This window comes from Yoonia sp. 67-2 (assembly GCF_035117555.1).
Lineage (GTDB): Bacteria > Pseudomonadota > Alphaproteobacteria > Rhodobacterales > Rhodobacteraceae > Yoonia.
The window spans coordinates 168196-225002 of the sequence record NZ_JAYKPK010000004.1 but is presented as its reverse complement, the minus strand read 5'-3'; the positions used below and the strand labels follow the sequence as shown (position 1 = coordinate 225002).

At 61.0% G+C, this 56807-nt stretch carries 55 protein-coding genes and 1 tRNA gene (2 of these 56 only partly in view); 35 read left to right on the top strand and 21 right to left on the bottom strand.

The window, feature by feature from the left end; all coding sequences use genetic code 11:
* The 5 genes from VOY09_RS08660 to VOY09_RS08640 all read left to right on the top strand — a co-directional run.
* Positions 1-398, top strand: the 3' portion of a protein-coding gene (locus VOY09_RS08660; RefSeq protein ID WP_322893907.1) for an alpha/beta fold hydrolase. Its footprint begins 331 nt before the window's first position; only the last 398 of its 729 coding nucleotides appear in the window; the start codon falls outside the window, past its left edge; the stop codon is at positions 396-398.
* A 321-nt stretch (positions 399-719) separates the two neighbouring features.
* Entirely contained in the window at positions 720-1637 is a 918-nt protein-coding gene (locus tag VOY09_RS08655; protein WP_322893908.1) for a phage minor head protein, read from the top strand.
* Position 1638: 1 nt separating this feature from the next.
* Positions 1639-1941 (top strand): hypothetical protein, encoded by a 303-nt coding sequence (locus VOY09_RS08650; protein WP_322893909.1) that lies wholly within the window; start codon positions 1639-1641, stop codon positions 1939-1941.
* A 276-nt stretch (positions 1942-2217) separates the two neighbouring features.
* Entirely contained in the window at positions 2218-3435 is a 1218-nt protein-coding gene (locus VOY09_RS08645) for a TCR/Tet family MFS transporter (RefSeq protein WP_322893910.1), read from the top strand.
* 66 nt (positions 3436-3501) lie between these two features.
* Positions 3502-4581, top strand: a complete 1080-nt coding sequence (locus tag VOY09_RS08640) for a Zn-dependent alcohol dehydrogenase (protein ID WP_322893911.1) — start codon at positions 3502-3504, stop codon at positions 4579-4581.
* A 99-nt stretch (positions 4582-4680) separates the two neighbouring features.
* Here the strand turns inward: VOY09_RS08640 and VOY09_RS08635 are convergent, their stop codons facing one another.
* From VOY09_RS08635 to VOY09_RS08625, 3 genes are all read right to left on the bottom strand, one after another.
* Positions 4681-5598 (bottom strand): hypothetical protein, encoded by a 918-nt coding sequence (locus VOY09_RS08635; RefSeq protein ID WP_322894150.1) that lies wholly within the window; start codon positions 5596-5598, stop codon positions 4681-4683.
* Positions 5559-5711 (bottom strand): DUF6471 domain-containing protein, encoded by a 153-nt coding sequence (locus VOY09_RS08630; protein WP_322893912.1) that lies wholly within the window; start codon positions 5709-5711, stop codon positions 5559-5561. The genes VOY09_RS08635 and VOY09_RS08630 overlap by 40 nt, the downstream gene beginning before the upstream one ends.
* 325 nt (positions 5712-6036) lie before the next feature.
* On the bottom strand, positions 6037-6486 hold the full coding sequence (locus VOY09_RS08625; RefSeq protein WP_322893913.1) for a GNAT family N-acetyltransferase: 450 nt from the start codon (positions 6484-6486) through the stop codon (positions 6037-6039).
* 27 nt (positions 6487-6513) lie between these two features.
* On the opposite strand from VOY09_RS08625, the gene VOY09_RS08620 reads away from it, so the two are divergent.
* Complete coding sequence (locus VOY09_RS08620; protein WP_322893914.1) at positions 6514-7743, top strand: mandelate racemase/muconate lactonizing enzyme family protein; 1230 nt, start codon at positions 6514-6516, stop codon at positions 7741-7743.
* A 7-nt stretch (positions 7744-7750) separates the two neighbouring features.
* Here the strand turns inward: VOY09_RS08620 and VOY09_RS08615 are convergent, their stop codons facing one another.
* The 6 genes from VOY09_RS08615 to VOY09_RS08590 are packed head-to-tail and all read right to left on the bottom strand — an operon-like array spanning position 7751 to position 13639.
* Positions 7751-8500, bottom strand: coding sequence for a glycosyltransferase family 2 protein (locus VOY09_RS08615; protein WP_322893915.1), 750 nt, complete (start codon positions 8498-8500; stop codon positions 7751-7753).
* Positions 8497-9411 (bottom strand): glycosyltransferase family 2 protein, encoded by a 915-nt coding sequence (locus VOY09_RS08610; protein WP_322893916.1) that lies wholly within the window; start codon positions 9409-9411, stop codon positions 8497-8499. Before VOY09_RS08610 ends, VOY09_RS08615 begins: the two co-directional genes overlap by 4 nt.
* Complete coding sequence (locus tag VOY09_RS08605; RefSeq protein ID WP_322893917.1) at positions 9408-10550, bottom strand: glycosyltransferase; 1143 nt, start codon at positions 10548-10550, stop codon at positions 9408-9410. The genes VOY09_RS08610 and VOY09_RS08605 overlap by 4 nt, the downstream gene beginning before the upstream one ends.
* On the bottom strand, positions 10547-11098 hold the full coding sequence (locus VOY09_RS08600; protein WP_322893918.1) for an acyltransferase: 552 nt from the start codon (positions 11096-11098) through the stop codon (positions 10547-10549). The genes VOY09_RS08605 and VOY09_RS08600 overlap by 4 nt, the downstream gene beginning before the upstream one ends.
* Positions 11091-12431, bottom strand: coding sequence for an O-antigen polymerase (locus VOY09_RS08595; protein WP_322893919.1), 1341 nt, complete (start codon positions 12429-12431; stop codon positions 11091-11093). The genes VOY09_RS08600 and VOY09_RS08595 overlap by 8 nt, the downstream gene beginning before the upstream one ends.
* Positions 12416-13639 (bottom strand): hypothetical protein, encoded by a 1224-nt coding sequence (locus VOY09_RS08590; RefSeq protein ID WP_322893920.1) that lies wholly within the window; start codon positions 13637-13639, stop codon positions 12416-12418. Before VOY09_RS08590 ends, VOY09_RS08595 begins: the two co-directional genes overlap by 16 nt.
* 134 nt (positions 13640-13773) lie before the next feature.
* Here VOY09_RS08590 and VOY09_RS08585 point away from each other — a divergent pair, with 134 nt between their 5' ends.
* Positions 13774-15660, top strand: coding sequence for a polysaccharide biosynthesis tyrosine autokinase (locus tag VOY09_RS08585; protein ID WP_322893921.1), 1887 nt, complete (start codon positions 13774-13776; stop codon positions 15658-15660).
* On the opposite strand, the gene VOY09_RS08580 is transcribed toward VOY09_RS08585, so the two are convergent.
* The gene (locus VOY09_RS08580; protein ID WP_322893922.1) at positions 15651-17252 is read right to left on the bottom strand and encodes a hypothetical protein; all 1602 of its coding nucleotides are present in this window, start codon (positions 17250-17252) and stop codon (positions 15651-15653) included. The genes VOY09_RS08585 and VOY09_RS08580 overlap by 10 nt on opposite strands.
* Before the next feature lie 3 nt (positions 17253-17255).
* Complete coding sequence (locus tag VOY09_RS08575) at positions 17256-17513, bottom strand: spike base protein, RCAP_Rcc01079 family (RefSeq protein ID WP_322893923.1); 258 nt, start codon at positions 17511-17513, stop codon at positions 17256-17258.
* 123 nt (positions 17514-17636) lie between these two features.
* On the opposite strand from VOY09_RS08575, the gene VOY09_RS08570 reads away from it, so the two are divergent.
* A complete protein-coding gene (locus tag VOY09_RS08570; protein ID WP_322893924.1) occupies positions 17637-18365 on the top strand; it encodes a metallophosphoesterase in 729 nt (242 codons plus the stop codon).
* 25 nt (positions 18366-18390) lie between these two features.
* Here VOY09_RS08570 and VOY09_RS08565 read toward each other — a convergent pair whose 3' ends face one another.
* Complete coding sequence (locus tag VOY09_RS08565; protein WP_322893925.1) at positions 18391-18909, bottom strand: NYN domain-containing protein; 519 nt, start codon at positions 18907-18909, stop codon at positions 18391-18393.
* Positions 18910-19078: 169 nt separating this feature from the next.
* Between VOY09_RS08565 and VOY09_RS08560 the strand changes: the two genes are divergently transcribed.
* From VOY09_RS08560 to VOY09_RS08535, 6 genes are all read left to right on the top strand, one after another.
* A complete protein-coding gene (locus VOY09_RS08560) occupies positions 19079-20461 on the top strand; it encodes an aspartate aminotransferase family protein (protein ID WP_322893926.1) in 1383 nt (460 codons plus the stop codon).
* A 4-nt stretch (positions 20462-20465) separates the two neighbouring features.
* Complete coding sequence (locus VOY09_RS08555) at positions 20466-21215, top strand: TSUP family transporter (protein WP_322894143.1); 750 nt, start codon at positions 20466-20468, stop codon at positions 21213-21215.
* Positions 21216-21247: 32 nt separating this feature from the next.
* A complete protein-coding gene (locus VOY09_RS08550) occupies positions 21248-21406 on the top strand; it encodes a hypothetical protein (RefSeq protein ID WP_322893927.1) in 159 nt (52 codons plus the stop codon).
* A 20-nt stretch (positions 21407-21426) separates the two neighbouring features.
* Complete coding sequence (locus VOY09_RS08545; protein ID WP_322893928.1) at positions 21427-24252, top strand: molybdopterin oxidoreductase family protein; 2826 nt, start codon at positions 21427-21429, stop codon at positions 24250-24252.
* 206 nt (positions 24253-24458) lie between these two features.
* Positions 24459-25220, top strand: coding sequence for a 4Fe-4S dicluster domain-containing protein (locus tag VOY09_RS08540; protein ID WP_322893929.1), 762 nt, complete (start codon positions 24459-24461; stop codon positions 25218-25220).
* A complete protein-coding gene (locus VOY09_RS08535) occupies positions 25220-26092 on the top strand; it encodes a dimethyl sulfoxide reductase anchor subunit family protein (protein WP_322893930.1) in 873 nt (290 codons plus the stop codon). Before VOY09_RS08540 ends, VOY09_RS08535 begins: the two co-directional genes overlap by 1 nt.
* A 67-nt stretch (positions 26093-26159) precedes the next feature.
* Here the strand turns inward: VOY09_RS08535 and VOY09_RS08530 are convergent, their stop codons facing one another.
* Genes VOY09_RS08530 through VOY09_RS08520 form a run of 3 tightly spaced genes read right to left on the bottom strand, consistent with a single transcriptional unit; the run spans position 26160 to position 29254 of the window.
* Positions 26160-27371 carry a threonine ammonia-lyase gene (locus VOY09_RS08530; protein WP_322893931.1) on the bottom strand — a complete coding sequence of 404 codons (1212 nt, stop codon included), beginning with the start codon at positions 27369-27371 and terminating at the stop codon, positions 26160-26162.
* A gap of 26 nt (positions 27372-27397) precedes the next feature.
* Positions 27398-28456 carry a sn-glycerol-3-phosphate ABC transporter ATP-binding protein UgpC gene (locus VOY09_RS08525; protein WP_322893932.1) on the bottom strand — a complete coding sequence of 353 codons (1059 nt, stop codon included), beginning with the start codon at positions 28454-28456 and terminating at the stop codon, positions 27398-27400.
* A 3-nt stretch (positions 28457-28459) separates the two neighbouring features.
* Positions 28460-29254: an IclR family transcriptional regulator gene (locus tag VOY09_RS08520; protein ID WP_322893933.1), complete on the bottom strand. Its 795-nt coding sequence runs from the start codon at positions 29252-29254 to the stop codon at positions 28460-28462.
* Between the two features lie 119 nt (positions 29255-29373).
* Between VOY09_RS08520 and VOY09_RS08515 the strand changes: the two genes are divergently transcribed.
* The 10 genes from VOY09_RS08515 (at position 29374) to VOY09_RS08470 (ending at position 40586) form a co-directional block, all read left to right on the top strand.
* Positions 29374-30633: an ABC transporter substrate-binding protein gene (locus VOY09_RS08515; RefSeq protein ID WP_322893934.1), complete on the top strand. Its 1260-nt coding sequence runs from the start codon at positions 29374-29376 to the stop codon at positions 30631-30633.
* Positions 30634-30727: 94 nt separating this feature from the next.
* Complete coding sequence (locus tag VOY09_RS08510) at positions 30728-31684, top strand: sugar ABC transporter permease (protein ID WP_322893935.1); 957 nt, start codon at positions 30728-30730, stop codon at positions 31682-31684.
* Entirely contained in the window at positions 31684-32532 is an 849-nt protein-coding gene (locus VOY09_RS08505) for a carbohydrate ABC transporter permease (RefSeq protein WP_322893936.1), read from the top strand. Before VOY09_RS08510 ends, VOY09_RS08505 begins: the two co-directional genes overlap by 1 nt.
* A 5-nt stretch (positions 32533-32537) precedes the next feature.
* On the top strand, positions 32538-34622 hold the full coding sequence (locus VOY09_RS08500) for an alpha-galactosidase (protein WP_322893937.1): 2085 nt from the start codon (positions 32538-32540) through the stop codon (positions 34620-34622).
* Positions 34619-35377: an SDR family oxidoreductase gene (locus tag VOY09_RS08495; protein ID WP_322893938.1), complete on the top strand. Its 759-nt coding sequence runs from the start codon at positions 34619-34621 to the stop codon at positions 35375-35377. Before VOY09_RS08500 ends, VOY09_RS08495 begins: the two co-directional genes overlap by 4 nt.
* Entirely contained in the window at positions 35374-36273 is a 900-nt protein-coding gene (locus VOY09_RS08490; RefSeq protein WP_322893939.1) for a 2-dehydro-3-deoxygalactonokinase, read from the top strand. The genes VOY09_RS08495 and VOY09_RS08490 overlap by 4 nt, the downstream gene beginning before the upstream one ends.
* A gap of 3 nt (positions 36274-36276) precedes the next feature.
* Positions 36277-36882, top strand: a complete 606-nt coding sequence (locus VOY09_RS08485; protein ID WP_322893940.1) for a 2-dehydro-3-deoxy-6-phosphogalactonate aldolase — start codon at positions 36277-36279, stop codon at positions 36880-36882.
* Positions 36879-37700 (top strand): SMP-30/gluconolactonase/LRE family protein, encoded by an 822-nt coding sequence (locus VOY09_RS08480; RefSeq protein ID WP_322893941.1) that lies wholly within the window; start codon positions 36879-36881, stop codon positions 37698-37700. The genes VOY09_RS08485 and VOY09_RS08480 overlap by 4 nt, the downstream gene beginning before the upstream one ends.
* Positions 37701-37740: 40 nt before the next feature.
* Positions 37741-39642, top strand: coding sequence for a beta-galactosidase (locus tag VOY09_RS08475; RefSeq protein ID WP_322893942.1), 1902 nt, complete (start codon positions 37741-37743; stop codon positions 39640-39642).
* Positions 39642-40586 (top strand): aldose epimerase family protein, encoded by a 945-nt coding sequence (locus VOY09_RS08470; protein WP_322893943.1) that lies wholly within the window; start codon positions 39642-39644, stop codon positions 40584-40586. The genes VOY09_RS08475 and VOY09_RS08470 overlap by 1 nt, the downstream gene beginning before the upstream one ends.
* Positions 40587-40613: 27 nt before the next feature.
* Here the strand turns inward: VOY09_RS08470 and uraH are convergent, their stop codons facing one another.
* A complete protein-coding gene (gene uraH / locus VOY09_RS08465; RefSeq protein WP_322893944.1) occupies positions 40614-40958 on the bottom strand; it encodes a hydroxyisourate hydrolase in 345 nt (114 codons plus the stop codon).
* Positions 40959-41123: 165 nt separating this feature from the next.
* On the opposite strand from uraH, the gene VOY09_RS08460 reads away from it, so the two are divergent.
* The 4 genes from VOY09_RS08460 (at position 41124) to VOY09_RS08445 (ending at position 45174) form a co-directional block, all read left to right on the top strand.
* Positions 41124-42515 (top strand): cytochrome ubiquinol oxidase subunit I, encoded by a 1392-nt coding sequence (locus VOY09_RS08460; RefSeq protein ID WP_322893945.1) that lies wholly within the window; start codon positions 41124-41126, stop codon positions 42513-42515.
* Positions 42516-42520: 5 nt separating this feature from the next.
* On the top strand, positions 42521-43531 hold the full coding sequence (locus VOY09_RS08455; protein WP_322893946.1) for a cytochrome d ubiquinol oxidase subunit II: 1011 nt from the start codon (positions 42521-42523) through the stop codon (positions 43529-43531).
* A 96-nt stretch (positions 43532-43627) separates the two neighbouring features.
* Positions 43628-43704 (top strand) — tRNA-Met (locus VOY09_RS08450).
* Positions 43705-43761: 57 nt separating this feature from the next.
* On the top strand, positions 43762-45174 hold the full coding sequence (locus VOY09_RS08445; protein WP_322893947.1) for an FAD-binding oxidoreductase: 1413 nt from the start codon (positions 43762-43764) through the stop codon (positions 45172-45174).
* 41 nt (positions 45175-45215) lie between these two features.
* On the opposite strand, the gene VOY09_RS08440 is transcribed toward VOY09_RS08445, so the two are convergent.
* Positions 45216-45470 (bottom strand): hypothetical protein, encoded by a 255-nt coding sequence (locus VOY09_RS08440; protein ID WP_322893948.1) that lies wholly within the window; start codon positions 45468-45470, stop codon positions 45216-45218.
* Between the two features lie 178 nt (positions 45471-45648).
* On the opposite strand from VOY09_RS08440, the gene VOY09_RS08435 reads away from it, so the two are divergent.
* A complete protein-coding gene (locus tag VOY09_RS08435) occupies positions 45649-46695 on the top strand; it encodes a PRC-barrel domain-containing protein (RefSeq protein ID WP_322893949.1) in 1047 nt (348 codons plus the stop codon).
* 106 nt (positions 46696-46801) lie between these two features.
* Here VOY09_RS08435 and VOY09_RS08430 read toward each other — a convergent pair whose 3' ends face one another.
* From VOY09_RS08430 to VOY09_RS08420, 3 genes are all read right to left on the bottom strand, one after another.
* A complete protein-coding gene (locus VOY09_RS08430) occupies positions 46802-47161 on the bottom strand; it encodes a PRC-barrel domain-containing protein (protein ID WP_322893950.1) in 360 nt (119 codons plus the stop codon).
* 138 nt (positions 47162-47299) lie between these two features.
* Entirely contained in the window at positions 47300-48415 is a 1116-nt protein-coding gene (locus tag VOY09_RS08425; RefSeq protein WP_322893951.1) for a PHB depolymerase family esterase, read from the bottom strand.
* 78 nt (positions 48416-48493) lie between these two features.
* The gene (locus VOY09_RS08420) at positions 48494-52756 is read right to left on the bottom strand and encodes a CheR family methyltransferase (RefSeq protein WP_322893952.1); all 4263 of its coding nucleotides are present in this window, start codon (positions 52754-52756) and stop codon (positions 48494-48496) included.
* A 235-nt stretch (positions 52757-52991) separates the two neighbouring features.
* Between VOY09_RS08420 and VOY09_RS08415 the strand changes: the two genes are divergently transcribed.
* The 5 genes from VOY09_RS08415 to VOY09_RS08395 all read left to right on the top strand — a co-directional run bounded on the left by VOY09_RS08415 (position 52992) and on the right by VOY09_RS08395 (position 55718).
* Entirely contained in the window at positions 52992-53255 is a 264-nt protein-coding gene (locus VOY09_RS08415) for a hypothetical protein (RefSeq protein ID WP_322893953.1), read from the top strand.
* Between the two features lie 28 nt (positions 53256-53283).
* Positions 53284-54138, top strand: a complete 855-nt coding sequence (locus VOY09_RS08410; protein ID WP_322893954.1) for a hypothetical protein — start codon at positions 53284-53286, stop codon at positions 54136-54138.
* Between the two features lie 157 nt (positions 54139-54295).
* Positions 54296-54520 carry a hypothetical protein gene (locus tag VOY09_RS08405; RefSeq protein ID WP_322893955.1) on the top strand — a complete coding sequence of 75 codons (225 nt, stop codon included), beginning with the start codon at positions 54296-54298 and terminating at the stop codon, positions 54518-54520.
* Between the two features lie 35 nt (positions 54521-54555).
* Positions 54556-55047 carry a ferritin-like domain-containing protein gene (locus VOY09_RS08400; RefSeq protein ID WP_322893956.1) on the top strand — a complete coding sequence of 164 codons (492 nt, stop codon included), beginning with the start codon at positions 54556-54558 and terminating at the stop codon, positions 55045-55047.
* Positions 55048-55145: 98 nt separating this feature from the next.
* Entirely contained in the window at positions 55146-55718 is a 573-nt protein-coding gene (locus VOY09_RS08395) for a sigma-70 family RNA polymerase sigma factor (protein ID WP_322893957.1), read from the top strand.
* Positions 55719-55782: 64 nt separating this feature from the next.
* Here VOY09_RS08395 and VOY09_RS08390 read toward each other — a convergent pair whose 3' ends face one another.
* Positions 55783-56715, bottom strand: a complete 933-nt coding sequence (locus VOY09_RS08390; protein WP_322893958.1) for a transglutaminase family protein — start codon at positions 56713-56715, stop codon at positions 55783-55785.
* Positions 56716-56771: 56 nt separating this feature from the next.
* On the opposite strand from VOY09_RS08390, the gene VOY09_RS08385 reads away from it, so the two are divergent.
* A protein-coding gene (locus VOY09_RS08385) for a transglutaminase family protein (protein WP_322893959.1) crosses the window boundary here: on the top strand, positions 56772-56807 show its 5' portion. It continues 843 nt past the right edge of the window; only the first 36 of its 879 coding nucleotides appear in the window; its start codon is at positions 56772-56774; its stop codon lies off the right edge, out of view.

Sequence of the window (56807 nt, the reverse complement as noted above, 5' to 3'; positions counted from 1 at the left end):
GGATGGCCCCGACGCAGCCACTGCTGGACGCGATCATGGTGGATGACCAGCGTGTTACCTTTGCGGTCGACCCCACCAAGGCCACCGAAAAGTTCTACCATGACGTCCCACCCGAAAAGGCAGCATGGGCCATCACCCAGCTTGGCCCCCAACCGATCCTGCCACAGGAAACGCCCTTGACGCCAACCCACGGCCTGCCCTGCCATTACATCCGCTGCACCGATGACCGGACCATCCCGCCCGAGTTTCAGGTCACGATGACCGCAGACTGGCCCGCCGATCACGTCAGCGAAATCCCCACATCTCATTCACCCTTCCTGTCCGCCCCCGCACAGCTCGCGCAACATCTGCACCGGATCGCGGGCCATACAAAACCGACGTCTGTGTCAGATGACTGACCCAACGCGCCAGTTCAGAGCGGACGTTCGTGCTTGGCGCAGCGAAGGACGGGAAAGAGCCCAAAATGACGGATCCTGCACAACGCTTGAATGCTGGTTCTGACGCAAGCAGAGTATATTGCGAACGGTGGTCTTATACTTTCTTTACCAATTGTGAATAGAACCTATCTCGCGCGCACTCGGAGGTTCCATGCAACACGGTTTCAGCGATTTTCTACGGCATGGCGGTGACAGCCAGTACAAAATAGCGCAGCGGAACGACCGTCTGGTTGGCAACCACTTGGGATTGTCGCTCAAATCCACGTTTCAAATTATTCCGCTTTGCGGGCCGATTTCAGTGAACGCCTCGACGAGGTAGCTGCCGAAAACACTCAGATGCTCCTGAACGCGCTGACGCCGCCAGATACAGTGCCAAACGTTTCTGCATCCGATTTGCGAGATGTGACCGACGCAAAGAAGGAAGCGCTCAATGCATGGGACGCTCGGCTTGAGAGCGTATACAGCGAATATCAAAATCATCCGCAACGGCTTAGGCCGCTTCGAACGGCCCTGGAAGAACGCCTTTTGCGCGCCTTTGCAGGACTGATCAATCAGCTTCGGCAGGAAGACCTTGGCATTGAGATGTATATTTGGCGCTCGCAGGACGATGCCAAGGTGCGCGATAGCCATGCAGAACATGACGACCAGGTGTTTCGTTGGGATGATCCCCCGGCGGGCGGGCATCCTGGCGAAGCGCATAACTGTAGGTGTTATGCGGAACCGATTGCGCCAGCACCTCAAATCAACATAATTCTAGCGGGCTCCGATGGCAGCATTCCTCCACAGGACCTTTCAGTCCACGAGGCAGGCGGGGGCCACACCATTGCCCTGCATGTCGGAAAGAGCGAAGCCTTCCTCATTGGATCGGTTAGCATGCCACGTGGGAGAACGCTTTTTGCAAGCCTATATCGGTGGCGACATGGAACATTCCCATCCCTCGAAGCGGCACAGAGGCTAACGAACTCTAATCTGGCTAGAAACGCGGGTGTTGTGAATGAAGTTGCCAGCGGGCGCCTGCGTAGAGCCTTCATAACAAGTGATTTTTCGTCGGTAACCGGCTTTGAGGCCTATAGAACCACTCAGCGGGCCTCTTCTCCGATAGGGGTCCGGCAGACATTTGGCGTAGGCACCGTCATTGAGTATGCCCCTGACATGCCGGATGGATTTATCATTATCACATCCTATCCAAGGATTGACTGACATGACGCCGCCCAAATCCTTTTACGACTTCACCTTACAGTTTCATCAAGACCTAGATGCTGTTCATCCTGGTTGGGCCGACACCCCAGACGGGCGCAACCAAATTTATGAAGACTTCCGACAAGGTTACGGCGATCAAGCCGTGCGGGAATTAGTCACATACTGCGAGAAACTCTTTGCTGACAATAACACTGATCTCGGTTCACTTTGGCTCAAAGAATCCAAGGCTGACTGGGTTATTCCAGATGAGGGCGTTCGTTTCCTCTTTCGAGACTTTTTGGGCTGGGCGGCGTCAATGTCTTAGGCAGTTTTTCAACAAAAAACTCTTATAGCCGACATTGGCGCAGCCGCAGCGAAATGGGGCTTCGTACCGCTCTGCCGACGCTGACCCAGACAGCACCGAAGGTCCAGTTTGGGTCAGCAACGCTTGGCATGTGACACAGGATCGCTTGACGCGCCCCACCGGCAGGATTCAGAAAATCCATAGGTTTGAAACGCTTTCGGATGGCATGCGACACACCGGATCGCGGGCCAGTAAATCGCGCTTGCAAAGCACCCCGCGCAGGCTGATCCTGCGCTGATGGACAAACGCCTCCCCGTCACTTTCATCCTGATCTCGGTCGTCATCGACGCGATGGGCATCGGTCTGATCCTGCCCGTCATGCCGTCGCTGATCCAAGAGGTCGAAGGCGCGGGGCTGGCCAGTGCCGCCGTCTGGGGCGGGATCCTCGCCACAATCTTTGCCGCGATGCAATTCATCTTTGGCCCCACTTTGGGCAGCCTGTCAGACCGTTACGGGCGCAGGCCGGTGCTGATCATCTCGCTGGTGATCATGGCGTTTGACTATGTGCTGATGGCGCTGGCGCATACGATCTGGCTCTTGGTCATCGGGCGGGTGATCGGTGGGATCACCGCCGCCACGCAATCCACCTCCGCCGCCTATATGGCCGATATCTCTAAGCCTGAGGAAAAGGCTGGCAATTTCGGCCTGATCGGCGCGGCCTTCGGCGTGGGTTTCGTGGTCGGCCCGCTGATCGGCGGATTGCTGGCGGAATACGGCACCCGTGCGCCATTCTGGGCCGCCGCAGGGCTGGCCGCGGCAAACGCGATTTTCGGCTATTTCGTCCTGCCCGAAACCGTCACCGACCGGATCCGCCGCCCCTTCGACTGGCGCCGCGCGAACCCCTTGGGCGCATTCCGCAATATCGGCGCGCTGCCGGGGCTGAAACCGCTGCTGCTGATCACCTTCGTCTACACCACCGCCTTTTTCGTCTATCCCGGCGTCTGGGCCTATTTCGGGGCAGAGCGTTTCGGCTGGGGCCCCGGCATGATCGGCCTGTCGCTGGGCGTCTTCGGGATCGGCATCGCCGTGGTGCAAGGGCTGCTGCTGCGCCCGATCATCGCGCGGCTGGGCGAAAGGCGGACCGTCATCGCAGGCCTCGCCATTGATGTGGGTGCCTTCATCGCCTTGGGCTTCGTCACCAACGGCTGGATCGCGCTTGCACTGACGCCACTCACCGCGCTGGGCTCCATCGCCGCCCCCGCCTTGCAAGGCATAATGTCGCGCACCGCCGCCGACAACCAGCAGGGCGAATTGCAAGGCACGGTGACATCCATCAACGCGGTGGCGACAATTCTCGCCCCTTTGCTGGTCACCCAGACCTTCTGGTATTTCACCGCGCCGCAAAACCCGATCTACCTGCCCGGCGCGCCTTTCCTGCTCTCGGCGCTGCTGGTGCTGGGCTGCATCGCAGTCTTCCTGCAAACCCCCAGACCAAAGCGCCCCCGGACCCCATAAGGTCACGTTCAGGCTTGCACCGGCCTGCGCCGCGCGACAGGCTGGGCGCAACATCGGGAGGATCACATGACCACAATCAAAGCCGCAATCTGCCACGCCTTTGGCGCGCCGCTGAGCATCGAGACTGTCAACCTCGCCGCCCCGCGATGGGGCGAGGTCGAGGTGACGCTGAAAGCCTGCGCCATCTGCCATTCCGACGTGACCTATATCGATGGCGGCTGGGGCGGCACCCTGCCTGCCGTCTATGGGCACGAGGCGGCGGGCCATATCACCGCCCTCGGCGACGGTGTGCGCGGTCTGCGCTTGGGCGATCCGGTGGTTGTGACCCTGATCCGCTCCTGCGGCACCTGCCCGTCCTGCGCGGGCGGCAGGCCCGTCGCCTGCGAAACCGATCTGGCCAGCAGCCCGCTGACCACCGCCGACGGCACGCCGGTCCATCAGGGTATGCACACCGGGGGCTTTGCCGAACGGGTCGTGGTCAGCCAAAGCCAGATCGTCAAATTATCCGACGCGATCCCGATGGCAGCCGCCGCCTTGTTGGCCTGCGGTGTGATCACCGGCATCGGCGCGGTGGTGAATGCGGCGCAATTGCGCGCCGGGCAGGATATTGTAGTGATCGGCACCGGCGGCGTCGGGCTGAACGCGATCCAAGGCGCGCGGATCGCAGGGGCGCGCCGGATCGTGGCGGTGGATATGACGGCAGATAAGCTCGCCATCGCCCGCGATTTTGGCGCAACCGATACCGTGCTGGCCACCGATGCAAAACCCTGGCAGGCGGCCAAGGCTGCAATGGGTCGCGGTGCCGATGCGGTTTTCGTGACCGTGGGTGCGATCCCGGCCTATGATCAGGCGCCGCGCTATCTGGCCAATGGCGGTAAAGTCATCATGGTCGGCATGCCGCATTCGGGTGCGATGTCCAGCTATGAACCGGTGATGATGGCCGCCAGCGGGCAAGGCATGATCGGGTCAAAAATGGGCGATGTGGTCATCGCGCGCGACATTCCGTGGATGGTCGATCTCTATGAACAGGGACGGCTGAAACTCGATGAACTGATCTCAGGCCGCTGGCCCCTCGACCAGATCAACGAGGCCATCGCCGACACCAAAACCGGCAGCGCCAGACGCAATGTGATCATCTTCGACTGACCCTCGCATCTTCAGAGCCTAAATATCCGGCCTTATGTATCAAACGCACCAAGCCTGCGAGGACTAGGGGATGATAACGTGCAGGCCTCTGCTTTGTCCTCATCGTGTAACCCTGCAACGCTGCATTTCTTCGAACCTGTAGGCTTGCCTGATAATTACGCTCTCATCGCAGGGGAACACACTGAAGGCCCTGACTTCCATACCGAACTCAGAGGTGGTGCTTGGGCCAGTTCGATAAGTGAGGACTGTAGCCATAAAAACTTCACTGCCAGTATCTTTCAAGAAGCGGTGCGAACTGCTTTCTGGGGGCGTCAGTTCAATTTTTTCATCAGGAAAAATGACCGGATGATCGTCCACACCGATTTTGCCCGTAGACCACTGCCTCCACCCGTCGATGATCAGATCAATATCAAAGCCAGAGGGAACACGGTAAAAATGCGTATGGACCGCAACGCAGAAAGCGGGGGACTTCCCCCTATTGATGACCTCGTAGGATATCCAAGACCTCACACCGCCTCTGAAGAATTCAAGTTCAGACCCATCGATGATTTTAAGGGTCAGCCAAGGACGCCGCTCCTCAATCATTATTTCGTTTGCTCTGACACCCGCGTCTGCGGCGGTTATGGCCGCCCTGTTAGTCTCGTCAGCTTTTCTAAGGGTCAGCCAAACAAAGAACACACCAGAAGCAGTAACGAAAAGCGTAGCAAGGGAAGTGATAAACATACCAAGCGCCCAGAGAGACATGTCCTGCTGCGCCTTCAAGTCATATTGGGAAGTATAATCATCTTTGCCGGTGTTGCTGACTTCATAAGCGCACGACAAAAAGCTGATCAACCCCTCAGGCTTTCGGCATATGCTGATGCGAGACTCTATATCGTCATGATGCTGAGCGGAGGCGTTGTTTCGTTCAGTGGCGTATTCTTCCCACTTTGAATTTCCGTACAAACCACCCAGAATTAGGATAAGGACTGGTATTGCTACAAATGCAGCTGTTCTGAACCAATCGCGCTTAGACATTGGAGCATGAACGCAGCTGAAAATTTTCCACGAGATAGCTTGTTGGCAACGTTCGCTTCTTTCTCGTTGATTCCTATATCTGACAGCTTTTCAACAAGTTGGGCGTAAGTCACCCCTCTACGTTCCAACTCCGTCTTAAGAAGGTTTGTGGCCTTGGCTTTCTATTCGCCTTGAGTCGGCATGTATCACCCATCCGCCCCAAGCAACACGACGCATCTATCAAAGCCTCTGCCAGCTTGCCTTTGTGTCCACCCTGCTTGCGAAGTGTCTGTAGCTCGATGTCTATGGTCTTGTCCTGCATGTGTGCAGGGTAGCAAATCAGGGTTTGAAATGATTCCGAAATCTTGGTGCGTTTGATACATAAGGCCGCAAACATCCCCGCCAGAGGCTCCGACAAAAGATAAGCCACAAGGCTCACTATCGCACCCCTGCCGCTCATCACGCCCCACCATCCATCGCCCGATCATCCCAGTCATAGACCACCACGCCTTCCGTCTCCCTTGCCCCCAGCGCGGTATAAAGCCCCCGCGCCGGGACGTTGTCGCCCTCGGTCGCGACCCAGACGCCTGCGCAGCCCCGCGCCTCTGCCACCGCGCGCAGTTCCGTGCAAAGCTGCGTGGCGATGCCACGGCGCTGAAAGGGTTCCACCACGCCGACCTCGGCGATGAAAAACATCGGCGGTTTGTCGGGGTGATACATCACCATGCCGCTGGCCATCCCCACAGCCTGCCCGCCAGCGATAGCCAGCACCATCTCGTGCAGCGGATCATCCAGAAACGCGCGCGCCTGATCCGACAGGATGGGGTTGTCGAACAGCCCGTCCTGCACAGACAGCAGCAGGTCCAGATCATCTGGACCTAAGTGGCGAAGCGTGATTGGGTCGGGCATGAAACGGCTCCTTTGGGAAAAATATATATGAAACTCGCTGATCTGGATATCATCGTCACCGCCCCGCCTGCCCCCGGCTGGGGTGGGCAATACTGGATCATCCCCAAGGTCACGACCGATACCGGCTTGGTGGGATACGGCGAATGCTACGCTTCCTCCATCGGGCCCGAGGCGATGAAGGCCGTGATCACCGACGTCTTCGCGCGGCACATGGCGGGCGAAAACCCCGAGAATATCGACCTGATGTTCCGCCGCGTCTATTCCTCGGGCTTCACGCAACGCCCCGACCTGACGGTGATGGGCGCATGGTCCGGTCTGGAAATCGCCTGTTGGGATATCTTGGGCAAAGACCGCGGCCGCCCCGTCCATGCCCTGATCGGCGGGCGGATGAATGACCGCATCCGCGCCTATACCTATCTCTACCCCCGCCCCGACCATGCCTTGCCCGATTTCTGGTCCAGCCCCGATATGGCCGCCGATGTCGCCAGCGACATGATCGCCAAAGGCTACACGGCCGTCAAATTCGACCCCGCCGGCCCCTATACGATGCGCGGTGGGCATATGCCGTCACTGCATGATATCTCGCTCTCCGTCGCATTCTGCAAACAGATCCGCGCGGCAGTGGGCGACCACGCCGATCTACTGTTCGGCACTCATGGCCAGTTCAGTACCGGCGGGGCGATCCGGCTGGGCCAAGCCATCGCGCCCTATAGCCCGCTCTGGTATGAAGAACCGATCCCGCCCGACAACGTCGCCGAAATGGCCAAGGTCGCCGCTGCCGTGCGTATCCCCATCGCCACCGGCGAACGGCTGACCACAAAGGCGGAATTCGCCCCCGTCCTGCGCAATGGTGCGGCAACAATCCTGCAACCCGCCTTGGGCCGCGCGGGCGGCATCTGGGAGGTCAAGAAAATCGCCGCCATGGCCGAAGTCTATAATGCCCAGATCGCCCCGCATCTTTACGCAGGCCCGGTGGAATGGGCGGCGAACATTCAACTCGCCGCATCGATCCCCAATATCCTGATGGCCGAAACCATCGAGACGCCCTTCCACATGGCGCTGATCAAAAACAGCCTGAGTGTCGAAAACGGCTATATCGCGGTTCCCACAGCCCCCGGTCTGGGGATCGAGTTTGACGAGGATCTCGCCCGCGCGCATCCCTACACAGGCACCGGCCTGCATCTGCAAATGCAGGAAGACCCGATCAGCTATCACGGCATCAACACCTTCTCCGGTGGCGCGCCGGTCAAGACGTGATGGCGCGCTACCCCTGCCCCAGAAATTGCGGCAGTTTCGACAGGTTCTTGGCCATCAGCGTCCCGATCCCGCCGACGCCATGCCGGCGGATCGCGCGGTAATCCTCGCGGCTTTTGCGGATCATCTGGGCGAAACTGCGGTTGCTCGCCCCACCGATCTGCATCTGCACCATGACCTGCGGGATATAGGCCAGCCGCACGCGGCCTGTGGTCAAAAACCGCAGCATCGCGTCATAATCGCCCGAGATGCGATAGCTGGTGTCATATAGCCCGGCGCGTTCAAACACCGCGCGGCGCAGATACAGCGTCGGATGCGGCGGCATCCAGCCGCGCGCCAGCGCAGTGGGCGTAAATTCCCCCGCCCGCCAATGCCGGATCACGCGGGCGGGATCATCGCGCGCAACATATTGCAGATCGCCATAAACCCCGTCCACCGCAGGATCAGCCAGCGCCGCCGCGACCCAGCCCAGCACATCGCGATCTGCCAGCACATCATCAGCATGCAACAGCCCGATCACATCGCCTGTCGCCCGCCTGATGCCCGCATTGATCCCCTCATAAATCCCGCCATCCGGGGCAGAGACCAGCGCCATCCCCGCCAGCCCCTGCGCGCGCAACAGATCGACCGTGCCATCAGTCGAGGCCCCGTCCTGCACCACATGCTCCAGATCGCCATGGCTTTGCAGATGCAGGGACTCCAGCATCCTCGGCAAGGTCAGCACGCCATTGCGCACCGCTGTCACGATTGAGATTTTCATGCCGCATCCTTTCGGCTGGCACTCACCTGCAGACCCAGATCGATCCCCAGCACCGCCCGGATCGCCGCCACAGGGCTGGCCTTTTCGCGGATCATAAACCGTTCCACCTCGGCCAGTTTGGCATCGACCAGATAGCGATACCAAAACCCCTGCAACAGATGGAACGCCTGCCCCTGCCGCCCGTCCAGAAACCCCAGCCGCAGGATATAACGATAGAGGAAATACAACCCCGCCCGGACACCGCCGGGCAGACGCGCATAGAGGCGGGTCTTGATCCAGCGCTTTATCCCCGCCTCGCCCTGTGGCGGCACGCATAGACCCGACAGAAACCCGTGACGCTGGTTGAGGATATCCACCACCTCGCGGCTGGCATAGCTGTTATGCTTGGCGATCCACCAATCCAGCGGCTTGCGGTTATCATCAATGATCTGCCCGGACAGATGCGCCACAGGCCCCTCCACGATGATATGTTCGTCCATCCAGCGCGGCTCGACCCATCCCCGCCCATGGCGAAACAACCGCAGCATCTGTGCCGGAAACATCCCGCCATAGCGCACAGGCTGGCCTTGAAACCACATGCTGCGCCCGACAGAAATCCCCGCGACATCGGGCAGGCCTGCGTTGATCTGGCGGGCCAGATCGGCGGTGACAATTTCATCCGCATCCAGCCGCAGGACCCAATCCGTCTGCGGGCCCAGCTGATCCAGCGCCCAGTTGAATTGCTGCGCGTAATTGGTCCAGGGATGCTGCCAGACCTCGGCCCCCGCCGCGCGCGCGATCCGCAAGGTGGCATCGGTCGACCCGCTGTCCACCACGATGATCCGCGCCGCCAGCCCCCGCAACGACACCAAGGCGCGCAGCAGATGCAGTTCTTCATCCTTGGTCAGAATGATCACGGTCAGGTCGGTCATGGGACAGGCGCCATCATCGGCAGCGGGCCTGCGCCAAGGCTGCGGTAAAGCGCGGCGAACCCCGCCACCATCGCGGCGGGTGAAAAGTCGCGGACCATCCAGGCGCGCCCTTTCGCCCCCATCCGCGCCAGATCGCCTGCGGCCAGATCCATGATCGCCGCCGCCAGATCGACCTCTGCCAGATCAACGCAACGCCCGCAGCCGATATGGTCAAGCTGCGCCCAAGGCGTGGCGCTTGTGGTCAGCACCGGCAGGCCATGCGCCAATGCCTCGGCCACGACGAGGCCGAAATTCTCGCTATGGCTGGGCAGCACGAAAAGATCGGCACCGGCAAAGGCGCGCGCCTTCGCCGCCCCCTGCACCGGGCCGTGAAACCGGATGCGCGCGCCAAAAGGGGCCGCCTGCGCCTGCAAAGCCGCGACATGCACAGCCTCGCCCCCGCCGTACAGATCCAGCGTCACATTGTCCGGCAGAGCCGCCAGTGCCGCGATCAACCGGTCGATGCCTTTCTTGGGATGTAACCGCCCCAGACAGATCAGCCTTAGCGCGCCCGCGGGCCGAAACAGCCGCGCGCTTTGCTGCGGGATCGCAACGCAATTGGGGATTATCGCCGTGGCGATCCCGGGCAGACGGGTCACGCTTTGCGCCGCCTCCATCGCAGCGGTGACATGCAGGATACTCCGCGCCGGACGCAGGCACTGGGCTGCGCGCTCAAACAGGTGCTTGACCGTTTTGCGCGGCGCATCCGGCCAGTCTTGCGTCGCCTGCAAGGCCCCACGCGGCGACCAGACCACAGGCTTGCCCAGCGCGCGGGCAAGCGCCAGCGTCGGCAAGGTCGGAAAGGAATAGGTGCCGGTCAGATGCACCAGATCGGCCCAACCCACAGCCGCAGGCAAATGCGCGAGCAACCCCGGGGCCACCGAATGCCCCGCGATCCGCCGCGCATAGGTGACGCGATAGGGCAGCGGCACCCGGCGCAGCCGATCACCCACCGCGGGCCCCGCCGCATCACTGGTCAGCACCCGCAGAGTGAAACCGGGATCATCCGCGATCCCGTCACAGATCGCCTTGGTCGACCAGATCGGCCCCCCCCAAAAGGTCGCGGGATAAAAACTGGGGCTCACATGCAGGATCTTCATGCCGCCACCCTTTGCGTTATGCCAATCACCCTTGCAGGATTGCCCGCCACGACGGCACCCGCCGGCACGTCGCGCGTCACCACCGCCCCGGCACCCACCACAGCACCATCGCCGATCCGGCGGCATTGCGGCAGGATCACGGCGCGCAGCCCGATCCAGACGCCGGTGCCGATACTCTTGCCCAGCGGCACCGGGGCAGATCGCGGGTCCAGCCCGTGATCATGGGTGTAAATCACCACCCCTTCGGAAATCAGCACATGATCCCCGATCACCAGCCCGCCGGTCGTATCCAGATGCACATCGCGGTTGATCTGCACCTGATCGCCGATGCGCAGCCCCGCGCGCCCGGCCTCGGCCGACACCTCCACCCCGCGCTGCAGATAACAGCCTGCACCGATCCGCACGCAGCCCGGATCGGCAAAGCGCACACCCGCTTGAAACCGGCTGCCCGCACCGACCTGCGCCAGCGTCGCATGATGCCACAGGCTCGCCGCGCAGAGCGCCAACCGGCGGCACACCCGCCCCGGCAGATAGATGATCCTAAACATGCTGCAACCTTTCACCGGGCAAAACCTTCCAGCGCAGCGGGCGGAAAAACAGCGCCATCACCGCCATGATCAGGAATATCTGCACCAGCGCCGCGACGACAAAGGCGCTGAAGGATGATTGCAGACAGGCCTGCACGAAAGGGTAAAACAACACCGGATATAAAAACGCAGTCCCCCAGCGCGCGGTATGGCGCGGGTCGAGCAGAAACGCCTCCCCCTTGCGGAACAGCCAGCCCAGCAGCGGGGCCACACCCAGCCCGCCCCAGCCAAAATTGATAAATGCCTCCCCCGGTCCGGTGACGTTGAACGCGCCGCCGGTGACCACACCCATCACCTCTCGTTTGAAATAGACCCCCAGATCAATCGCAGGCTTATCCGGCCAGACCTCGCGCGGCACCCAGCCAAAGACCCACCAGAAATAGCTTTGCCCCAGCAACATCTGGTCGGGTTGCAGATGGCCGGTGACCATGACCGCGACGTTGACATCCAGAAAATAGGTCGACCCGACGATCTGGCGCAGGATATCTGCGCCATCTGCGCCCAGCCGCAATTGGGTCATATATCCCGCCAGCAGGACGATCCCGAAAGCGGCCATCAGCCCGATAGCCACCGACCGCCAGCCCAGCCGGCCCCCCAGCAGCGCGAGGGTCGCCAGCGCCGACACCGCCAGTTCCACCAGCTCAAACCGGTCACCCGAGATCAGCGCGATCCCCGCCAGCGCGCCCGCCAAAACCAGGACCAGCCCGATCAGCGCAGGTCGCGGCTTCACAATGCACTGCGCCAGACACAGCACAAAGGCGAATTTGGGCACAATGAACAGCGTCTTGATCCCCGCCAGCGTCGCCCCCACGCCCGCCGCATTCACAGCGATCTGCTTGCTGCGGTTCAAGGCCGCGATCACGCCCGGGTCACCCAATCCCGCGCCCCGCGCGCGCAGGATCACCAGCAAAGTGACCAAAGAGACCAGCAGCGCAAGCCCCACCAAAGCCCCCATCGGCCGCACCCCCGCCGCCACGCCGCGCACAGCGATCACGCGGGGCGCACGCGGCACGCGCTTGCAGGCCAGCAGATAGCCCAGACAGATCAGCACGATAAACCCGCCCAGATAGATCGCGCCGCGCAACGCCGCCCCCGGTGCCGGATCGAACTGCGCGTAGAATGCGAGATCGGGTGCTGCTGCATAGACCACGACCTTGGCCAGAAATCCCAGCGCAGAGAAATACCCCAGCAGATGCATCGGCGACACAAAGGCCAACAGCCCTTGCCGCGCGCCCAACCAAAATGGCAGCAAGGTGCAAAGCAAGGCCAGCGCGACGATCAGGACATCCGCCATCGGCGCGCCCCGCTCTGAAACGCCAGCGTATTCACCCCGGTCCCGCGCCAGAGCCAGAGCCACAGCAAGGCACTGCACAGCCCGCTTCCCAGCACATAGGCCGCAGCATTGTGCAAAGGATCAAGCGGGGTCAGCGACAGCGCTATCCCCAAATAACCCAACAGCCCCGCCAGCCGCGCCCAAGCGGCCAGATGGCCGTGCCCGGTCAGGCTGGCGACTGTGATCCCTTGGGCAAAGACCAGTTGGATCATTGCCCCGCCCAGCAACACCAGCAACACCGGCACCGGCAGGCCCGGCACAAACCATGCGGCGACCGGCAGGATCACCGCCGCCAGCGCCAGACCGGGCCAAAGCGCGACCCCCGCGCCCGCGACACTCGCCGTTTGCAGCGCCGCCCGGTCGCTCGCGGCATGCGCAGCGCTGATCGGCCCGGCACTGACCCAAGTCGCGACCGTGACCGGCAAAGCCACCAGATTGGCCAGCCGCCGCAGCAGCGCATAGATCCCGATCTGTTCAGCCGACAACATCTGCCCGCCCAGAATGATATCGACCTGCGCCAGCACCATCCCCAAAATGGCAGAGGCCCAAAGCCCCGGTTCCCAGCCACCGAAAGGCCGGTCGCGCCCGATGATCTGTTGCAGGCGCGGATCACGCAGACAGGCGCATATCGCGCCAAGGCAGATCACGGCAAGGATCGTGGCCGCCAGCCACAGGATCGCGCCCGCATCGCCTTGGCTCAGACCCGCCAGCCCCAGCGCCAACACCGGCGCGCCATCGCGCAGCGCCATCGACAGATGCAGCGACCCCAAGGCGCGCAGGACACTGCCCAGACAGGCCACCAGATGAATGGCAAGCGCTGCGGCCAGCACAGCACCCCAAGGCACCCCGGCCCATATCAGCGGCAACAGCGGCAAGGTCAGCATCGCTGCCAATCCCGGCAATCCCAGACACAAGGCCAGCACCGCAAAAGGATGCATCCCGCGCCCGTCGCCCAGTCGCGCCAGCAAGACCAGCGGCCCGCCAAAGCCCAGCAAAGTCGCCGCCACCAGCGCAAGCCCCCAGAGCACGATCAGCGCCCCGAACCGATCCAGCCCCAGCACAAAGGCCAACCCCAGCACCACCACCATATGACCCGCCACCAAAGCCCCGCGCAAAAGGATCGCGCGCAGCGCCGGGTGGTGGAAAAGGTGTCGGACAGAGAAATGCATCACAGCCAGCCAGTGTGGCGGCGCAAGGATCGCGCCCGCTCTGTCAGCGTTAATGCTTCATTGAGATTAATATAGTGTTAACACCTGCGTGGTTTAACGGGGCAGGCAAGACCGCCACACAGGATACAGGCCCCATGCCCTCGCCCCCGATCACCGCTGTCGCGGAACTGGATACCGCGCCGCCTGTCGATCTGGCGCAGATGATCCGCGTGGTCTGGGCGGGCAAATGGCTGATCATCGTGCTGACCATGCTGGCGCTGGTTCTGGCGGGCTATTACAGTTTCACCATCGCCAGCCCGCGCTATGCCGCGATCAGCGTGATCGATATCGCCCCGGATATCGCCAGCCCCGGCACCGAGATCGAGGTTTTGCGCGCCACCGACACCTTGCAACAGGTCATCGACCGTTTGCACCTGCGCGATGACCCTGCCTTCAACCGCTATCTGACGCCGGTGCCGCTGCTGTCGATCACCGGCACCAGAACCGCCCTGCGCAACCTGCTGCAAGGCCGGTCCGATCCACCCCCCGATGCCGCCATGATCGCCAGCAAATTGGTGCAGAACCTGCGCGCGGCGCTGCATATTGAGAACCCGCGCGACAGCACCCTACTGCGGATCACCGTCACGACCGGCGATCCGCAGCAGGCGATCAGCATCGCCAATACGCTGGCGGCTGTCTATCTGGCCGATGGGCTGGCCCGCCAGCAGGCGAGGATGGACGCAGAGGTCGCATGGCTCACCACCCAATCGGGTGATCTGCATGCCCGGATCGCCACAATCGAGACCGCAATCCAAAATCTTATCACGCAGGAAGGGCTGCAAGACCCGACCCGCCAAGACAACCTCGCCCGTGACCTGCGCGAGGTGGAGGCGCTGCTTGCCACCGCCCAAGCCAGCCTGGCGCGCAGCACCGACCGCGCCAACCGCGCCCGGCTGACCCGCCAGATCACCGCGCTGGACGGCAGACGCACGACTCTTGCCACCCTTTTGCAGGCCTTGGGTGCCGCGCAGACCACCCTGGACAGTCTGCAGAACGACCTTGCGACCAACCGCAATGCGCAGACCAATCAGCAGGCGCAATTGCTGGCGCTGCAATCCGGCCAGACCAGCCCGCAAGCGCGCGTTCTGAACAAAGCGACCGCCGCGCAATATATCGGGCCGCAGAAAATCCTGCTGTTGCAGATTGCGGGGCTCGTCGGCGTTTTGGCCGGGCTGATGCTGGTGATCCTGCGCCACAGCCTGCGGCGCGGTTTCACCGATGCGCAGGACTTGCAGGATGCCACCGGCCTGCCGGTGCTGGCGCAATTGCCGCTGCTGCCATCGCGCCGGCCCGCGCATCTGCTCACCACCCTTGATACCAGCGGCCCCAGCGCCGCCACCGAAAGCTATCGCCACCTGCGCACAGCACTGATGCTGCAGGGCAGTGCTGCGCCGCAGGTGATCCTGTCGACCTCTGCCATCCCCGGTGAGGGCAAGACGACGCAAGCCATCGGGCTCGCGCATAGTTTTGCCGGTCTGGGTAAACGCGTGCTGCTGATCGACGCCGATCTGCGGCAGGGGGCTTTTGTGCGCTATTTCCACCTTGCCGGCAATGACGGGCTGGCCGCTGTCATCCTCGGCCATATCGGTCTGGCCGCAGCGACAGAACCAAGCGCCATCCCCGGTGTCGATCTGCTCGCCGGTGGCGCGCAGGATGAGGGCGGGGCAGAATTGCTGTTCAACCCCGCCCTGGCCGATGTCGTCAGGCAGGCCCGCGCGCATTACGATCTGATCGTGATCGACGCGCCCCCGGTGATGCCGGTCCCCGACACGCTGACGCTGGCGCGCCATGCTGATGCGGTGCTGTTTGCCCTGCGCTGGGATCACACACCGGCCCCGGTGCTGCGCGCCGCGCTCCAAAGGCTGACAGCCGCACAGGTGCCGGTCACCGGGCTGGTGCTGACGCAGGTCCACAGCCGCAAACAGGCGCAGCGCGGGGGGATCAGCTTTGTCCGCTATGGGCGCGGCTATTTTCACGCCTGATCCGCCGTGATCGCCAGCCGATGCGCGCTGGCAAAGCCGATCACATCGCCCGGCTGCATCACCATGCCGCCCGGAAATTGCGCCGCGATATAGGCTTTCGCGGTCCAATCCACGGGTCCCGCAGCGGCGCGCGCATCGATATTGGGGCGCAGGAAACTGGCCAGACCGGTGACCAGATTGCCCGATACATCCACCCGGCAGCCAAAGCGCAGCGCGCCGGTCAGGCCCGCACCCGCAAGGCCGAGTTTCGACACCGTGCCAAGGCTGATATCGGGCGGCATCCGACCGGCATAATCCGCCAGCGCGACAGGCGGGCCAACCGGGTGATGCAATGTCTCAAATGCAATCGCAGCACTTTCCCCGTCCCAATGCACCATGGGCAGCATCCCCAGATAGAACCAGTCAAACTGCAGCGCAGGCCCGGTCGCCGTGACCTGCACGTCATGGCGCAGAGCCCCCGGCGTGATCCGGCGCTGCAAGCGGCAATCGGCGATATCGTCCCTCCCGGCGTGCTGCCAGGTGGTTTGTTCAACGATGCCGATCCCGCCGCCCACATGCAGGCCGCTGCCATGGGTCACCGGCACGAAAGGCGCGCCATCCACCGTGACCTGCCGCGCGACCAGCGCTTCATTGCCATGGGTCTGGCCGCCGATTTCAGTCACCGCACCAGCCACGACGACGCGCGCGGCATATTCCCGCTCTGACGGGTAATCCACCGCCTGAAACTGCGGATAGGTCGGGCGGTTATCGGCGCGCCAGTCGATCCCGCCATCGCCCGCGATGCCAGTCAGATGGGTCGGCGGGGTGGTGCCGCTGACACCAGTGGCACGTGCGGCATAGAAGGTGCCCAGCCATTGCACCTCATCCCCCATCACATAGGGTTTCCCCGCCTGCCAGACCGGCGGCAGGATGCCATCGTCGGACAGATCCGCACTCAGCCCCACAGCCTCGATCATCAGGGTCGTGCCGCCGGGGCTGGCCGCACCGCCATGCGACAGGGTCACGACATGCGCGCCGGTCAGGCCGGTCGCGACCCGGACAGCGCGGCGGCGCTGCATGTCGCTCGCGCTATAGGTGCTGAAGGCCTTGAACCCCAAAGCCGCCGGATCATCAATCGCATTGACCAGCAGCTGCGCGCCGTCGATATCGACACGGGCATAGGCACCACTGCTGCGCCCGGTGAAATAGACCCAAAGGTCATAGGGCTTCGCCCGCTCCACCGCGATTGTCGCCACGGCCGCCAAAGACGACGAACTGACCGCGCGATTGCCGGTATAGCTGCCGCCCAGCCCCGAGCCAGAGGTCTGCAATTGCGCCCAGCCGGGTGACAATGTGAATGCCGCCACCGGATAGATCTTGCGCAAGGCGCAGGTCAGCGTCTCGCGCCAGGACAGCCTTGTGGTGGTATTGCCGCCGTCGAAACGCAGGCAGGCGGCGGTATCGCTGCCGGTTTCGGTCCAGATCGTCAGGCCGTTCTGCGGGCCTTGGGCGATGGCCACATGCGCGCCTTTGGGCGGCGCAAAGAACGCGGCCAAAGGATCAGGTGCGGGGCGGCTCGCCAGATAGGCGGGGGAAAGCTCTAATCCGATCATGGCTTAATACCACGCCACAAGCTGCGCCGTGGTGCCACTGGCCAGCACCCGCACCGGACGGATCGACAGGATCGCCCCTGCGGCCAGATCATAGCTGACGACCTGCCCGCCTTTGTCCTGCAGGACGGCGACACCGGCGCTTTGCACGAAAATCGCGCGCGGCCTGACCGGCAGATCCGCCGTGTCAGAGGGTGTGATGACATAATGCGCCACAGCGGGCGAGGTCAGGTTAACGTAATCGGAACTGAAAGGATCAGGCATTGGAAACTCCATATGTTTGCGAAGATCAGATTACCGCGCAATGATGAGGATCCGGTTGACCGACCGTGCGCAGGGTCGCGCAACGCTCTGGCCAAGCGCGGCGCGGCTGCGGTATGGAACGCCATGCCAGACCAAATGCCCCCCGCCCCCATGGATGCTTTCGCGGACGACCCCGTCGCGCCGGACAGCCCGTTCGTCGCCATCGGCGATGTGCATGGGCGGCGTGATCTGCTGGCCCCGCTGCTGGACCGTTTGCATCCGATGGGCGTGCCTGTCGTGCTGCTGGGCGATTACATCGACCACGGGCCAGACAGCGCGGGCGTGCTGCGCCTGTTGCAGGATCGCGCCGGGCAGATGGACCTGATCTGCCTGCGCGGCAACCATGAAGAGCTGCTGATCCGCTTTCTGCATCGCCCCCGGCGGACTGGCAGGACATGGCTGCGCTTTGGCGGGCGCGCAACGCTGGAAAGTTTCGGCATCCACGATCTGCCGGATGATCCCGGCCCGGATGATTACATCCGCGCCCGTGACGCCTTGATCGCGACCATCGGCGACAGCCTGACATGGATGAAATCCATGCCCTATTGGTGGCAGAGCGGCAATGTCGCGGCCTGCCATGCCGGGGCCGACCCGCATCAGCCGCTGGCCGATCAAATGGCCAAGGCGATGGTCTGGGGCCACCCGGATTTCGGGCAGGTGCCGCGCGCCGATGGGGTCTGGTGCGTGCATGGCCACCGGATCGTGCCACAGCTGCAGGTCCGCGACGGCGTGATTTCAATCGATACCGGCGCATGGAAAACCGGCCTGCTTTGCGCCGCCCTGATCGGCGATGGCGACATCCGGGCGTTATAGCGCCCGCAGCAGCGCGGGCCAAAGATCAGCGGACAGGCGCGACCTGCCCCCGCCAGACCAAAGCGCCGTCCCGAAACGTGCCGCGCAGCACGGCACCTTTGCGGTTCAGATGCGGGAATTGGACCCGCCAGTCGCGGAACTGGTCATTGCTGACCACCCGCAGCCCATGATCGGCGGCAAAGGCAAGGATCGATTGATCCGCGATCACCCCCTTGTCCACGACACAGACCTGCACCTGCGGCACGCCAATCGCGGCGGACATCGCCTTTTCGTCCATATAGCGATCCGACAGGATATAGCCCGCATTGGCGTCGAAAAACACGATGGGGGTATAACCTTGCACCTCCAGCGCGCGCAGCACACGGGCCAGCACCTTGACCGACGGCGCGCCTCCCCAATGCATCACATTGGACCCGTCCACGACGATGGCCTTGCGCGGCAGTTTCGCCTGTGCGGCACCCGGTGCCGCGCGCCTGCGCCGCAGCACGACCAGCACAACAAGGCCGATGGCGGCCGGCAGCAGCAATAAAAGATCGGTGATCATCAGTATGATTCTGTCGGGTTATTTTCCGAAATACAATCCGGCACGGCACGATATCTGCCTGCGTGCGATCTGGTCCTATTGAACCCGCCCCAAGACACGCCACACTGCACTACAATCATGCGCTGCTTGTCTCTGATTCGCGCGCCCATCCCAACAGACGGAGCCCCCCATGGACACCCTAAGTTTTGCCAATGACCCCGGCCATGTGATCGAGGCTGACCGCGCCCATGTCTGGCACCACCTGAGCCAGCACAAACCCTATGAAACCATCGATCCGCGCGTCATCGTCGAAGGGCGCGGTCTGCGGGTCTGGGATATCAAGGGCAAGGAACATATCGACAGCGTGTCTGGCGGTGTCTGGACCGTCAATATCGGCTATGGCCGCGAACGTATGGGCAAGGCGATTTCCGATGCCGTGACCAAGATGTGCTTCTTCGGCGGTTCGCTCGGCACCATCCCCGGCGCGCAATTCGCGGAAATGCTGACCGAGAAAATGCCGGGGCTGGACCGGGTTTATTATGCAAACTCCGGGTCAGAGGCGAATGAGAAGGCGTTCAAAATGGTCCGCCAGATCAGCCACAAACATTACGGCGGCAAGAAATACAAAATCCTCTATCGCGACCGCGATTACCATGGCACCACCATTGGCGCGCTCTCCGCCGGTGGGCAGGACGAACGCAATGCGCAATATGGCCCCTTTGCGCCCGGTTTCGTGCGGGTGCCGCATTGTCTGGAATATCGCTCTCAGGACGGCAGCGTCGGCGAAGAATACGCAGCAAAGGCCGCGCAAGCGATCGAGGATGTGATTTTGGCCGAAGGCGCTGACACCATAGGCGCGCTGTGTCTGGAACCGATCACCGCAGGCGGCGGCATCATCGTGCCGCCAAAGGGGTATTGGGAACGCGTGCAAGAACTGTGCCGCAAATACGACATCCTGCTGCATATTGATGAAGTTGTCTGCGGTCTGGGCCGCACTGGCGCATGGTTCGGCTATCAGCAATTCGGCGTCCAGCCTGATATCGTGACCATGGCGAAAGGTGTGGCCTCCGGCTATGCCGCGATTTCCTGCTGTGTGACGACCAATGCAGTGTTCGAGATGTTCAAGGATGACACTGACAAGCTGTCCTATTTCCGGGATATCTCGACTTTCGGCGGCTGCACCGCGGGGCCTGCGGCAGCCATTGAGAATATGAAGATCATCGAGGAAGAAGACCTGCTCGGCAATTCCACCGCCATGGGCGCGCATCTGAGCGGTAATCTGCACGCATTGATGGACAAGCATAAATGGATCGGCGACGTGCGCGGCATGGGGCTGTTTCAAGGGGCCGAACTTGTCGCGGATCGCGACAGCAAGGAACCCGTGGACGAAAAGAAAGTCGCCGCCATCGTCGCCGATTGCATGGCGCAGGGGATCATCATCGGGGCGACCAACCGCTCGCTGCCCGGTTTCAACAACACGCTGCTGTTTGCGCCCGCGCTGATCGCGACAAAGGACGACCTGAACCAGATCACCGAGGCTGTCGACCAGGCGATCACCCGCGTGTTGGGGTAAATCGCTGCCCTTGCCCTTTGACCTTGGCCCCGGCACGGCGGCGGCACTCGCCTGCGCCTTGCTGGGGGCCGCCTTCGTGCGGGGGTATTCGGGTTTTGGCTTTTCGGCGATCTTTATCGCCTTTGCCGCGCTGTTCACCAACCCGCTGCCGCTGATCCCGGTGGTCTTTGCCTGCGAAATCCTGATGACCGCGTTTCAGGGGCGCGGCATCCGCGGTGATATCGACTGGCGGCGGGTCCTGTGGCTGCTGCTGGGGGCGGCCATCGCCCTGCCATTCTCAGTCACCGTGATACTGTCAGTGGGAGAGGATACCGCGCGGATCACCATCTCGACCCTGATCCTGATCCTCGCCCTGATCCTGCTGTCGGGCTGGACCCTGCAAACCCGGATCGGCGCGCTGGGGCACGGCAGCGTCGGAATCGTCTCTGGCATGTGCAACAGCGCAGGGATCGGCGGCTTGCCGGTCGCGGCCTTCATGTCGGCGCAACCGATGCAGGCCGCGACCTTCCGCGCGACGATGATCGTCTATCTGACCGGACTGGACCTGATCACCCTGCCATTGCTCTGGATCGGCGGGCTGGTCACATGGGACACGGTGATTGCCGCAATCATCGCTTTCCCGCTGCTCGGCCTCGGCGTCTGGCTGGGCGGGCGGCGGTTTCTCGCGGCCTCGCCCACGGCCTTCCGCAGATCGGCGGTTTTGCTCTTGCTCATGCTCGCCACACTCGGTCTGATCCGCGCGATACTGACCTGACAGGCAGAGCGGCGGATGAGGATGGTGGCGCAATGCGCTTTACCGGCGGGATCGGCGAAAATGCCAGTGAAATCCGCGCCCGGATCATGGACCATCTGGCGTTTTTGGGTAATGTGCCCCTGCATGTGATCGCCGCTGACGAAGAACAGCAGATCGCGCGCGATGCGCTGTCGCTGATAGCGCAAGACTAAGCCCGAAAGGAACCCGCCTCATGTCGCTTGACCAGCCCGCGCTCGACACCTCGCCTGCCGTCTCGGACGAGGTGCGCAAGACGACCTGCTATATGTGCGCCTGCCGCTGCGGGATCAATGTGCATATGAAGGCGGGCAAAGTCGCCTATATCGAAGGCAACCGCGATCATCCGGTGAACAAAGGCGTGCTCTGCGCCAAAGGCTCTGCTGGCATCATGCAGCATAACGCGCCCTCGCGCCTGCGCGCGCCTTTGCGCCGTGTGGGGGAACGTGGGTCTGGTGAGTTCGAGGAAATCTCTTGGGAAGAGGCGCTGCAAACCGCGACCGACTGGCTTGCCCCGATCCGCGAAAAGCACCCCGAAAAGCTCGCGTTTTTCACGGGCCGCGACCAGTCACAATCCTTCACCAGCTTCTGGGCGCAGGGGTTCGGCACACCGAATTACGCAGCCCATGGCGGGTTCTGTTCGGTGAACATGGCGGCGGCGGGCATCTATACAATGGGCGGCGCGTTCTGGGAATTCGGCCAGCCCGACTGGGACCATACCAAGCTGTTCATGCTGTTCGGCGTGGCCGAGGACCACGACAGCAACCCGATCAAGATGGGCATCGGCAAGATCAAGGCGCGTGGTGCGCGGATGATCGGCGTGAACCCGATCCGCACCGGCTATAACGCTGTCGCGGATGACTGGGTCGGGATTACACCCGGCACCGACGGGCTGTTCATCCTCGCGCTGGTGCATTGCCTGATGCGCGCGGGTAAGGTCGATCTGGAGTATCTGGCGCATTTCACCAATGCCTCCGTCCTGATCAACGAAGACCCCAAATCCGATCAGTTCGGCCTGTTCCTGCGCGACGCCGCAGGCCAGCCGCAGGTGATCGACCGGCGCACCGGCGCGCTGGCTGCGTGGAACGGGCAAGGGGTGGAGCCCGACCTTGCCGCCACCCACCGCGCCGCTGGCATCACGCATCGCCCGGTGTTCCACCTGATGGCTGACCGCTATCTGGACGCCTCTTATGCGCCAGAGGCTGTCGCGGATCGCTGCGGCATCCCTGCCGCCCGTATCCGCGCGATTGCCGCAGACCTCGCGCGCGTGGCCTTTGATGAACCTGTCATTCTTGACCGCGCATGGACCGATTTCCGCGGCCAAAAGCACGACAAAATGATCGGCCGCCCGGTCAGTTTCCACGCGATGCGCGGCATCTCGGCCCATTCAAACGGCTTCCAGACCTGCCGCGCGCTGCATGTGCTCCAGATCATCCTCGGCGCTGTCGAAACCCCCGGCGGCATGCGGTTCAAACCGCCCTACCCCAAGCCCGCAACAGCGCATCCCAAACCACATGGCAAGGTCACCCCCGGTGCCGCGCTCGACGGCCCGCATCTGGGTTATGTCCACGGGCCAGAGGATTTGCTGCTGCATGATGACGGCACGCCAAAGCGCATAGACAAGGCGTTCTCATGGGAAAACCCGATGTCCGCGCATGGCTTGATGCATATGGTGATCAGCAACGCCCATGCGGGCGATCCCTATAAGATCGACACGCTCTTCATGTATATGGCGAATATGTCGTGGAATTCGTCAATGAATGTGGGCGGTGTGCACAAGATGCTGACCGACAAGGATGAAAACGGCGATTACGTCATCCCCCGCATCATCTATTCCGACGCCTATGCCTCCGAAATGGTCGCCTATGCCGATCTGATCCTGCCCGACACGACCTATCTGGAACGGCATGATTGCATCAGCCTGCTCGACCGCCCGATCTGCGAGGCTGACGCTGTCGCCGACGCGATCCGCTGGCCGGTGGTGGAACCCGACCGCGATGTGCGCGGGTTCCAGTCGGTGCTCTGTGATCTGGGCGCGCGGCTCGGCCTGCCGGGATTTGTGAATGACGATGGCAGCGCGAAATACAAAGATTACGCCGATTACATCACCAACCATATCCGCCGTCCCGGTATCGGGCCTTTGGCGGGCTTCCGTGATGCCGATGGCAAGGGCGAAGGGCGCGGCACCGCCAACCCTGACCAGCTCCAGACCTACATTGACAATGGCGGTTTCTGGCTCGCCCATGTCCCGGAAAACTGCGCCTATTACAAACCGTTCAGCGCCGAATATCAGGATTGGGCCGTCAAGATGGGCTTCTATGATGTCGCGCAACCCTATATCTTCCAGCTTTACGTCGAACCTTTGCGCAAATTTCAGGCCGCCGCCGAAGGCATCGGGTCGCGCCAACCGCCAGATCATCTGCGCGGCCAGATCAAGGCCACGATGGACCCGCTGCCGATCTGGTATCCGCCGTTCGAGGATGGCCATAGCGACCCGGTGGAATACCCGGTCCACGCCCTGACCCAACGGCCGATGGCGATGTATCATTCATGGGGCAGCCAGAACGCATGGCTGCGGCAGATCCACGGCCATAACCCGCTCTATGTGCCGACCAAGATCTGGGAGGCCAACGGCTTCAAAGACGGCGACTGGGCGCGCGTCACCTCGGCGCATGGCTCCATCACCGTGCCGGTCGCCCATCAAGCCGCCCTGAACGAAAACACGATCTGGACATGGAACGCCATCGGAAAACGCAAAGGCACCTGGGCGCTGGACAAAGACGCGCCAGAGGTCACCAAAGGTTTCCTGCTCAACCACCTGATCCATGAATTGCTGCCACCACGCGGCGACGGGCTGCGCTGGGCGAATTCCGATCCCGTCACAGGGCAGGCCGCTTGGTTCGATCTGCGCGTGAAGATTGAAAAATCAGGCACCCCGAATGAAGCACAGCCTGTGATGCCCGCGATAAAATCCCCCGTGCCGCCCGGCCCGAAAAACCTTGCATGGAAATCCGGCCAATGAGCAAACGACACATCATGGCTCTGATCGCCGCCTTCATCGTCGTCACCTTGGGCAGTTTCATCTGGTTCATCGCCACATGGGACCCCGCCGCCCGCGCCGCCATCGGACAGTAACACCATGCCCCCGCATCTTCCGAGCCTAAATATCCCCGCCGGAGGCCGCGTCTTTCGCCAGAAAGGCGCGATCCGCCAGTCAAGGCCAAGCACATGACCCAATTGCCCAAAAGCACCGATAAAAAACTCGGCCTTGTCATTGATCTGGACACCTGCGTCGGCTGCCATGCCTGCGTGATTTCCTGCAAAGGCTGGAACACCGAAAACTACGGTGCGCCTTTGTCTGATCAGAACGCCTATGGCGCCGACCCCTCCGGCACCTTCTTGAACCGCGTGCATTCCTATGAGGTCCAGCCAGACCAAGGCACCGCGCAACTGATCCATTTCCCCAAATCCTGCCTGCATTGCGAAGACGCGCCCTGCGTCACTGTCTGCCCCACAGGTGCCAGCTATAAACGGGTCGAGGACGGGATCGTGCTGGTCAATGAGAGCGATTGCATCGGTTGCAGCCTTTGCGCCTGGGCCTGCCCTTATGGTGCGCGCGAACTGGACGCCAAGGAAGGTGTGATGAAAAAATGCACCCTCTGCGTTGACCGTATCTATAATGAAAACCTGCCAGTCGAGGACCGCGAACCCGCCTGCGTGCGCACCTGCCCTGCGGGCGCGCGGCATTTCGGCGATCTGGGCGATCCGGATTCGGACGTGTCGCAACTGGTGGCCGACCGCGGCGGGTTCGATCTGATGCCGGAACAAGGCACCAAGCCGGTGAACAAATACCTGCCGCCCCGGCCCAAGGATGTGATGCCGGAATATGACGTGCTGGCCCCGTTTCTGGAACCTGTTGCCACCACTGGCACAGGTTTCGCGCATTGGCTGGACAAGGCCCTGTCCGCCCTGCCCGGAGGGGCGAAGTAATGCATCCCGCACCAAGCGTCATCGTTTTCACCACATTCTCTGGCCTCGGGTTCGGATTGCTGTTCTGGCTCGGCATCGGGGCGATCACCCCCACGGGCTGGATGGCGTTCATCTGGTTCGCCATCGCTTATCTCGCGGCGGTGGGCGGGCTGCTCGCCTCGACCTTTCACCTTGGCCGCCCCGAACGCGCGATCAAGGCATTCCGGCAATGGCAAACCAGCTGGCTGTCGCGCGAAGGCATCTGTGCAGTCGCCACTCTGCTGATCATGGCGATCTATGGCGCGGGATTGGTGTTCTTCGACACGCCCCTGCGGCCTTTCGGCTGGATCGGGGCTTTGGGCGCGCTGGGCACCGTCTTCACCACCTCGATGATCTATGCGCAGTTGAAGACCGTGCCGCGCTGGCGGCATTGGAGCACACCGGCGCTGTTCCTTGCCCTGTCCGTCGGCGGCGGGGCCTTGCTGGCAGGTCAGGTGACCGAGGCTTTGGTGCTGCTGACCCTCGCCGGGGCCGTGCAAATCTACACATGGATCACCGGCGACAGCCGTCTGGCGCAATCAGGTACCGATATGGCCAGCGCCACCGGGCTGGGCCATATCGGCAAAGTCCGCGCGTTCGAGCCGCCCCATACCGGCACCAATTACCTGATGCGCGAATTCATCCATGTCGTCGGGCGCAAACATGCGCGGGTTTTGCGGATCATCGCGCTCGGCATGGGTTTTGTATTGCCAATTGTGTTTTTGCTTTTGCCATTCAGCCATATCTGGGGTGGGCTGGCGCTGATCAGCCATATCGCCGGGGTGATCGTGCTGCGCTGGCTGTTCTTTGCGCAGGCAGAGCATGTGGTCGGGCTCTATTACGGCAAGCGCTGAGGGGGCGCTGCCCCCGCCCCGGACATGGTCCGGGGCCCCCCGGGATATTTTCACTCGGACGATGAGGTCAGAGGTCTTGTGCCGTCCGCACCGACAGGCCTGCATCGCGCAAAAGGTCAGTGATCGTATCGACATGGCGTTGGTCGCGGGCCTCGATGACGATTTCGAGTTCGGCTTTTTTCAGTGACACGCTTTGCATCATCCGCTGGTGGATGACTTCGATCACATTCGCCCCCGCCTCGCCGATGATGCGCGAGATATTGGCGAGCTGGCCGGGCGTGTCGTCAATCTCGAACACCAGCCGGGTGATCCGCCCGTCGCGCATCAAGCCGCGCAGGATCAGTGTGGACAGCAGGCGGGAATCGATATTGCCGCCGCAGATCACAAGGCCGACCTTTTGGCCCGCGAACTGTGCCAGATTGTTCTTGATCACGGCAAGGCCCGCCCCTGCGGCCCCTTCGGCGACCAGTTTTTCATGGCTGAGCAGGTCGAACACCGCATCTTCAATCTCGCTTTCGCTGGCGCTGTCGATCCGGTCGACATGGGTCTGCATGATCGCGATATTGGCAGGCGCGGGTTGCCGCACGGCGATGCCTTCGGCCAATGTGGCACCAGCAAAATGCGGCGCGAAACCTTCGATCTGGGCCTTCGCGGCGTCGAACAGATGCGCCTGCGCGCCGATGATCTGGATATCAGGGTTCACGGATTTCGCCGCAACCGCCATGCCTGCGATCAACCCGCCACCGCCGACGGGGATGACGATGCAATCCAGATCAGGCACCTGTTCCAGCATTTCGAGCGCCACGGTGCCTTGGCCCGCCGCGACCACCGGGTCATCGAATGGGTGGATGAAGGTCAGGCCCTTTTCCGCTGCCATATCAAAGGTGAATTGCACAGAGTCGTCAAAGCCTTTGCCGTGAATGACAACCTCGGCCCCCAGATCGGACGTGCGCTGGACTTTGTTGAACGGCGTGCCTTCGGGCATGACGATGGTGGAGGGGATGCCAAGGCGTGTCGCGTGATAGGCAAGCCCCTGCGCATGATTGCCTGCAGAGCAGGCGATCACGCCCGCCTTGCGCGCGGCAGCGTCCAGCGTCAGCAGCTTCGCCAAAGCGCCACGCGCCTTGAAGGCATTGGTATGCTGCAGGTTTTCCAGCTTGAGATAAAGATCGATGCCCAGAATATGCGACAGCCGGTTCGCCCTTATCGTGGGCGTGCGGATCGTGGCGGGGCTGATCGCCGCATAGGTTTCGGCGATTAGATCGGGGGTCAGCGTCATGGCAAATCTTTCCTGTCAAGGTCGCCTCAATGACGTATGCGCACCTCGGTCTTGGCATCAAACAGGTAAAGCCGGGATTTGTCGATAGTCACCCCAACACGCGCGCCCGCGACGGACCGGTCATCGCCACGTTCTTCGACCACGATCTTTTCGCCATTATCCGACACCAGATAGACGAAGGAGACACCGCCAAGGCTTTCCGTCATCTCGACGCTATGCGTGTCGCCCGCAGGATCGACCGCCAGATGTTCGGCGCGCATCCCGACGGTGACGTCACCGGCATAGGATGCGGGGATCACGCCATCGAAAGCCGCGCCCATGCTCGGGACTTGCAATGTCCCGTTCTGGGCCTGACCGCTGACGAAATTCATCGCGGGTGAGCCGATGAAGCCCGCGACGAATTTATTGTCGGGGTCGCGGTACAGTTCCATCGGCGCGCCGGCCTGTTCGATGCGGCCATCGCGAAGGACCACGATCTTGTCGGCCAAGGTCATCGCCTCGACCTGATCATGGGTGACATAGATCATCGTCGCGCCGATTTCCTTGTGCAGGCGCGCGATTTCGACCCGCATTTCGACGCGGAGTTCAGCATCAAGGTTCGACAGGGGTTCGTCGAACAAGAACACCTCTGGCCCGCGCACGATGGCGCGCCCGATGGAGACGCGCTGGCGCTGACCACCGGACAGGGCGGCGGGTTTGCGGTCGAGGTAAGGTTCGAGTTTGAGGATCCGTGTCGCCTCGGCCACTTTTTCAGTGATGACCTGTTTGGGGTGGCCGTTCATTTTCAGCCCGAAACCCATGTTATCACGCACCGTCATATGGGGGTAAAGCGCATAGGTCTGGAACACCATCGCCACGCCGCGCAAGGACGGGTCGAGTTTGGTGACATCACGGGCGCCAATCACGACATTGCCGCCAGTGGTTTCCTCCAGCCCCGCAACCATGCGCAGCAAGGTGGATTTGCCGCAGCCCGAAGGGCCGACGAAGACGCAGAATTCCCCATCCGCGATCTCCAGATCGATGCCGTGAATGACCTGCACATCGCCGTATTTCTTGACCACATTGTTCAGCGTGACACCTGACATCGCCTATCTCCTCGTCATTTCTTTTGTATCATGATCGGGAAAGCTCCAGTTCTGGGCGTCCCTTGCGATTTTTGCGGCTGTGTCCGACAGGATCGGCACGTAGGTTTCAAGGCCAGCCAGATTGGTCCGACCAGTGGTGCTGGTCACGGAGAGCGCGCCCAGGACACGGCCGGTATCGGACAGGATCGGCATCGCGATGCAGATGATGCCGGGTTCATGTTCTTCGCGGTCAAAGCCATAGCCATTGGCGCGGATCGCGGCCAGTTCATCGCGCAGGGTGCTGGCATCGGTCAGCGTTGTGGGCGTGAAACGGTGGAAACTTTGCTGGGCGATCACCGCATCCACGCGGGCGGGATCGGAAAAGGCGAGCATCACCTTGCCGACGCCAGTGCAATAGGCAGGGCCGACTTTGCCGGCCTGCGAAAACATCTGCACCGGGTTATTGGCGTTGCGTTTGTCGATATAGAGGACCTGCGCGTGATCCAATTGCGCCAGATGCACGGTTTCACCGACCGCAGCACTCAGCGCGTCGATATGGGGCCGCGCGATGGGGGCAAGGGTGGATTGTTCCCATGCCGCATGGGCCAGACGGACCAGACGGATGCCCGGGCTATAGGTCTGCCGTTCGGGATCATAGGCCAGCATATCCTGATTGGTCAGGGTCTGCAGAAAGCGGTAAAGTGTGGGTTTAGGGAAATCCGACTGTGCGAGCACTTCGCTGAACCGCACCGGGCGGCCAAAGGCTGCGACCTGATCCAGTACCTCCAATGCTTTGCCGACTGTGCCGTCGCCTGTCATGACTTCCCCCCAATGTTGTTGACAAAGCTAGCGGCTTTGCGGTTAAGTATCAATATGCAAAACAAGGTTTCATATAATGGAACCACGTTGACCATATCAAGCACCTTAGGGAGGATATTATGAATTCTGTTTTCAAGACGTCGTTCGCGGCGCTCGTCGCGGCGGGCATTGTGGCTTCGGCCACCACTGCCACTGCGCAATCACTGACCGGCGATCTGGTCATTTTCTCTGACATGCATGACCCGGCGCCGCGCGCGGTGATGGAGGATATGGCGGCGCGTTTCGGCGAAATGCACCCCGATCTGAATGTCGAAGTGACGATCATCGACCGCGAAGCCTATAAAACCCAGATCCGCAACTTTCTGACCGCCGATGCGCCGGATGTGGCGAATTGGTATGCCGCCAACCGGATGCTGCCCTATGTGGAGGCTGGTCTGTTCGAAGATGTGTCCGACATCTGGGACGAGCAGATGAGCGAAGAACTGGCCTCGACCAAAGGCGCCTTGTCGGTGGATGACGCGCAATATGGCGTGCCTTATACCTATTACCAATGGGGCGTTTATTACCGCAAAGATATATTTGAGGACCTCGGCCTGTCCGAACCCACGACATGGGAAGAAGAGCTGGCGAATTGCCAGGCCCTGCTCGACAATGGCATCAAATGCTACACGATCGGGACCCGCTTTTTGTGGACCACGGGCGGCTGGTTCGATTACATGAACATGCGCACCAATGGCTATGAATTCCACGCGCGCCTGACCAATGGCGAAGAAAGCTGGTTGAGCGATGAGGTTCGCGCGACCTTTGCCAATTGGCGGCAGCTGATCGATATGGGTGCCTTTATCGACGACCACCAGAATTATGACTGGCAGGAAGCGCTGCCCTTCATGGTGAATGGGCAGGCGGCCAGCTATCTGATGGGTAACTTTGCGGTCGCGCCGATGCGCGAAGCGGGCATGAATGACGATATGCTGGATTTCTATCAGTTCGTGGAAATCACCCCGGACCTTCCCCGCGGGGAAGATGCGCCGACCGATACATTCCACATCCCGACAGGGGCGACCAATAAAGAGGCCGCGCGCGAGTTTCTGAAATTCGTGGTCTCGGCGGAAAACCAGACGCTGATCAATAATGGCGACAATCTGGGGCAATTGCCGGTCAACTCTGCCTCGACCGTGGGTGAGGACAAGTTCCTGCAGGAAGGGTTCGACATGCTGTCCAACCGCGCGCCCGGTGGGATCGCGCAGTTCTTTGACCGCGACGCGCCTGCTGAAATGGCCGTTGCGGGGATGGAAGGGTTCCAGGAATTCATGGTCTTCCCCGACAATCTGGAGGATATCCTGCAGCGGTTGGAAAACACCCGGCTGGATAGCCAGTGATCCGATAAAGGGGTGCGCATAATGCGCGCCCTACCATCGGGTGCGCATTCATTGCGCACCTGACCAGACCACGCCAGATAGACAGGTCCCGCCCATGACAATTTCCACCGACAGCTATAGCCAGCCCAAACGCGGCTGGTATCGCCGCAACGAAATCGCCATCACGCCCTGGCTGTTCCTGGCGCCGGGCCTGTTGTTCTTTTTCGTCTATGTCGTGGCACCGATCTGGCAAAGTTTCGGCCTTTCGCTTTATGACTGGAACGGGTTGGGCGATGTCAGCACCAATGGCACCTATGTCGGTCTGGAAAACTATAACAAACTCTTCGGTCTGAATGGTGAACGGGCCGACCGCAACTTTCAGATTTCGTTATGGAATAACCTGCGCTGGCTGGTGCTGTATCTGCTGGCGATTCCCGCCGGGCTGATGATCGCGCTGTTTCTGAACCAGAATGTGCGCGGGATCAGGCTGTATAAGTCTTTGTTCTTCTTTCCCTTCGTGATTTCGCAGGTCGTTGTCGGGCTGGTGTTCACATGGTTCTACATGCCCAATAACGGGTTGTTCACCGTGATCACCAACCTGTTCGGCTTTCAGATTCCGGGCGGCGTGTTGGGCAACCCCAATACCGCGACCTACGGGATCATCATCGCGGGGCTTTGGCCGCAGACGGCCTATTGCATGATCCTCTATCTGACCGGGCTGAACGCCGTGGACCCCGAACAGGTCGAGGCCGCGCGTCTGGATGGTGCCAAGGGCCGCAAGATGCTGTGGTATGTGATCCTGCCGCAATTGAAACCGGCGACATTTCTGGCCTTTGTCGTCACGATCATCGGCGCGTTGCGCAGTTTTGATCTGGTGTCGATCATGACCAATGGCGGGCCTTTTGGGTCAACGCGGGTGCTGTCGTTCTATGTATTCGAGAAATCTTTGTCCGAACGCGGTCTGGAATATGGCTATGCCGCAGCGGTGGCTGTGGTGCTGTTCGTGATCATGCTGGTCTTCATCTCCTATTTCCTGTGGGTGATGTATCAAGAAGAAAAGGCGGCACGCTGATGTTTCCCACCCCTGTTCAGAAAACCTCCGCCCCGGTGCGGGTCGGCTATCAGGCGCTGCTGCCATTCGCGCTGGTGCTGTGGCTTCTGCCTTTGATCGCAGTGATGATCTTTTCGATCAAACCGGCGGTGGATTTCACCACCGGTAATTACTGGGGCTGGCCCACATCCTTTGAAGGGTTCACCAATTACGGGCTGGTGTTTTTCGAAAGCGCAATGCCGCGCTATCTGCTCAATTCCGTGCTGATCACGGTGCCGACGGTGATCGGCACTGTGGCTTTGGCCTGCATGACCGGCTTTGCGCTGGGGGTGTATAAGTTCAAAGGCAATCTGCTGATCTTTTTCATGTTCATCGCGGGGAATTTCGTGCCGTTCCAGATCCTGATGGTGCCGGTGCGCGATCTGACCATCGATATGGGGCTTTATAACACCAAGACCGGGCTGATCCTGTTTCACATCGCGTTTCAGACCGGCTTTGCCACCTTGTTCATGCGCAATTTCATCCGCGCCCTGCCCTTTCCGCTGATCGAGGCGGCAAGGGTGGAGGGCGTCGCGGAATGGCGCATTTTCTGGTACGTGGTTCTGCCCTTGATGAAGCCCGCGATTGCCGCGATGGCGGTGCTGGTCTTCACCTTTATCTGGAATGATTATTTCTGGGCGGTGGTGCTGACCCAAGGCCCCGAAAGCCAGCCTGTCACTGCCGGAATCACCAGCTTTAATTCGCAATTCCGCGCCGCCTATCATCTGATGAGCGCGGGTTCCATCGTGGCCGCCCTGCCCCCTGTGGCGATGTTCTTTCTGATGCAGAAACATTTCATCGCGGGCCTGACCCTTGGCGCAGTAAAGTAAGTAAAATGACCAAAACCTACCGGATTGATGATAGCCGTCAGACGCTCGTGCTGGCCGCCCGTAATGACCGCCTGCCGCAGGTGGTTTATTGGGGGCCCGCCCTTGGCGCGGATGAAGACCTTGATATTCTGCATGCCGCCCATGCGATTGACGTCACAGGCGGGATGCTGGACGAAAACCCTGACCTGTCGCTGTCGCCCGAGGCGAGCCGGAGTTTTCCAGGCCAGCCGGGGCTGATCCTGCGGGATGGCGATGGGACGTCCTTGCTGCCGAAATTCTGTTTTGTGGATGCGGTGCAGGACGAAACGTCGCTGGTGCTGACTTATCGCGATGCGGATAATCGTCTGGACCTGACTTGTAGTTTCCTGTCGGATGCGCAGACCAATGTGATCACTTGCCAGACCAAACTGGATGCTGACCGGCCGGTGCATCTGCATTGGCTGGCGGCACCTGTTTTGCCCGGCCCGCAGCAATCGGATGAGATGATCGATGTGTCGGGCCGCTGGTGTGGGGAATTCCAACTGTCGCGCACGGCCTGGTCGCCCGGCATGCGCTATCGCGAGAACCGCACCGGGCGGACGGGGCATGAGCATTTCCCCGGGCTGATCGTGCCCTGCCGTGGGGCGACGAATACGATGGGTGAGGCTTATGCCTTTCACTATGGCTGGTCTGGTGGGCATCGGATGATTGCAGAGGAATTGCCCGATGGCAGGCGGCAGATCCAATGGGGTCATGCCGCGCAGATGGAAACCGAAGCGGCGACGCATTTCAGCACAGCGCCTTTGTATATCGCCTATTCCGACCGTGGGATAAACGGCTGCGCAGTCGCTTTCCAACGCCATTTGCGCGACCGGATCGTCACATGGCCCAAGCCCGAAATCCCGCGCCCGGTGCATTACAACTGCTGGGAAGCGGTCTATTTCGACCACAAACTGCCGGTGCTGAAAGATATCGCCGCCCGTGCTGCCGCGCTTGGCGCGGAACGGTTCGTGCTGGATGACGGCTGGTTCGGGCAGCGCGATGACGACACCCGCAGCCTTTCGGACTGGACGGTCGATCCCCGCAAATACCCTGACGGGCTGCATCCGCTGATCGACCATGTGCATGGGTTGGGCATGACATTCGGCATCTGGTTCGAGCCAGAGATGATCAATGAAGACAGCGATATCCACCGCGCCCATCCCGATTGGGTGCTGGGCAGCGAGGATCAGACGCTGGGCCGCCAGCAAAAGGCGCTGAATATGGCGCTGCCTGCGGTGCGGGATTATCTTTATGACCGCATGGCCGCGATCCTGACCGATCACCCGATTGATTACATCAAATGGGACCATAACCGCGTGCTGCCAATGCCCGATGCATCGCAGACGCGCGGGTCCTATGCGCTGATCGACCGGCTGCGCGCGGATTTCCCGCAGGTCGAGATTGAAAGCTGCGCCTCTGGCGGCGGGCGGATCGATTTCGGCATTTTGCAACGCACCCAGCGCGTCTGGCTCTCCGACAGCAATGACGCGCTGGAACGGCTGCGCATTCAGCATGATGCGGCCTTGTTCCTGCCGATGGCGGTGACCGGCAGCCATGTCGGGCCACGGGTCTGCCATACGTCGGGGCGCACGCTGGATATCTCTTTCCGCGCTTGGGTTGCGGCGCAGCGGCATATGGGGTTCGAGATGGACCCGCGCGAATTGACCGAGCATGAAGCCACAGTGCTGGCCGAGGTCACAAGCTGGTGGAAACATCACCGCCATTGGCTGCATAGAGCGGATATTCTGCGGCTCGATTCCGCCGACCCGGCGGTGATTGCCGAACAGCAATTGGCGCAGGATGCCAGCCGTTTTGTCGTTTTCGCGGGCAAGGCCGCGACCAGTACGCAGATTGTGCCGCGCCCTTTGCGGCTGACAGAACTGGACCCTGCGGCGCGGTATCGCGTGACGCTGATCAACCGTGACAAGGCCACGCATCTGTCGCGCGGCGCGCCTTTGTTGAAGTCGGATGCGCTGGTTGTGACCGGCGCCTATCTGATGCATCACGGCGTGACGCTGCCATGGTCGTTCCCGGAACGGATGTGGGTGCTGGAGGGGGAGAGACTATGATCGCCACGTTTCACGATCTGGCCGGTGCTTCGGTGTTCATCACCGGGGGCGGCAATGGGATTGGTGCGGCGCTGACCGATGGGTTTCTGGCGCAGGGGGCCAAGGTGGCGTTTGTCGGGCGCAAAGATGCGACCGCTTTCGTGGATGAGATGGCCGCGAAACATGGCAATCGGCCTTTGTTCATCCGCTGCGACATTACCGATACAGCGGCTTTGCAGGCTGCTATCGCCACGGCGGCAGATCAGCACGGCCCATTGCGCGCGCTGGTCAATAACGCCGCCAATGACGTGCGCCATGACGCCCGTGAGGTCACGCCGCAGCAATGGGATGATCTGCAGGCGGTCAATCTGAAAGCCTATTTCTTTGCCAGCCAGAAAGCGGCAGAGGTGATGGGGCCCCAAGGTGCGATCATCAACTTTTCCTCGATCAGCTATATGATGGGTGCTGCGGGAATGATCACCTATACCACCGCGAATGCCGGGATCACGGGGATGACCCGCTCGCTGGCGCGGGAATGGGGTCCGCGCGGGATCAGGGTCAATGCGATCGCCCCCGGCTGGGTTTTTACCGAAAAGCAGGAAACAATGTGGGCCACGCCCGAAGGCAAGGCGGCGTTTCTGGAAAAGCAATGTTTGCGGCAGTTCATGACACCGGATGACATGGTCGGGCCGGTGCTGTTTCTGGCCTCGCAAGCCTCGGCGATGATGACGGGGCAGACGATGGTCGTGGATGCTGGCGTAGTGGGGACAGGATGAACCAGATCAATCCCACATGGATCGCTGTCGATTGGGGCACATCGAATGTCCGCGCCTGGGCGATGTCGGCCACTGGCACCGTGCTGGCGCAGGCCGGGTCGGACAAAGGCATGGGTGGGCTGGACCGTGCCGGTTTTGAACCCGCCTTGCTGGCGTTGATCGGCGATTGGCTGGATGGCCCGACCCCGGTGATCGCCTGCGGCATGGTCGGATCGCGGCAAGGCTGGGTCGAAGCGCCCTATGCCGCCACCCCCTGCCCGCCGCAATCACCCGGTTTCGCGCGGCCCGAAACGCAGGACCAGCGGCTGGATGTCCATGTCATCCCCGGCGTCAAACAGATGCAGCCCGCCGATGTCATGCGTGGCGAGGAAACCCAGATCGCGGGGTTTCTGGCGCAGAATAAAGGCTGGGACGGGGTGATCTGTCTGCCCGGCACCCATACCAAATGGGTCCATGTCAGCGCCGATGAAATCGTCAGTTTCCAGACATTCATGACAGGTGAGCTGTTCGCCGCTTTGGCCAGCCATAGCGTGCTGCGCCATTCGATTGCTGCCGAAGGCTGGGATGATGCGGCTTTCGACCAAGGTCTGTCCGATACCTATTCAAGGCCCGAGAAAATCGCCGGGCGGTTGTTTTCGCTGCGCGCCGAAGGTCTGTTGCATGACCTGCCGTGTCATGCGGCGCGCGCGCGGCTGTCGGGTCTGCTGATCGGGGCGGAACTTGCTGCGGCCAAACCCTATTGGCTGGGCCAGCAGATTGCCGTGATCGGCGCGGGCGGGCTCGCCTCGCTTTACGTCAAGGCACTGGCGCAGCAAGCTGTGCCTGCCACGCAGGTCAATGCGGAAAAAGCCACGCTCGCCGGGCTGACCGCCGCTTATCGCCAGTTGAAAGGATAAACCATGCACCGTCCCCTGATCGCCATCCTGCGCGGCATCACACCCGCCGAGGCTTTGCCCGTGACCGAGGCGCTGATCAAAGCCGGGATCACAAGGATCGAAGTGCCGCTGAACTCGCCTGACCCGTTCGACAGTATCGGCCAGATGGTGCGATCCTTTGGCGATGACGCGCTGATCGGCGCAGGCACGGTGCTGTCCACCGATGATGTGGGCCGCGTGGCGCAGGTGGGGGGCAAGCTGATCGTGTCGCCCAATTGCGACCCGCGCGTGATTGTCGCAACCAAGGCGGCGGGCATGCAAAGCTGGCCCGGAGTGATGACGCCGACGGAATGTTTTGCCGCGCTGAAGGCCGGGGCGGATGGGTTGAAGATTTTCCCCGCCAGCCTGATCGGCCCGGATGGTGTCAAGGCGATCCGCGCAGTGCTGCCCAAAGGCACGCAGCTCTATGCCGTCGGTGGCGCGGGTGCTAGCAATTTTGCAACATGGATGGCCGCATCCATCGACGGTTTCGGCATCGGAACAGCCATTTATCAACCTGGCCTGTCGGTCGCCGATATCGCAGCCCGCGCGCAGGAGATTGTCACAGCCTATGATGAGGCCAGCAAATGATCCATGACGATACCCAATGCATTCTTGGTGAAGGGCCGCTGTGGCATCCTGTGCGTGGTGAATTGTTCTGGTTCGATATTCTGGGCAAGCGCCTGCATTGCAAGGCACGGCACTGGCAGTTTGACGAATATGTCTCTGCCGCGGGTTGGGTCGATGCGGATACGTTGCTGATTGCCAGCCAGTCTGCGCTGTTCCGGCTCGATCTGCGCGATGGCAGCCAGACCAAGCTGTGCGATCTGGAGGCTGACAATCCTGTCACCCGGTCCAATGATGGCCGCGCCGACCCGCTGGGTGGGTTCTGGATCGGGACGATGGGGATTGAGGCGGAAGAGGGCGCAGGCGCGATCTATCGCTATTACAAAGGCGCATTGCGCCAGATCATCGCGCCGGTCACGATTTCCAATGCGATCTGTTTCGCGCCGGATGGCAAGAGTGCATATTTCGCCGATACGCCGCTGCAAAAGATCATGCGCGTCAGCTTGGATGCCGATGGCTGGCCCATGGGCGATCCAGTCGTCCATATCGACCTGACCGACACCGATCTGCACCCTGATGGCGCGGTCGTCGATGCGCAGGGCAATCTGTGGAATGCGCAATGGGGTGCGGGGCGCGTCGCGGGCTATGCGCCGGATGGGACCTTTATCGAAAGCTATCATTTCCCTGCCACGCAAACCTCCTGCCCCGCTTTCGGGGGTGATGATCTGACGACGCTTTTCTGCACCTCTGCCGCCACCGGGCTGGATGGTGCGGATCAGGGCAAAACCTATACCACATCCACATCCTACAAAGGACAGGCCGAACATCAGGTCATCCTGTGATCCTGCCCTCGCTTTGTTCCAAATACTCAAAGGCTGACCTATGAAACGCACACTCGGCGTCTGTTATTACCCCGAACATTGGCCCGAAGATCAATGGGCCGAAGATGCCGCGCGCATGGTCGATGCGGGCCTGTCCTGGGTGCGGATCGGGGAATTCGCCTGGCAGCGGATGGAGGCGGTGCCTGGCACCATGACATGGGACTGGCTCGACCGCGCGATTGACGTGCTGGGATCAGCAGGGTTGCAGGTCATCCTGGGCACGCCAACCGCGACGCCGCCGCGCTGGATGCTGGATAAATATCCCGACATGCTGGCCGTCGATGCCGCAGGGCGGGTACGCAAATTCGGGTCGCGCCGGCATTATGATTTCAGCCATCAGGGCTATCGCGATGAATGCCGCCGGATCGCGCGACTGATGGGTGAACGCTATGGCAAGAACCCGCATGTCACCGCCTGGCAGATCGACAATGAATATGATTGCCATGATACCACCCTGTCCTATTCCGATACCGCCAAACGCGGGTTTCAGGACTGGCTGGCGCAGAAATACCAATCGCCTGATGCGCTGAACCGGGCCTGGGGCAATGTGTTCTGGTCGATGGATTATGACAGCTTTGATCAGATCGATTTACCCAATCTGACAGTGACCGAACCGAACCCCGCGCATGTGCTGGCGTTCCGGCGGTATTCATCCGATCAGGTCGTGGCCTTTAACAAGGTGCAGGCCGATGAACTCCGCCGCCATACATCTGCGCCTTTGATCCACAATTACATGGGCCGCATCACGACATTCGATCATTGGAAGGTCGGGGCGGATCTGGATATCGCGTCGTGGGATAGTTATCCGATTGGCTTTCTGTCGGACCGGCTCGAAGGCACGGCCAAGGAAAAGGCCACTTTCCTGCGCCAAGGCCACCCTGATATGCAGGCTTTCCACCATGATCTGTATCGCGCGGTCGGCAAAGGCCGGCTTTGGGTGATGGAACAGCAACCCGGCCCGGTCAACTGGGCGCCTTATAATCCTGCCCCGCTGCCCGGTATGGCCCGGCTTTGGGCGTGGGAGGCGTTTGCCCATGGTGCCGAAACCGTCTGCTATTTCCGCTGGCGGCAGGCGCCTTTCGCGCAGGAACAGAACCATGCCGGTCTGCTGCGCCCTGATTCTGCCCCCGCCCCCGCCTTGGGTGAATGCCGTCAGGTCGCCGATGAAATCGCCGCCCTGCCCGATGTCGGGACGGCACAGGCGCAGGCCGCGCTGGTGTTCGACTATGAAAGCGCATGGGGTTGGGACACCCAACCGCAGGGCGCGGATTTCGAGGCGTTTCGTCTGGCCTTCGCCGCCTATCGTGCTTTGCGCCGGGCGGGGTTGAATATCGACATTCTGCCGCCGGATTGTGCCGATCTGTCCGCCTATAAACTCGTGCTGGCACCGGGGCTGATGAAGATCAGCGCCCCGCTGCGCAAGGCATTGGCGGGTTTCAAAGGTATCGCCCTGATCGGCCCGCGCAGTGATACCAAGACCGATGAACTGGCGATCCCCAATCCGCTTGGCCCCGATCTGCCCGATACTGAAGTCAGTGTCGTGCTGACCGAAAGCATCCCACCCGATGCCAAGGTCAAGCTGCAAGGCGGCGGCACTTTCCGGCATTGGTTCGAACATCTGGAAGGCACGGCCCCCGTGCATCTGTCCACCAAGTCAGGCCAGCCCGCGATCATGGGCGGCGATCACCTGCGCTATCTCGCCGGCTGGCCGGATGAGGCGACCTTTGACGCGATCATCGGCGGGCTGTGTGATGCGCTCGACCTGCCCAGCTATACTTTGCCCGAAGGGCTGCGGATCAGGGATAGTGCGACGCATCGTTTCGTGTTCAATTACGCCCCAATTGCCCAGATCTGGAACGGCGCGATCGTGCCAGCAGCAGGGGTGCATTGGGAGGCATTGTGATGCAGGTTTTCGGCACGACAAAAGACGGCAAAGAGGTCCACGCAATCAAGCTGGAAGCGGGTGATCTGACAGTCACCTTGCTGACCTATGGTGCGCGGTTGCAGGATGTCCGGCTGACCGGTGTCGATCATTCGCTGACCATTGGGTCGGATGATCTGGCCGATTACGAAGGCGAGCTGCTTTATCATGGCGCGCTGGTCGGCCCGATTGCCAACCGGATCGGCAATGCCCGCATCCGGCTTGACGGGATGATGTATGAGCTGGAACGCAATGAAGACGGGCAGCGGCATCTGCATTCCGGTGCGGAAGGTCTGCATGCGCAGGTCTGGGATGTGGTTGCGGTGACAGACACCGCCGCCACTTTGGCGCTGGATCTGCCCGATGGCATGGCGGGCTTGCCCGGCAAGCGGCGTGTGACGGCGGAATTTACGCTGACCGCCCCTGCCACGCTGAACCTGAAAATCACCGCGACCAGCGATGTGGCGAGCGTGATGAATATCGCCAATCATTCCTATTGGAACCTTGACGGCACCCCGAACTGGCACGGTCACCGGATGAAGATCGCCGCCGATCATTACCTGCCAATCGATGCCGCCACCTGCCCCACGGGTGATGTGACGGATGTAAGCGGCACCGATATGGATTTCCGCGACGGCCCGGTCTTGGGGCCGCAGACACCGGCGCTGGATCACAATTTCTGCCTGTCAGAGGGGCTGGAAGCGCCACGCGATGTGCTCTGGCTGACTGGTCAGAGCGGTGTCAGCATGGTCATGGCGACGAATATGCCGGGCATGCAGGTCTTTGACGGCCGCCCCACCCATGGCGCATTGGCGCTGGAGGCGCAGCATTGGCCTGACGCGCCGAACCATGCGCATTTCCCGCAGATCAAGATCGCGGCGGGTGAGACTTATGAGCAGATCACGTCATGGCGATTTGCACCGTAGGATGTGTGATATCACGCATCCTACCCATCAGCTTCCCCGATAAGTCGAAAACCCGAAGGGCGAGACCAGCAGTGGCACATGATAATGTGACGCCGGATCATTGATGCCAAAGCGGATCGGGATGTCGTCAAGGAACCGCGGATCATCGGGGCGGGCGAAGTAAGCGCCTGCGTGAAAGACAAGTTCATACCGGCCCACGGCGAAATCTACGGCGGGGAGAATCGGGCTGTCTGTGCGGCCGTCTGCATTGGTCACCATCGTGACGATATGCACAGGCGCACCCCCGGAAAGCCGGTAGAGATCGACCCGCATCCCCGCCGCAGGCACACCATTGGCGGTATCAAGAACATGTGTTGTCAGAAATCCAGTCATCGCCTGCCTTTTTGGTCGAAAATTACGCCACAGATACCGTATATTTACTTTTGTGTTGTAAGGTTAAAAGGACGAGGTTGGTTCCGCGCCCTGCTGTCGCACCCCAATGACACAAGGCTTCATTTGGCTATATATGGGTCAACGTCAGCGTAAAGGTGAAAGCAAATGATGGAAACACTCCTTTTGTCCCGGATACAATTCGCGGCCAATATTTCATTCCATATCCTGTTCCCGACGATCACCATCGCGCTGGGTTGGGTGCTTTTGTTCTTCAAGATCCGCTACAACATGACCCGCGACGACCGCTGGATGGAGGCCTATCGCTTCTGGGTCAAAATCTTTGCCTTGTCATTCGCCATGGGCGTTGTGTCGGGCATCACCATGTCGTTCCAGTTCGGCACCAATTGGCCGGGTTTCATGGAAACCGTGGGCAATATTGCGGGGCCGCTGCTGGCCTATGAAATCATGACCGCGTTTTTCCTCGAGGCGGTATTTCTGGGCATCATGCTGTTCGGGTTCAGCCGGGTGCCGAACTGGCTGCATACGACAGCGACCTTTCTGGTGGCTTTCGGCACGCTGATGTCGGCCTTCTGGATCATTGTGCTGAATTCCTGGATGCATACGCCGCAGGGGTATGAGATGCGCGATGGCGTCGCCCATGCGACCGATTGGTTCGCGATCATCTTCAACCCGTCGATGCCGTATCGTTTCACCCATATGGTGGTGGCCAGCTTCCTGACCGTCAGCTTCCTGATTGCAGGTGTCAGCGCCTTCCGCTGGCTGATCGGCGGGCGCACGGCTGGTGTCCGGGTCGCGTTGAAAACTGCCGTTTTCGGTGCGGCCTTGTTGATGCCGGTGCAGATTTTCATCGGTGACATGCATGGGTTGAACACCAAGGAATATCAACCGGCCAAGGTCGCCGCGATGGAAGGGCATTGGGAAACCGGGGGCAATGTGCCGCTGATCCTGTTTGCTCTGCCGGATCAGGAAGCGCGGGAAAACCGGTTCGAGGTGGCGATTCCCAACCTCGCGTCCTTCATCCTCACCCATACATGGGATGGCGAGGTGCAGGGGCTGAATGATTTCGTCGCCGATGATGGCACAGCCTTGCATCCGCGCGTCGCACCGGTGTTCTGGTCGTTCCGGGTGATGATCGGCACCGGTGTGGCGATGCTGCTGCTGAGCTGGGCGGCGTCCTTCATGATGCTGCGGCGTAAACGCGGGGTGGAAGGTCTGCCCAAACCGATGCTTTACGCGCTGGTGGCGATGTCCTTCAGCGGCTGGCTTGCCACGCTGGCGGGTTGGTATACGACTGAAATCGGCCGCCAGCCCTGGCTGGTGACAGGGGTGATGACCACGCAGCAGGCGGTGGCCGATGTGCCTGCGCCGATGGTGCTGGGCACGCTGATCGCCTATCTGGTGGTCTATGCGCTGTTGCTGGGGGCCTATGTCTATGTGATCTTCTATCTGGCGCGGAAAATGGCGCAGGGGAAGGATATCGGCACCAATGTGGCACCCTCCACGGCGGCTGCACCCAAAGCTGTCCCGGCGGAGTGAATAGCATGAATACTTTTGGTGATCCGGCTCTCTGGCTGCCCTTCGTCTTTGCCGGGCTGATGGGTCTGTCGATCCTGATCTATGTCGTATTAGATGGGTTCGATCTGGGCGTCGGTGTGCTGTTCCCTTTCGCCGATGATGATGAGAAGGACCGCATGATCGCCTCCATCGGGCCGTTCTGGGATGCCAATGAGACATGGCTGGTGCTGGCGGTGGGCTTACTGCTCGTGGCCTTTCCGACAGCGCATGGCGCGATCCTGACCGCGCTTTATCTGCCGGTGGCGATCATGCTGATCGGGCTGATCCTGCGTGGTGTGGCATTCGAATTCCGCGCCAAGGCGCCCGCACCGCATAAACATCTTTGGAACAATGCGTTTTTCGCAGGGTCGCTGATGACCTCGCTGTCGCAAGGCTTCATGCTGGGCATGTATATCATGGGGCTGGAATGGAACTGGGCGAATGCCGGTTTCGCCACACTGACGGCGGTCTTTCTGACCGTCGGCTATAGTTTCATTGGTGCCACCTGGGTCATTCACAAAACCGATGAGCATTTACAGCGCAAGGCGGTGGATTGGGCCAAAGGCGGGATCTGGGGGCTGGTGCTGGGGATCGGACTGATTTCGATGGCGACACCCTTGGTTTCTGCGCGGATTTTTGACAAATGGTTCAGCTGGCCAGAGGCGCTTTTGCTGTCACCGTTGCCGATCATCTCCGGGTTACTGGTTGTCTGGCTGTGGTGGATGTTGCGCCGCATGCCATACATGAACGACCGCTGGTCATATTTGCCTTTCGCGGCGGCGACATCGCTTTGGGTGATGGCATTCGGTGGCATGGCCTATAGTTTTTATCCCTATGTCGTGCCCGATCAGCTGACGATCTATGAGGCGGCCAGCGCACCGGAAAGCCTGTTCATCATCCTGATCGGCACGCTTTTCGTGTTGCCTGCGATTTTGGGTTATACGATTCTGGCCTATACCGTGTTTCGCGGCAAAGCGACGGACCTGCGCTACGACTAGGCGCAGGCTGGATCGTGATCCACCTTACCATATGTCAAATCGGCAGAATCGGTTTGACACCCCCCCGCCACTTGCGTAATCGGACGCTCATGGTTTGGCGCGGTAGCTCAGTTGGTTAGAGCGATCGACTCATAATCGATAGGTCGGGAGTTCAAGTCTCCCCCACGCCACCACCTTTCCCTTGCCAACAAACCTCCTTAACGTGCCGCAAACCGCACGAAAGGCATGCCATGTCCGTCCTTGACCAGATTGCCGCCGTTCTTGGCGCAGAATGCATCCTGACCGGCGTGGATGCTGCCCCCTATGGCACCGACTGGACCGGGGCTTATGTATCCACCCCGCTTGCCGTGCTGCGCCCAAAAAGCACCGCCGAAGTCTCCGCTATTATGCAGATCGCCCATGCAACGCGCACCCCAGTCGTGCCTGCCGCGGGCCGCACCGGGCTGACCGGGGCGACCACGGCGGAGGGCGCGCTGGTGCTGTCGGTCGAACGGCTCAACCAGATCACAGAGATCAATGTCGCGGGCCGCACCGCCACTGTGGGGGCGGGTGTGATACTGTCGCACCTGCATGATGCCGCAGCCAAGCATGACCTGATCTTTGCGCTGACCTTGGGCGCGCGGGGGTCCGCGATGATCGGCGGGCTGCTGTCCACCAATGCAGGCGGATCGAACGTGGTGCGTTATGGCAGCACGCGCGGCCTGTGTCTGGGGCTGGAGGTCGTGCTGGCCGATGGCCGGGTGATGAATCTGATGTCTGCGCTGCATAAAGACAATTCCGGGCTTGATCTGCGCAATCTGATCATCGGCGCGGAAGGCACATTGGGCATCATCACCGCCGCCGTGCTGAAACTGCACCCCAAGCCGCTGGCCTATGCCACCGCCATGGTCGCGGTGCCGTCGCTGGCTGATGCGCTGGATCTACTGCACCGTTTGCAGGCCGAAACCGGCGGCGGCGTGGAGGCGTTTGAATATATGCCGCGCAGCTATATCGCCAAACACCGCCAGATGTTCCCCGAGATGCCGCCGCCTTTTGCGCAGGATCACGACGTCAATATCATGATCGAGGTTGCCGCGACCATGGCCCGCGACGCCACCCCCAGTTCCGACGGACAAGTGCCAGTGGTGACACTGCTGGAAGATATCCTTGGACAGATGCTGGAAGATGGCAGCTTGCTTGATGCCGTGATCGCGCAGAATGAGGCGCAGCGCCGCCAGATCTGGAAACGACGCGAGGATGCGGGCCATGTCGCCTTTTTCGGCGGGCATTTCGTGAATACCGATGTGGCCCTGCCGCTGGACAAGGTCGCGGCGTTCGAGGGCGCATTGACGCCACGGTTGAAGGCCATCGACCCGGATGTCGATGAGGTGCTGGTCGCGCATCTGGGCGACGGCAATATCCATCACACGAGCTATATCAGCCGCAACGATCCCGCAGTGATGCAGGCCATGGTCGAAGCGGTGGAAGATGTGGTGCAGGAGCTGGGCGGGTCATTCAGCGCCGAACATGGGGTCGGCCTATCGAAGATCGACACGATGCGGCGGCGCAAAGACCCGGTGGCGCTGGATGTGATGCGGGCGGTCAAGGCAGCGATCGACCCCCACAATATCCTGAACCCCGGCAAGGTGATTCCGGCTGGCTGACGACAAAGGTTCATTTGCCCTGTCCGCCATCGCCGCAATCGTTACACTTCGGGCGCTGTCGGGTCAGGCAGCGGGCTTTGGCGACCTTCCACCTTGGTTTCGTCCCAGCCTGCATCCTGCCGTTTGATCCGGCGTGAAATCGCGTAGCTGATCGGCCATGTCGCGACAAATCCGACAGCGGCAGCGCCGCCGATGGCGGGCCAAGAGTACCAGCCCAGCGACAAAACCAGAATGACCAGCGCACCGGTGACGACCGATCCGACGGCGAGGGAAAGATAGATGCTGAGGCGGTCCATGATATGTCCTTCTTCTGTATTGGTCCAACGCGGGGGCAGCAGCATCCGTTCCGCCCAGCGGCGAAACCCGCCTGACCCGCCAACAATGCAGGAACGGATGCCGCAAGGCTGACGTTCCTTGGATATTGGGCGAACAAGCAGCCGGTACCCGACCTGCATTCAGCCCGGAGGACATATTATGAATAGATTTCTCTCAACAACGGCCCTCGTCATTGCGATGGGTCTGCCATCGGTCACGCTGGCACAGGTCACAACCGACGAAACCACAGCAGAAACCACAACCGAAACCAGCGCCACATCGGGCTTTTTGTCAGAACGCGCGCAGACGGATATTTTCGTATCCGAACTGATGGGCATGGATGTCTATGCACAGGCCAGCACTTCTGGCACAGAAACCGACACAGCGGCTGATCTGAGCAGCGAAAACACCGATGACATGGCCACCGCGCCGGATGATGGCACAGCCACGACCACAGGCGGCACCATGGATGATCTGGAAGTCATCGGCCAGATCAACGAAGTGATCCTGTCCGCTGACGGCGAAGTCCGCGCGCTGGTGATCGGTGTCGGCGGTTTCCTTGGCATGGGCGAACAGGATGTCGCGATGGGCATGGACAAGCTGGATTTCACCACCAGCCCGGATGATATGGGCGAATTGATCATCATCGCCGATACCAATGCCGATGAGCTAGGGCAGACGCCTGCATTTGACCGCACCACCACCGGCGCGGGTGACCGCAGCGATCTGGAAGCCGAAGGTCAGGGTGGTCAGGTGACCGAGACACAGGACGGGATGCCGACCGACGCTGAAAATGACGGCACTGATGCGACCGATCCGGACGCCATGCCGATGGACGGTCAGCCGGGTATGCAGGCCGATGATACGGAACGTGGTGCCTTTGCCGCGCCTGATATCGAACGTGACGGTTATGGCCGTATGGAAGTCGGCAGCGTGTCCAGCGACACATTGGTCGGTCAATCGGTCTATGACATCAACGACACCGATGTCGGCACTGTGGAAGAGCTGATCCTGGGTGAAGGTGGCGAGGTCATGGATGTGATCATCGATTTCGGTGGTTTTCTGGGCATCGGCAGCCGCCAGGCGGCTTTGTCCTATGACGAGCTGACCATCCTGACGACGGAAGCGAATGACGATGTGCGTGTCTATGTCGATGCGACGGAAGAGCAGATCCAGAACCTGCCGGAATACGAATCCGCAAATTGATACGGCCTGGTGATGGCGCGTGACGATGCGCTGTCACCTTTCCCGCAAAGAAAAGAGGCCGCACAATCGCTTGTGCGGCCTCTTTGCATGGTCGCGCGGGGTCAGATCACGCGTGGTATTGCGGCATCGCCTTGAGCTGTTCTGCGGTTGTATCAAGATGGATACGCAGGTCAGCCCCGTTCGTTTCACGCAACACGGTCAGGTCGCTGAACGGCAGTTTGACGGAATGCGCGCCCATGCCCAGAAAACCGCCGACATCGACGATCGCATGGGTGATCTTGCCATCGGCGCCGACTTCCAGATTGCTGATCGAGCCGATGGTTTCATCGTCGCGGCCATAGACATAGGCGTTTTCGACATCATTGGTGGTCAGCGCATGGGTTTCGACATGGCCATAGCCTTCGCGGTTAAAGCTGAAGGCACCGCCAATGGTGCTGGGCTGTGCGGGGGTGTTATGGTCGGTCATAATATTCTCCTTGATCCCGTTGGTCGGGATCTCTGGCTGCAGGTGCCCTCTGCAAAGGGTGTGATCAGCCGTCGCTGCGGCCCGTCACAAGAAGGAAACCGTGTCGAAGCCATTCGCGTTCCGGCAGGCTCCGCTACGTCAGCGGGAAGCGGCCAGAAAGAACCGCACCATCTGGGTCGAGGCGTCAGGGCCTTTATGGTCGGTGTAGGACCCGGCGACACGGCCCCCCGACCAGGCGTGACCGGCCCCTTTCAGCACCCATAATTCCAACTCTCCCAGATCGCCGTTGCTTGCAAAATCGCTGCGGGTATAGCCGATCTTGCGCACGGAATTGCTGGTGATCCGCGCGGCTGTCGGATCATCACCCAAGGCGGCGGTTACCAGATGCTGCGCATTGGACAGATGCACGGTGCCGTCATTATCGCCTTGAAAGATGATCCGCCGGACCGGTTTGTATGTCGCACGCAAAGCCGCCGGGGCAGAGCCGCCCGGCGCGCCGCTGCGCATCGCCCCCATCGCTGATGACACATCCCGCGCCGCGCCCCGGGCCAGACCGGAATGAATACCGGCAGCCGCAAAGACATCGGGATAAACATCCACCAAAATCGCGGCCATCGCCCCACCCGCGGACAGGCCCGCGACATAGACATTGTCGCGTGTCACACCCAATTCGCGCATCAATTTGCGGGTCAGGGACGCGAGGATCGCCGGTTCCCCCACGCCCCGGATCTGATGCGCCGGGCCGAACCAGTTCCAGCAGCCGCCCGCATTATGCTTGCGGGTCTGTGCCGGATAGGCCACCGCCAGCCCGTGTTTTTCCGCCACCGCATTCATATGGGTGCCAAGGGCAAAATCATCAGGGTCCTGCCCGCAGCCATGCAGCATCAGGATCAGCCCTTTGGGTTTTTTCGGGGCAGAGGCGGGCAGATAAAGCTTATAGCCTCGCGCGCCCTGCGCAGAGCGGTGCTGGCGCGACAGATATTGCGCACCTTTGGGGACAGTTGGCGCAACCGCGCGTGTCGTGGTGGGTTTGCTGGCCCCGGGCATCAGCCCTTGGGCGGCGCGGATATTATTGACCATCAGACCCAGCGCCTGACCGGCGGCTGTGGCCTGGGTTTTGGTCTTTTTCGGCTTGGCTGCCCCGAAAGGCGAGAAAGCCGAAGCGATCAGGATCGACTGGCTTTTCTTGGTCAGTTTCGCCGGGCGCATCATACGCTGCATCCGGCGCATGTTGGCGGCAAGTGTTTTGGGCATTGAGGTTTCCTTTGAAGGTGTGATCCTCCTCCCTTCGTCAAACGTGGCTGCGGTGGTTCCGTTCCCAAAGAGCCACGGTCAATCCGTCTTTCCTTGCACACCGCCGACATGCGCCAGCCGCACCAAGGCAGGCAGCGATGTCGCACCTGTCTTGCGCATGACAGATGCGCGGTGATTTTCCACCGTGCGCTGATTAATCCCAAGATCGGCGGCGATGATCTTGTTCGGCGCGCCCTCCAGCACGCCCCCCAGCACATCGGTTTCGCGTGGCGTCAGACTGGCGAACCTTTTGCGCGCCGCGACGGCGGCCTTGCTTTGTCCCTGATCGCCCGGTTTGGAGACCATTGCATGCCGCAGGCTGGCCAGCAGCACTGCGGCACTGGCGGGTTTTTCGATCAGATCTGACGCCCCCGCCTTGAAGGCTGCGACAGCGATGGCGACATCGCCGTGACCCGTCAGCATGACCATCGGCAGGTCATACCCTTCGTCCCGCAAGGTGGCGATCAGCGCGGCGCCGTCCATGCCCGGCAGATGGTTGTCGACCAGCACACAATCGCTGTCCTGTGGGCGGGGGGCGGCCAGAAATTCCTCGCTCGACGCATAGGTTTTGACGGCCCAGCCTTCGACCTCGAACAAGCGCCGCATGGTTTCGCGCACCATCAGATGATCATCCACGACATGCACTGTCGTGCCGGCCTCCGATGTCGCGGTGGTCCGTTTCTTGCGGACAGGCCTTGCCCCTTTGGCAGGGGTCAGCAAGGCCGATATCTGATCCAGCAGAACATCCGGCAAAACCGGTTTGATCACCTGTCTGAAACCGGCTGCGTCAATGGCTTTCAGCGTTTCTGTTGTGATATCGCCGGTCAGGATGATCGTCGGCAGATCATCACCCAGCATATCGGTCAGATCCTGCGCGAGGGTCAGACCGTTATCCGCCTCGGCCAGATCATAATCCGTCAACAACAGGTCAGGCCCGTCAGGGTCACTGCCTGCCCATGACAGCGCGGATTTTGCATCGGCCTTGGCAATGACGGTGTGACCGGCTTTCGCCAGCATCTTGGTCATCAATTCGCGCAGCGGGTCTTCATCCTCGACCAGCAGGATGGTGCCGGTCTGGGGTTTGATCCTGCCCCCCGGTTTCGGGACGTCGGCCTGTGCCGCTTTGTCCACGATCTCAAGCGTCATGCTGAAACAGGACCCTTTGCCCAAACGCGACTGCACGGCGACAGGATGATCCATCAACATCGCCAGCCGCTGCACGATGGCAAGGCCAAGGCCCATCCCCTGTTCAGTCATGACCGTATCGGTATCGACGCGGTGATAGGCGTTGAAAATCGCCTTGGTATCGGTGTCGGCGATGCCGATGCCGCTGTCACAAACCTGCACGACGACCTGACCATTGCGCCTGCGACACCCCAGCACCATGCCACCTTTGACCGTGTATTTCACCGCATTGGATAGCAGGTTGCGCAGCATCTGTTCCAGCAATTGCGGATCGGTCATGACCCAAAGCGAACAGGGCGCCGCGCGCAGTCGCAACCCCTTGAGATCTGCCTGCGGTGCAACTTCATCGGCCAGCCGCTGCATCAGCGGACCGATCGCCACCGGCTGGATATCCGGCCGCACGGTGCCGGATTCAATCCGGTTCACGTCCAGCATCGAATCCAGCATCAGCGTCATCGAATTCAGCGTCTGATCAAGGATCGCAGTCAGCCGCAACGCCTCGGTCGAGGGGCGGTGGCGCGCGAGCAATTTGTGCAGCAAGGCCATGGATTGCAAAGGCTGGCGAAGATCGTGGCTGGCGGAGGCGAGAAAGCGTGATTTCGCCTTGGTCGCGCGTTCCGCCTCATCCATCGCAGTGATCAGCGAGACCGTGGCGCGTTTGCGTTCTGTAATGTCGATATAGGTGATCACCAGCCCGTCGATCTTGTTACCTTCAGCGCGGTAGGGCTGGATCCGGCGCAGGAACCATTTGTCATCGCCGCCCGGTGCTTCGCTTTCCATCGGGTCGTTGCTGGCAAGAACGGCCTGCGTGTCGCGGATCAGATCATCATCGCGCGCGACAGAGGCCAGATCGGTAAAGGGCCGCCCGACATCCGACGGGATCACCCGGAAAATCTGCCGCGCGGCGGGGGTAAAAAACCGGATCGTCAGGTCAAGATCCAGAAACAATGTCGCGACATCGGTGCTGTAAAGCACGTTTTGCAGGTCATTCGCCGTGGTCCGGTGCCGTTCCAGCGTTTCCTGCAATTGCACATTCAACGCGGTCAGTTCTTCGTTCAGTGATTGCAGTTCTTCTTTCGACGCCAGCAATTCCTCATTCGTGGATTGGAATTCCTCGTGGATCGACCGCGCCTCTGCGGCATCGGTGCCATGCGCCTCGATCTCTTCTTCCAGATCGCGCAGGGCCTCTGACAGATCGGTGCGTGTGGTGGCCAGTTCATGTTCCAGATCGACATTATGCTGGGTGGACTTGCTGCTGAGCGCGTCACCCTCTGACGTCATCGGCACACGGTCCACGAAACAGGCCAAAAGCATCGGCTGCGCCCCGCCAGAGACAAGATGTACGACGATATCGAAACTGGGCTGACCGGGCGTCCGGCTGCCTGCGACAGTGGCGAGCGTGTTGCTGGCGTTGCAGCTTGCGACGGCATTGCGGAACCGCGTGCGAACCGCTTTGGGCAGCAAGCCGACCAGATCGGTTGACGGATGGCCTTGGGTGAATTTCAGATAGCGTTCGGTCGGGCCGAGCAGATAGAGCGTTTCAAACCGCGCATTGAACAGCACCGCAGCGGGGGCATGATATTCCAGCACGATCCGGCGGCACAGATTGGCCAGTGACGCATTCTGCGCCGGTGACGCACCGCGCCGGGGCGGCATGTCATCGCGCAGGCCAACCGCGAAATCCAGATCCTGCGGCTGGCTGTTGCCGGTGCGCTGCCAGAGCCGGGCCGATTTATCCATCATGGTGAAACAGGTGTCGCTGGCACCCGGCATCTCTGCCGCGCCCAGTAGCAAGAGCCCACCCTGCCGCAAGGCAAAGCAGGTCCGCGCGATCACGCGTTTCTGTGCATCGGGCGTGAGGTAGATCAGCACATTGCGGCAGGACACCAGATCGATCTTGGAAAACGGCGGGTCAGACAGCAGGTCGGCAACGGTAAAAACGATGATATCGCGCAGCCGCGAGGTGACGCGCCAGCCGCCATCCTCGGGGATGAAGAACCGTTCCAGACGGGCGGGGGAAACACTCGCCTCGATATCAGCGGAATAGTAACCGGCCCTGGCAGTGGCAATCGCCTCTGGGTCGATGTCAGAGGCGAGAACCTGCACCTGTCCCTTGAATCCGCTGGTTTCGACCGCCTCCATGCAGATCATGGCAAGGCTATAGGCCTCTTCCCCCGTGCTGCATCCGGCGACCCAGATGCGCAAGGGGCGGTCACCGGGATGTGCGGCCAGCAGATCGGGCAGCGCCTTGGTGGACAGATGGTCGAACACCGCCGCGTCGCGGAAAAAGCTGGTCACATGGATCAAGAGATCGGCGGACAACTGGCTGCGTTCATCTTTGTCTTCCCGCAGGATCGCCAGATAGCGCGCATTATCATCCGGCCCCAGCCCGATCAGCGCCATGCGCCGCGCGACCCGCCGTTCCAGCGTGCCGCGTTTATAAAGCGAAAGATCCTGCGCGCCGTGGCTGCGGATAAAGTCCAGCACATCATCGCTACTGGTTTCGGGCTGGTCGGTTGCTACACCGGCCTGACTGGTCGCAACAAAGGCGGTGATGGCCGCCTTCATATCCGCCGTAGCAAGGATTTGCGCCACATGGCCGGTATCGATGGCGCTTTGCGGCATGCCGGGATAGCGCGCATCGCCCGGGTCCTGGGCGATGACCAGACCGCCCGCCTTGGCGAAATCGGCAAGTGCGGCACTGCCATCGTCAGCGGTGCCGGACAAGACGATACAGGCGGGCTGCACGCTTTTATCCTTGGCCAGAGATCGCAGACACAGATCGAACGGTAGGCGCACGCCTTTGCCTTTGTCGGGCTTGGACAGATGCAGGATGCGTTTCTTCACCCGCAGGAACAATCCGGGTGGAATCACATGCAGGGTGCCGGGTTGCAGTTCCATGTCCTGGCTGGCCTGCACAACGGTCAGCCCGGTATGGTCTTTCAGCAAATCCACCATCATCCCGTCATGCGCGGGGTCCTGATGCAGGATCAGGATAAAGGCCGCTTGCGTCTCTGCGGGGATGTCGCGCAGCACGGCGCGGCACGCCTCCAGCCCGCCGGCGGAAGCGCCAAGGGCCACGACATGCAGCGTTTTATCTGGGTCGCGCTTTGGCAAGGCCTGCTCCTGAGCAAGGTGTCACGGGACGATACGCATGGCTGGGAACAACGCGCCGACCGCGGGTCAGCACCGCGACCCTAACATGTTTCAAAACAATAACACCCACCAAATCACAGGTAGCCTGAACCCCTGCTGGCGCCCGCCTAGGTAGATTCCGATGCTGTCGGGACAAAACCCAACCGCGTATCCAGTCCCTGCACGTGTGGATGTCCCGTCCGCACTGCAGGACCGGATGATCGCGACCATGCAAGTGCCTCATAGGAGTCCCCGATCCTCGCAAGAGGCACATCAGACTGCGTTACCGACGGATCATCCGGTCACCCAACACCACCGCCGCGCCATTGGTGCGGTCAACCAAGACACCAAACCGGCCCGCCTGCATCAGGACAAGACGCAGGGGAGCAGCAAACAAGGACATATCATGAACCAGATCATTTACATCGTCGGTGCCGTTGTCGTCATCCTCGCCATTCTCAGCTTTGTCGGCCTGCGTTGAACCACCAAGAATTTAAAGGAAAATTGCCATGACACCTGTGACCACCCTGCCCCATGCGACAGCTGATGCGGGCGCATCCACCCATTCATATGTTGATTGGGCGGCCATTCTGGCTGGCACGATCTTTGCGCTGGCGATTTCATTCGTCCTGACCAGTTTCGGTGCTGGATTGGGCCTGTCGCTGACATCGCCTTATCGCGGCGAAGGCGTCTCTGCCTCCTGGCTGGCCATTGCGGCTGGCATCTGGATGGTCTGGGTGATGGTCACCGCCTTTGGCGCTGGCGGTTACCTGACCGGCCGGATGCGCCGCCCTGCTGGCGACGCTGTCGGCGAAGAAATCGAAGTGCGCGACGGATCGCACGGGCTTTTGGTCTGGGCTACTGGCGCGGTGGTCGGTGCTTTTCTGGCGATCACTGGCGCAGGCGGGCTGATCAGCGCCGGGAGCAATGCCGCCGGGACTGCTGCAGAGACGGTGACGGATGCTGTATCTTCGGATTACTTCGCCAGCCTGATGCTGCGCGGTTCTGACGACATCAATCCCGATGCGCAGCAGGAAATCGCCAGTCTGATCACCCGTGCCGCGGTTGAAGGCGAAATGGTCGAACGTGACCGCGCCTATCTGGCGGAAATCGTCGCGACCAACACCACGATGTCCGAGGCCGAAGCCCGCGCCCGTGTCGATGAGGTGAATACCGAAATCGACGCTGCCATCGCATCAGCCACCGCCGCCATCGAGGATGCCCGTATCGCCGGTGTCGTGTTCGGCTTTATCGCCGCTGCGACCTTGTTGCTGGGGGCGCTGGCCGCGTTCTTTGCCGCAGTCGCCGGTGGCCGTCACCGCAATGCCAATCTTGGCTTCACCACGATCATGCCAACACGCTGATCAAAGCCACAGTTTCGAAAGGATAACATCATGCCCGCAATCATTGCCTGGCTTTTAGGCGCACCGCTTTTGGTCGTCATCATCATCGCCGTGATCCTGTAACCCAGTCTCCCACGCCAAGCCCATGTAACACCCCCTGTAAATAAAGGAGTTTCATATGCCGCAAGAGAACCAGTCACAGCTTTTTATCCGCCTGCTCAAGGACGCGCGTAGCGCAGATCGGGCGATCACCAAGATCAGACGCTCTGCCCGTTCGCGGGCCTACGCCAAGCGGTTCAAGGAAATGTTCATGTCCGATCAGCCATTGGGCCGCAACGCCGCAATGCCGATGGATTGTGTGCAGATGATCGACAGCAAAGCAGGCCATAGCACGCGCAACTAGGCGCTGCCTGCTTCAACACGAAAAAGGAAAGTATCATGGCTATCACAACTTTTGACGACCTGTTTTTACACACGCTCAAGGATGTTCTTTACGCAGAACGCAAGATCCTCAAGGCGCTGCCGAAGATGGAAAAGAACGCCACCAACGAAAAGCTGAAACTCGCTTTGTCCACCCACAAGGACGAAACCGAGGATCAGATCATGCGTCTGGAAGAGGTGTTCGACCTGATCGGCAAACCCGCACGCGGCGCGAAATGCGATGCGATGGTCGGCCTGCTGGAAGAAGCCGAAGGGCTGATGAGCGAGATCGAAGATCCAGAGACAATGGATGCGGCGATCATCTCGCTTGCTCAGGCGGTCGAACATTACGAAATCGCCCGCTACGGCACATTGGTGCAATGGGCCAAACAGCTTGGCCACAGCAAAGCCGCTGATCTGCTGAAAGAAACGCTGGATCAGGAATATGCGACCGACAAATCGCTGTCGAAACTGGCCGAAACCAAGGTGAACGCCGCAGCGACAGCCTGATCTGCACCCAAATCCCATGCGCGGCCCTGTGCCGCGCATGGCCAAACCCCAGGTGGCCACACCCCGCATGGCAGTCACGCTTACAAACGAGGCACATCATGATCAAACAACACGCTTTCCACGTTCTTCTTCCGCAACAATCCCTGGCGCTGCACCGCCGCGCGCTCAAGCTGACGTCAGATAAACACCGCGCTGACGATCTGGTGCAGGAAACTCTGCTCAAGGCATGGGCCAAACGCGACAGCTTTCGCCCTGACACACATCTGCGCGCCTGGCTGTTCACGATCCTGCGCAACACGTTCTTTTCCGACCTGCGGAAATACCGGCGCGAGGTCGAGGATGCCGATGGCGCGCTGGCCGATGGTCTGAGCGAACAACCACGGCAGGATCATGCCATTGCGATGAATGAATTGCTGTCGGCAATCGCGCTTCTGCCCGATGTGCAGCGCAAGCCGGTGGTTCTGATGGGCGTTTACGGCTTTTCGCAACTTGAAGCTGCCGCCGCCTGCGGTTGCACGGTTGGCACGATCAAAAGCCGTGTGAGCCGTGGCCGGACCGCATTAAGCCATGCCGTCGCCCATGATTTCATGGTGGACCGCCGACCATCCTCGGCCCGCACGCGCATCAAAGAAAACCACAGCGCAGAGCCTAAACAGCCGACTTGGGCCTGAACAGCGACGCTGACCGAACAGAAGCGTCACGCAGGCTGTCCGGTCGGCGCCAGATGACAGCGGGCTAGGGTTCCTCTGCCACGCTGACGCTGACATGCATCGCGACCAGTTCCCCGCCTTCGTCACTGAATGACCCGCTGACCGGCATCGCCTGCGAAGGACGCCGGGTTGTTGCGACCCGTACCAGATTGCGGCTGCCGATGATCCGGTTCGTCGGGTCAAATTCCACCCAGCCAGCGCCCGGCACGAAAACATCGGCCCAGGCATGGGTCGCCCCGCCGCCGGTCATATCCTGATCGGGGTTGGCGGCGGCCTCATCATGCAGATAGCCGGTGACGAAACGCGCGGCAAAGCCAAGGTGGCGCACGGCATCCATAAAGAACAGCGCGAAATCGCGGCAGGTCCCGCTGCCCAACGCAATCGTTTCGGCGGGGCTTTGCACGCCTTCCGCCTCGCGGCTGTTATAACGGAACGTCTTATGAATGAGCGCCGCCAAAGGCCCGAGAACATCCATGCAATTCGCAGGCATATCGGGCATCACATTGTCGATCCACTCCGCCAGCAGGGGCTGATCATGGGCATGTTCCGGCGTCATATAGGGGGCAAGATCGATCTGTTCATCGGCGTCGTAGACCACTGGAAAATCCCCAGCAAAGCGGGTGATCCGGGCGACAGGTTCGTCCAGACCATAGCGGCGCAGCAGCAATTCGGATTTGATCAGCAGTTCATCCGCCGGAGCAAGGAACGAAAGGAAGGCAACGGAGTTACCGAAGGTATCAAAGGCCCAATGCACATCCGCCTGCGGAGACACAGTCAGGCTTGAATCCAGAATACGCATATCATGCCCGTCGCGGGGCCGGATCATCAGCCGATGATTGCCGAAAGTGACGGGACGGTCATATTCATACCGTGTCTCATGGATGATGCGAAGGGTGCGGATGGGGTGATCCTGTCTTGGGTTCAGGGCTTCGGGACGGGTGCAGAGGGCAGGAAACAAACATCGGCTTCACGGCGCAACTGCCTGAACCCTAGGTCACACAAAGGACAGCAGCAATGCGCATTCGCATCGGATACGAAATCGTCATCAAA

Bases quoted from the DNA above. Each gene is read 5' to 3' on its own strand.
- VOY09_RS08405 (WP_322893955.1), top strand. From the start codon at position 54,296: ATGCCGCAAGAGAACCAGTCACAGCTTTTTATCCGCCTGCTCAAGGAC.
- VOY09_RS08545 (WP_322893928.1), top strand. From the start codon at position 21,427: ATGTCGCTTGACCAGCCCGCGCTCGACACCTCGCCTGCCGTCTCGGAC.
- VOY09_RS08560 (WP_322893926.1), top strand. From the start codon at position 19,079: ATGGACACCCTAAGTTTTGCCAATGACCCCGGCCATGTGATCGAGGCT.
- VOY09_RS08400 (WP_322893956.1), top strand. From the start codon at position 54,556: ATGGCTATCACAACTTTTGACGACCTGTTTTTACACACGCTCAAGGAT.
- VOY09_RS08615 (WP_322893915.1), bottom strand. From the start codon at position 8,500: ATGAAAATCTCAATCGTGACAGCGGTGCGCAATGGCGTGCTGACCTTG.
- VOY09_RS08515 (WP_322893934.1), top strand. From the start codon at position 29,374: ATGAATTCTGTTTTCAAGACGTCGTTCGCGGCGCTCGTCGCGGCGGGC.
- VOY09_RS08505 (WP_322893936.1), top strand. From the start codon at position 31,684: ATGTTTCCCACCCCTGTTCAGAAAACCTCCGCCCCGGTGCGGGTCGGC.
- VOY09_RS08600 (WP_322893918.1), bottom strand. From the start codon at position 11,098: ATGTTTAGGATCATCTATCTGCCGGGGCGGGTGTGCCGCCGGTTGGCG.
- VOY09_RS08460 (WP_322893945.1), top strand. From the start codon at position 41,124: ATGATGGAAACACTCCTTTTGTCCCGGATACAATTCGCGGCCAATATT.
- VOY09_RS08575 (WP_322893923.1), bottom strand. From the start codon at position 17,513: ATGCCTGATCCTTTCAGTTCCGATTACGTTAACCTGACCTCGCCCGCT.
- VOY09_RS08395 (WP_322893957.1), top strand. From the start codon at position 55,146: ATGATCAAACAACACGCTTTCCACGTTCTTCTTCCGCAACAATCCCTG.
- VOY09_RS08475 (WP_322893942.1), top strand. From the start codon at position 37,741: ATGAAACGCACACTCGGCGTCTGTTATTACCCCGAACATTGGCCCGAA.
- VOY09_RS08550 (WP_322893927.1), top strand. From the start codon at position 21,248: ATGCGCTTTACCGGCGGGATCGGCGAAAATGCCAGTGAAATCCGCGCC.
- VOY09_RS08435 (WP_322893949.1), top strand. From the start codon at position 45,649: ATGAATAGATTTCTCTCAACAACGGCCCTCGTCATTGCGATGGGTCTG.
- VOY09_RS08530 (WP_322893931.1), bottom strand. From the start codon at position 27,371: ATGACGCTGACCCCCGATCTAATCGCCGAAACCTATGCGGCGATCAGC.
- VOY09_RS08520 (WP_322893933.1), bottom strand. From the start codon at position 29,254: ATGACAGGCGACGGCACAGTCGGCAAAGCATTGGAGGTACTGGATCAG.
- VOY09_RS08635 (WP_322894150.1), bottom strand. From the start codon at position 5,598: ATGTCTAAGCGCGATTGGTTCAGAACAGCTGCATTTGTAGCAATACCA.
- VOY09_RS08495 (WP_322893938.1), top strand. From the start codon at position 34,619: ATGATCGCCACGTTTCACGATCTGGCCGGTGCTTCGGTGTTCATCACC.
- VOY09_RS08415 (WP_322893953.1), top strand. From the start codon at position 52,992: ATGATCGCGACCATGCAAGTGCCTCATAGGAGTCCCCGATCCTCGCAA.
- VOY09_RS08525 (WP_322893932.1), bottom strand. From the start codon at position 28,456: ATGTCAGGTGTCACGCTGAACAATGTGGTCAAGAAATACGGCGATGTG.
- VOY09_RS08590 (WP_322893920.1), bottom strand. From the start codon at position 13,639: ATGCATTTCTCTGTCCGACACCTTTTCCACCACCCGGCGCTGCGCGCG.
- VOY09_RS08620 (WP_322893914.1), top strand. From the start codon at position 6,514: ATGAAACTCGCTGATCTGGATATCATCGTCACCGCCCCGCCTGCCCCC.
- VOY09_RS08500 (WP_322893937.1), top strand. From the start codon at position 32,538: ATGACCAAAACCTACCGGATTGATGATAGCCGTCAGACGCTCGTGCTG.
- VOY09_RS08535 (WP_322893930.1), top strand. From the start codon at position 25,220: ATGCATCCCGCACCAAGCGTCATCGTTTTCACCACATTCTCTGGCCTC.
- VOY09_RS08490 (WP_322893939.1), top strand. From the start codon at position 35,374: ATGAACCAGATCAATCCCACATGGATCGCTGTCGATTGGGGCACATCG.
- VOY09_RS08570 (WP_322893924.1), top strand. From the start codon at position 17,637: ATGCCAGACCAAATGCCCCCCGCCCCCATGGATGCTTTCGCGGACGAC.
- VOY09_RS08470 (WP_322893943.1), top strand. From the start codon at position 39,642: ATGCAGGTTTTCGGCACGACAAAAGACGGCAAAGAGGTCCACGCAATC.
- uraH (WP_322893944.1), bottom strand. From the start codon at position 40,958: ATGACTGGATTTCTGACAACACATGTTCTTGATACCGCCAATGGTGTG.
- VOY09_RS08610 (WP_322893916.1), bottom strand. From the start codon at position 9,411: ATGACCGACCTGACCGTGATCATTCTGACCAAGGATGAAGAACTGCAT.
- VOY09_RS08605 (WP_322893917.1), bottom strand. From the start codon at position 10,550: ATGAAGATCCTGCATGTGAGCCCCAGTTTTTATCCCGCGACCTTTTGG.
- VOY09_RS08425 (WP_322893951.1), bottom strand. From the start codon at position 48,415: ATGCCCAAAACACTTGCCGCCAACATGCGCCGGATGCAGCGTATGATG.
- VOY09_RS08455 (WP_322893946.1), top strand. From the start codon at position 42,521: ATGAATACTTTTGGTGATCCGGCTCTCTGGCTGCCCTTCGTCTTTGCC.
- VOY09_RS08510 (WP_322893935.1), top strand. From the start codon at position 30,728: ATGACAATTTCCACCGACAGCTATAGCCAGCCCAAACGCGGCTGGTAT.
- VOY09_RS08440 (WP_322893948.1), bottom strand. From the start codon at position 45,470: ATGGACCGCCTCAGCATCTATCTTTCCCTCGCCGTCGGATCGGTCGTC.
- VOY09_RS08565 (WP_322893925.1), bottom strand. From the start codon at position 18,909: ATGATCACCGATCTTTTATTGCTGCTGCCGGCCGCCATCGGCCTTGTT.
- VOY09_RS08445 (WP_322893947.1), top strand. From the start codon at position 43,762: ATGTCCGTCCTTGACCAGATTGCCGCCGTTCTTGGCGCAGAATGCATC.
- VOY09_RS08480 (WP_322893941.1), top strand. From the start codon at position 36,879: ATGATCCATGACGATACCCAATGCATTCTTGGTGAAGGGCCGCTGTGG.
- VOY09_RS08595 (WP_322893919.1), bottom strand. From the start codon at position 12,431: ATGGCGGATGTCCTGATCGTCGCGCTGGCCTTGCTTTGCACCTTGCTG.
- VOY09_RS08485 (WP_322893940.1), top strand. From the start codon at position 36,277: ATGCACCGTCCCCTGATCGCCATCCTGCGCGGCATCACACCCGCCGAG.
- VOY09_RS08650 (WP_322893909.1), top strand. From the start codon at position 1,639: ATGACGCCGCCCAAATCCTTTTACGACTTCACCTTACAGTTTCATCAA.
- VOY09_RS08640 (WP_322893911.1), top strand. From the start codon at position 3,502: ATGACCACAATCAAAGCCGCAATCTGCCACGCCTTTGGCGCGCCGCTG.
- VOY09_RS08645 (WP_322893910.1), top strand. From the start codon at position 2,218: ATGGACAAACGCCTCCCCGTCACTTTCATCCTGATCTCGGTCGTCATC.
- VOY09_RS08580 (WP_322893922.1), bottom strand. From the start codon at position 17,252: ATGATCGGATTAGAGCTTTCCCCCGCCTATCTGGCGAGCCGCCCCGCA.
- VOY09_RS08540 (WP_322893929.1), top strand. From the start codon at position 24,459: ATGACCCAATTGCCCAAAAGCACCGATAAAAAACTCGGCCTTGTCATT.
- VOY09_RS08625 (WP_322893913.1), bottom strand. From the start codon at position 6,486: ATGCCCGACCCAATCACGCTTCGCCACTTAGGTCCAGATGATCTGGAC.
- VOY09_RS08430 (WP_322893950.1), bottom strand. From the start codon at position 47,161: ATGACCGACCATAACACCCCCGCACAGCCCAGCACCATTGGCGGTGCC.
- VOY09_RS08410 (WP_322893954.1), top strand. From the start codon at position 53,284: ATGACACCTGTGACCACCCTGCCCCATGCGACAGCTGATGCGGGCGCA.
- VOY09_RS08585 (WP_322893921.1), top strand. From the start codon at position 13,774: ATGCCCTCGCCCCCGATCACCGCTGTCGCGGAACTGGATACCGCGCCG.